This window comes from Pseudomonas sp. UTLPPB19802 (assembly GCF_059730225.1).
The window spans coordinates 3867960-3925241 of the sequence record NZ_AP048545.1 but is presented as its reverse complement, the minus strand read 5'-3'; the positions used below and the strand labels follow the sequence as shown (position 1 = coordinate 3925241).

Below are 57282 nucleotides of genomic sequence, written 5' to 3'. Positions count from 1 at the left end.
GCGTATCAACTTCACCCTGCGCCGCGCCGGCCAGCCTTGACCCAATGGGTCCCGGCCGAACGCAACCCACCATCACCGGGCAACAGTCTTTTACCAAACCGTCACTGGCCTTGCAGATGGCATTCCTGATACAAACCTGCGCTGTTCTCGTCGCAATTCCTTTATCTGCCCCGGAGAGAAGTCGTCATGAGCAACTGGCCCGACACCCGCCTGCTTGAGCTGTTCGGCATCGAGCAACCGATCATCCAGGGCCCCATGGCCGGCGCGACCACCCTCGCCATGACGGTCGGCGTCGCCAAGGCCGGTGGCCTGGCCTCGCTGCCCGCCGCCATGCTGACCCCGGAACAGATCCGCCAGCACACCGAGGCATTTCGCCGGGCGGTGCAGGCGCCCCTGAACATCAACTTCTTCTGCCACCAGCCGCCCACCCCGGACCCGGAGCGCGAAAAGCGCTGGAAGGAACGCCTGGCGCCCTACTATCGCGAGCAGGGCCTGGACTTCAACGCCCCCACTCCGGTTTCCAGCCGCGCGCCCTTCGATGAAACCAGTTGCCAGTTGGTGGAGGAACTGCGTCCGGAAATCGTCAGTTTCCACTTCGGCCTGCCACCCCAACCCCTGCTGGACCGGGTCAAGGCCACTGGCGCGACCATTATCGGCTGCGCCACCACCGTGGATGAAGCGCTCTGGCTGCAGGAGCGTGGTTGCCACGCGATCATCGCCATGGGCAGCGAGGCCGGCGGCCATCGCGGCATTTTCCTCAGCAGCGACCTCAACACCCAGGTCGGTACCATGGCCCTGGTACCGCAGATCGTCGACGCGGTGAAGGTACCGGTGATTGCCGCCGGCGGGATCGGCGATGCCCGCGGCATCGCAGCGGCCTTCATGCTCGGGGCCAGTGCGGCACAGCTGGGGACCAGCTATCTGTTTACCCCGGAAGCCAAGATCTCGGCGTCTCATCACCAGGCGCTGCGCACAGCCAAGGAAAGCGAGACGGCCCTGACCAACCTGTTCACCGGCCGCCCGGCCCGCGGGATCATGAACCGGGTGATGCGAGAACTGGGGCCGATCAGCGAACTGGCTCCGGCGTTCCCCCTGGCCGGGGGCGCGCTGCTGCCACTGCGGGCCAAGGGCGAAGCAGAGTTCAGCAACCTGTGGTCGGGCCAGGCCCTGCGCCTGGCAGTGGAATTGCCAGCCGAGGAACTGACCCGGCAGTTGGCGCAGCAGGCATTGGCCAAGCTGAAGGGCCGCTGATCTCATGGAATGGCCGCCTTCGGCGGATCGCCAGCAAGCCGGCTCCCACAGGTAACGCCAGGTACCCAGAATGTTTGCCCGGCGCAGTATTGATGTGGGAGCCGGCTTGCTGGCGATCCGCCCAGGGCGGCCATCCAACCTCGCCCCCTACGCTCGCCATGGCCATGAAATCGCTATATATTCCACTACATAGCGATTCATCCTGCCCGGCGCCGCACACTTCTTATAACAAGCGACGCCCGTACCCCTTGAACGGAGCTGCTTCATGATCACTCGTGCCTCACGCTTTGCCCCGACTTGCCTCGCCGCCCTGCTCGGCGTTTTCGCGTTCGCCCAGGCCCAGGCCGCCGAAGTCCAGGTGGCCGTTGCCGCCAACTTCACCGCACCGATCCAGGCGATCGCCAGCGACTTCGAGAAAGACACCGGGCACAAGCTGGTGGCCGCCTTTGGCGCCACTGGCCAGTTCTACACCCAGATCAAGAACGGCGCCCCGTTCGAAGTGTTCCTCGCCGCCGACGACACCACCCCGGCCAAGCTTGAGAAGGAAGGCGACATCGTTGCCGGTTCGCGCTTCACCTACGCCGTGGGCACCCTCGCCCTGTGGTCGGCCAAGGACGGCTACGTCGACGGCAAGGGCCAGGTGCTCAAGGACAACCAGTACCAGCACCTGTCCATCGCCGACCCGAAAGCCGCCCCCTACGGCCTCGCCGCCACCCAGGTACTGGCCAAGCTGGGCCTGACCGACAAGGTCAAGGACAAGCTGGTCACCGGCCAGAACATCACCCAGGCCTACCAGTTCATCTCCACCGGCAACGCCGAGCTGGGCTTCGTCGCCCTGTCGCAGATCTACAAGGACGGCAAGGTCACCAGCGGTTCGGCCTGGATCGTACCATCCGACATGCACGAAGCGATCAAGCAGGACGCGGTGATCCTCAACAAGGGCAAGGACAACGCCGCCGCCAAGGCGCTGGTGGAATACCTGAAGGGCCCGAAAGCCGCGGCCATCATCAAGTCCTACGGCTACGCCCTGTAAATGCCGCTCGACAGCACCGACTTCGCCGCGATCTGGCTGACGCTGAAACTGGCGTCGCTGACCACGGCGATCCTGCTGGTGATCGGTACCCCGATCGCCCTGTGGCTGGCCCGCACCCGTTCCTGGCTGCGCGGGCCGATCGGCGCGGTGGTGGCCCTGCCGCTGGTGCTGCCGCCGACGGTGATCGGTTTCTACCTGCTGCTGGCCTTCGGGCCCCACGGTTTCATCGGGCAGTTCACCCAGGCCATTGGCCTGGGCACCCTCACCTTCAGCTTCACCGGGCTGGTCATCGGCTCGGTGATCTACTCGATGCCCTTTGTAGTGCAACCCCTGCAAAACGCCTTCAGTGCCATAGGCACCCGTCCACTGGAAGTGGCCGCGACCCTGCGCGCCAACCCCTGGGACACTTTCTTCAGCGTGGTCCTGCCCCTGGCACGACCCGGCTTCATCACCGCCGCGATCCTCGGCTTTGCCCACACCGTCGGCGAGTTCGGCGTGGTGTTGATGATCGGCGGCAATATCCCGGACAAGACCCGCGTGGTTTCGGTACAGATCTACGACCACGTCGAGGCCATGGAATACCTCCAGGCCCACTGGCTCGCCGGAGCCATGCTGGTGTTCTCCTTCATCGTGTTGCTGGCACTGTACTCGAGCCGCAAGACCAGGATGGGCTGGAGCTGAGCCATGACCGCCTCGATACAGGCTCGCCTGAAACTGGACTACCCCGATTTTACCCTGGACCTGGACCTGCACCTGCCCGGACGCGGCGTCACCGCTCTGTTCGGCCACTCCGGCTCTGGCAAGACCACCTGCCTGCGCTGCATCGCCGGCCTGGAAAAAGCCCCGCAGGCCTTCATCCAGGTCAACGACGAAATCTGGCAGGACAGTAGCCGCCAACACTTCGTGCCCCCGCACAAACGGGCCATCGGCTACGTGTTCCAGGAAGCCAGCCTGTTCCCGCACCTTTCGGTGCGGGCGAACCTGGAGTTCGGCCTGCGGCGCATTGCCCGCGCCCAGCGCCGGGTGGACATGGCCCATGCCACCGAACTGCTGGGCATCAGCCACCTGCTGGAACGCCATCCGCAAAACCTTTCCGGCGGCGAACGCCAGCGCATCGGCATCGCCCGGGCACTGCTCACCAGCCCGCGGCTGCTGCTGATGGACGAGCCCCTGGCCGCCCTCGACAGCCAGCGCAAGAGCGAGATCCTGCCGTATCTGGAGCGCCTGCATGACGAGCTGGATATCCCGGTGCTCTATGTCAGCCACTCCCAGGATGAAGTCGCGCGCCTGGCCGACCACATTGTGCTGTTTTCCGCCGGCCGGGCACTGGCCAGCGGCCCGATCGGTGACACCCTGGCACGACTCGACCTGCCCATGGCCATGGGCGACGATGCCGGCGTGGTGGTCGAGGGCCGGGTCAGCGGCTACGACCCGGACTACCAGCTTGTCACCCTGCAACTGCCGGGCAGCTCGTCGACCATCCGCGTGGCCCACACCCCGCTGGCCATCGGCAAGCAGCTGCGCTGCAAAGTCCAGGCCCGGGACGTCAGCCTCAGCCTGCAAGCCGGGGAACACAGCAGCATCCTCAACCGGCTGCCGGTCACCGTCACTGGCGAAACCATCGCCGACAACCAGGCCCATGTGCTGATCAAGCTGGATGCCGACGGTACCCCGCTACTGGCGCGGATCACCCGCTATTCGCGCGATCAACTGCAGCTGCAATCCGGCCAGCGTCTCTGGGCGCAGATCAAGGCGGTGGCCGTACTGGCCTGATCAAGAGGCACCTCCGGGCACGGCTGCGGTCAATCAGTCATACCGTCTGATTATCCTTCAAGGACGCCGCCATGCCCGATGCTTCAGCGCCCATCGAACTGCCCGCCGAGCTGCATTACGTCGACGATACCCAGCCGGGCATTCGCCGCCGGAAGTGGCGCGACCGCTTCGCCTACTTCGACACCGACGGCGAACGCATTCGTGACCAGGATGAGATCAAGCGCCTCAATGCCCTCGCCATTCCACCGGCCTACACCGACGTGTGGATCTGCGCCGACCCGCAGGGCCACCTGCAAGCCACCGGCCGCGATGCCAGGGGCCGCAAGCAGTACCGCTACCACCCACGCTGGCGGGAGATCCGCGATCAGGACAAGTACGCGCGGCTGCTGGCATTCGGCAAGGCATTGCCGAAGCTGCGCCAGCAGTTGCAGGCCGTGCTGGCGACCCCGGGATTCAACCGCGACAAGGTCATGGCCACGGTGATCAGCCTGCTCGATGCGACCCTGATCCGCATTGGCAACAGCCGCTACGCCAGGGAAAACCGCTCCTACGGCCTGACCACCCTGCGCAACCGCCATGTCGAGATCAACGGCAGCGCCATCGTCTTCCAGTTCCGCGGCAAGAGCGGCGTGGAACACCGGGTCACGGTCAAGGACCGGCGCCTGGCCACGGTCCTCAAGCGTTGCCTGGAACTGCCCGGCCAGCATTTGTTCCAGTACCTCGACGAAAACGGCGAGCGGCATGTCGTCAGTTCCTCGGACGTCAATGCCTGCCTGCACGAGCTGACCGGCGCCGACTTCACCGCCAAGGACTTCCGAACCTGGGCAGGCAGCGCCATGGCCCTGACCGTGTTGCGCGAATTACAGTGGGAACCGGAGACCGAGGCAAAGAAACAGATCGTCGAAATGATCAAGAGTGTTTCCAGGCAGTTGGGCAACACCCCGGCTGTCTGCCGCAAGTGCTATATCCATCCAGGCGTCCTTGAAGCCTTCGTCCTTGGCGAACTGGCCAAACTGCCCAAGCCGCGGATGCGCAAGGGGCTGCACCTGGAGGAAGTCGGCCTGGCGATGTTCCTGCAACGCCAGGCATGAGGCGGCTGCGGTGCACCGCAGAAACCCTTCGCAACGGAGTGACCGATGACGGCAAAACCTGCGACAAGCGCTTTCGATACCGTTGAAGGCCTGCGTCTCAAGGGCGAGAACGCCAGCGCATGGCGTGAATGGGGCCCCTACCTCAGCGAGCGGCAATGGGGCACGGTGCGCGAGGACTACAGCGCCGACGGCGACGCCTGGGCCTACTTCCCCCACGACCACGCCCGCAGCCGGGCCTACCGCTGGGGTGAGGACGGCCTGGCCGGGTTTTCCGACAAGTCCCAGCACTGGTGCCTGGGCCTGGCGCTATGGAACGAGCGCGACCCTATCCTCAAGGAGCGCCTGTTCGGCCTGACCAACGCCGAAGGCAACCACGGCGAGGACGTCAAGGAACTCTACTTCTACCTCGATGGCGTCCCCAGCCATGCCTACATGCGCATGCTCTACAAGTACCCGCAGGCCGCCTTCCCCTATGACGACCTGGTCGCGGAGAATGCTCGCCGCGGCCTGGGTGATGCCGAATACGAGATCCTCGACACCGGTGTTTTCGAGGACAATCGCTACTTCGATGTCACGATCGAATATGCCAAGCAGGCCGCGAACGACATCGTCATGCGGGTCAGCGTGCACAACCGTTTCCACCAGCCCGCCCGCCTGCGGGTACTGCCGCAACTCTGGGCGCGCAACGACTGGAGCTGGAGCGAGCATGCCCGGCGACCGAGCCTGAACCGGCAGGGCGAGCGGGTCGAGGCCCGGCACGCCGGCTGCGACCTGATGCAGGCCACTGCCTGGGGCGACGCCCCCTTCGAATGGCTGTTCTGCGAAAATGAAACCAACAGCCGCCGCCTCTACGGCTCGCAGGCCGAAGGCCCGTTCAAGGACGGCATCAACGACCATGTGGTCAATGGCGCCGCCACGATCCGTCGCGACAGCGGCACACGGCTGGCAGCGCACTTCTGCCTGGAATTGCAAGGCGGGGAAACCCGCACCGTCCATCTGCGCTTCGCGCCACCCGAAGCGCCCCCGGTCAATGCCCGTCGCCTGTTCGAAACCCGCCGCCAGGAGGCCGACGACTTCCATGCCGCCCTGCAGGACGGGCTCACCGACGCCGATGCCCGCCTCGTCCAGCGCCAGGCCCTGGCCGGCCTGTTGTGGTCCAAGCAACTCTATTACTTCGACGTGAACCAGTGGCTCGACGGCGACCCGACCCGGCCAAGGCCACCCGCCGAGCGTCTGGCACGACGCAACAGCCATTGGCGCCACCTGTCGAACTTCGACATCGTGTCCATGCCGGACAAATGGGAATACCCCTGGTACGCCTCCTGGGACCTGGGCTTGCAGGCCGTGGCCTTCGCCCTGATCGATCCCGACTTTGCCAAGCAGCAGTTGCTGCTCCTGGTCAAGGATCGCTTCATACACCCCAACGGCCAGCTGCCCGCCTACGAATGGCGCTTCGACGATGCCAACCCGCCCGTGCACGCCTGGGCCTGCTGGCAGGTCTATCAACGGGAGAAGCAACTGACCGGCAGCGGCGACCAGGACTTTCTCGAACGGGTCTTCCACAAGCTGCTGCTGAACTTCTCCTGGTGGGTCAACCGCAAGGACGCCGAAGGCCGCAACCTGTTCCAGGGCGGCTTCCTGGGGCTGGACAATATCGCCCTGTTCAACCGCTCCGACGACCTGCCGCCCGGCTATACCCTCGACCAGGCCGACGGCACCGCCTGGGTGGCGGCCTACGCCCTGGACATGATGCGCATCGCCCTGGAGCTGGCCAAGCGCAATGCGGTGTACGTCGACATCGCCGTGAAGTTCTTCGAGCACTTCCTGTACATCGCCGGGGCGATCAACCGGCTCGACGACAGCGCCGAGGGGCTCTGGGATGCCCAGGACGAGTTCTTCTATGACGTGCTGCAGCATCCGGATGGCCGTAGCGAGCCGGTACGCCTGCGTTCCATCGTCGGCTTGATGCCGTTGTTCGCCGTGCTGGTGCTGGAAGAACGCGAACACCAGGACTTGCCCGGCCTGCGCAACCGACTGTTGGGCTTCATGCACCACCGCCCGGACCTGGCGGCGCTGGTGTCACGCTGGAACGAACCCGGGGACGGCAACCGCCTATTGCTGGCGCTGCTGCGTGGCGAACGGACCAAGAACCTGCTCAAGCGCATGCTCGATGAAGCCGAGTTCCTCGGCGCTTTCGGCATCCGCTCGATGTCCCGGGTGTTCGCCGAGCAACCGCTGGCCATGCAACTCGAAGGCAAGAGCCTGAGCGCCCGCTATCAGCCGGCAGAATCCGATTCGCGGCTGTATGGCGGCAACTCCAACTGGCGTGGGCCGCTGTGGATGCCGATCAATTACCTGCTGATCGAATCGTTGCGTGAGTTCCACCGCTACTATGACGACCACTTTTCGGTGGAATACCCCAACGGCTCCGGTTACCTGGCATCACTTGAAGAAGTGGCCGACGGACTGGGCCAGCGACTGACCTCGCTGTTCCTGCTCGACGAAGACGGCCGTCGCCCGGCCATGGCAGCCTACCCGCAGTTGCAGGCCGACCCTGCGAGCCGCGACCTGGTGCTGTTTCATGAGTACTTCCACGGCGATAACGGCCGCGGCCTTGGCGCATCCCACCAGACCGGCTGGAGTGCGCTGGTGGCGTTGCTGCTGCAGCCGCGCCGCTGATCGCCCTGGATCAGCCCCGGGCCTTCCAGTCCCGCAGCCACTGCAGGCCGACCGAGGTGTTGCCGCGCGGACGGTACTCGCAGCCGATCCAGCCCTGGTAGCCCAACTGGTCGATCAGCGCGAACAGCCAGGGGTAGTTCACTTCACCCTGGTCCGGCTCATGGCGATCCGGTACGCCAGCGATCTGGATGTGGCCGATATGGGCCAGGTCTCGCCGCAGGGTGGTCGCCAGGTCACCCTCGACGATCTGGCAGTGGTAACAGTCGAACTGCACCTGAAGGTTGGCCGCCCCGACTGTTTCGCGGATGGCATGGGCCTGGTCCTGGCGATTGAGGAAGAAGCCGGGCATGTCCCGTGTGTTGATCGGTTCCAGCAACACGGTGATACCGCTCTTGGCAGCCTCTGCGGTCGCATGGACGAGGTTTTCCAGATACGTCGCCTGGTGGCGTTCACGGCTGGCCTCGTCAGGCAGCAGCCCAGCCATCACATGGATATGCCGATTGCCCAGTACGCCGGCATATTCCATGGCCTTGGCAAAACCTTCGCGAAACTCCTGCTCGCGGCCGGGCAAGGAAATGATGCCGCGCTCCCCCGCCACCCAGTCGCCAGGTGGCGCGTTGAACAACACCTGAGTCAAGCCATGGTCATCCAGGCGCTGCTTCAGCAACTGCGCCGGGTAGTCATAGGGGAACAGGTACTCCACCGCCTCGAAACCATCATCGGCGGCGGCCTTGAAACGATCGAGGAAGTCGCGTTCCGGGTAGAGCATGCTCAGGTTGGCGGCAAAACGGGGCATGGGAGTTCTCGAGGTCCATTGGAGAAAGGCTTAGCAATACACAAGCCTGGTGGATCGGGCAATGCCTGGTGACAGACCGCAACGCGCAAACCTGCAGTGCCCAGGCCAGTTTTCCTGCTGCACCGCCCTTGCAACTCTGCAACCGTGCACCTTCAAGACCAGCACGGACATCCAGGACCATGACCCAACAACATACGGTCGAAGTACTGCTGCGCCCGGCCGTGGAGCTATACACCGTCGCGGTGTGCCTCATCGGCGCCGGCCTGTGCCTGTTCGCCCCCTGGGTACTCGGACTGACGCCGTTGTTCGGCGCAGTGGCGGCGCTTCTCTATCTGCTGCTTGGCGGAATACGCCTGCGCCAGGCCCTGGTGGTGCTGCGCTTTCGCCGCAATATTCGCCGCCTGCCACGCTATGTGATCACCAGCAGATGCATCCCGGTCAGCCAGCAGCGGTTGTTCGTCGGTGCCGGTTTCAAATGGGAGCAACGGCACACCCAGCGCCTGATGCAGACCTACCGACCGGAGTTCCGCCGCTATGTCGAGCCGACGTTCCTGTTCCAGCAGGCCCGCCAGTTGGAGCGACGCCTGGAGCAGGCGCGCTTTCCCTTGAACCTGGTGCCACGCCTCACCGCCTGGGACAGCCCGTTCAATCCGGCAAGGCCGCTGCCGCCGGTAGGCGGCTCGCCCCGCCTGCATGGGGTGGAGCCCAATGAAGTCGAAGTATCACTGCCCCTTGGCGAGCGAATCGGCCATAGCCTGGTACTGGGCACCACCCGTGTCGGCAAGACCCGCCTGGCCGAGCTGTTCATCACCCAGGACATTCGCCGGGCCAGGCAACTCGATGGGCGCACGGAGTTCGAACCGGTCATCGTCTTCGACCCCAAGGGCGATGCCGACCTGCTCAAGCGCATGTACGTGGAGGCCCGCCGCGCCGGGCGCGAGAAGGAATTCCACGTGTTTCACCTCGGTTGGCCGGATGTCTCCGCCCGCTACAACGCCGTCGGCCGCTTTGGACGCATCTCCGAAGTGGCCAGCCGAATCTCCGGGCAGCTCTGCGGCGAAGGCAGCAGCGCCGCGTTCCGCGAGTTCGCCTGGCGTTTCGTCAACATCATCGCCCGGGCCCTGGTGGAACTGGGCTACCGTCCGGACTACCTGAAGATCCAGCAACACGTGATCAATATCGATGCCCTGTTCATCGACTACAGCCATCATTACTTCGCCCGTCATGACCCGGATGCCTGGGAGCTGATTGCCAGTCTCGAAGGCAAGCTCAACGACAAGACCACGCCGCACAACATGCGTGGCCGCCAGCCACGAGTCACGGCGATCGACCAGTACCTCGCGCGCACCCGCATCGCCGATCCGGTGATGGACGGCCTGCGTTCCGCCGTGCGCTATGACAAGACCTACTTCGACAAGATCGTCGCTTCGCTGCTGCCGCTGCTGGAAAAGCTCACCACCGGGCGCATGGCCGAACTGATCTCGCCGGACTACGGCGCCCTCGAGGACCCGCGGCCGATCTTCGACTGGATGCAGGTGATCCGCAAACGGGCGGTGGTGTATGTCGGGCTCGATGCGCTGTCCGATCCCGAGGTCGCTGCGGCGGTGGGCAACTCGATGTTCGCCGACCTGGTCTCGGTGGCCGGCCATATCTACAAGTTCGGCGTCGACGACGGCCTGCCCGACGCCAACCGCGAGCAGAAGATCCCGATCAACCTGCATGCCGACGAATTCAACGAACTGATGGGCGAGGAGTTCATCCCGATGATCAACAAGGGCGGCGGCGCCGGCATCCAGGTCACCGCCTACACCCAGACCATCAGCGATATCGAGGCACGAATCGGCAATCGTGCCAAGGCCGGCCAGGTAATCGGAAATTTCAATAACCTGTTCATGCTGCGGGTGCGCGAGACCGCCACCGCCGAACTGCTGACCCGGCAGTTGCCGAAGGTCGACGTGTACTCGACCACCCTGGTCAGCGGTGCCACCGACAGCTCGGATGTATCGGGCAGCACCGACTTCACCAGCAACACCCAGGACCGGGTCAGCTCCACCTGCGTGCCGCTGATCGAGCCGGCCCACGTGGTGAGCCTGCCCAAGGGCCAGGCCTTCGCACTGATCGAAGGAGCCAACCTGTGGAAGGTCCGCATGCCCTTGCCTGCGCCCGATCCGGACGAATGCATGCCCAGGGACCTGCAGGCCCTCGCCGCGAACATGCGCAGGCGTTACCTCGATGGTGGCGGCGACTGGTGGCAAGGCACCTCGGCCATGGTCCGGCAGGATTTTACCCGGTAGCATGGCAGCCCAAGAACAGCCGGACGGTAACCCCATGCTCACGGTGCAGGACCTGATCGATATCGACTCGCTGAAACTGCAGGCCGTGGCCGGCCTCGCCGGCACCGGCAGGCTGATCACCTGGGCGCATGCCGTCGACCTGCCGGACCCATGGCGCTGGGTATCCCCAGGCGACCTGGTGATGACCACCGGCCTGGGCATGCCCTCTGCGCCCGACGAGCAGGTCACCTGGCTGGAGCAACTGGTGCAGAGCAACGTCAGCGCACTGGTATTCGCGCCCCGCCAGGACGCGCCAAAGCTGTCGCGCAAACTGCTGAAAGCCGCGGATCGCCTGCTGTTTCCGATCCTGCAGGGCAGTTTCGAACTCGAGTTCGTCAAGCTCTCCCACTACGTGATCGAAAGCGTGCTGCAAGCGCAGCGCGAACGTTTCAATGCCAGCGAACGATTGTTCCAGACCTACGCCGAAGCGCTGCGCAAGGAGTCCGGCATGGCCGGCCGCCTGGCGATCCTGGCCAACACCCTGGACCTTGACCTGGCCATCGAGGACGCGGTCAGTGGCGTCAATATCGTCGAAACGAAAAGCACCGCGCCAACACCCGCCGGTTGGGTCGAACGGATACCGATCGCCGGACGAGCCCGCGCCAACCTGGTGTTGGCCCGCCAAGGCAAGAGAACCGCGGACGACCCGATCCTGGTGCGTTCACTGGTCGGCCTGCTCGGCGTCGAACTCGAACGCCTGATGATCCACCGCGACCTGCAACGTGAAGAAGGTTCGGCCTTGCTGCGCAGTCTGCTGGACAGCGAGACCGAATTCGCCCTGGCGCGTCCCCTGCTCGAACGACGTGGCCTGACCGGTACCCTGGTGAGCCTGGCGATCCTGCCGGGGACCACGGGGCCCTGGCACGCGGACGAACTCCACCAGGCCCCTGCCCTGCACCATTCAAGCCCTATCCTGCTGGGCGAAAAGGGCCTGTTGCTGGCCATCAGCCGTGATGACAGCGACACTTTCCGTGCCTTGCTCGACACCCTCGGCGCAGACAGCATCATCGGTATCAGCGGGCCCATCGCGGCTGCTACCGGCTTTCGCGAAAGCGTCAGGCAGGCCCGCCTGGCCCTGACCCAGGCGCGGGAAATCGACGCGCAGCTGCTGCGCTATGGCGAAGCCGAAACCGGGCTGATCATGGCCCCCAAGTCACTGGCCGAAGCCCGGGCCCTGGTCGGACGCTACCTCGGGCCGTTGATCGAGCACGACCGCACCCAGGGCGCCGCCCTGCTGCCAACGCTGATGAGCTTCCTGGAGAACGACGGAAACTGGAAAGCCGCCGCCTTCGACCTGGGGATTCATCGCCAGACGCTGGTCTACCGGCTCAAGCTGGTGGAACAACTGACCGGTATCAAACCCACCACCACCCAGGGCATCGCCCGCTTCTGGATCGCGATCCAGGCCGGCAGGAACACCGAGCTGTTCGACAAGCCCTGAATGCAAACGGCCCCGCTGCGTGGGCGGGGCCGTCTACATTTCAGCTAGCCGGTCACCTCAGTGGCTGGTCGGCATCGCGAACTCCGCGCCCTTGGCGATGGCCTGCGGCCAACGCTGCATGATGCTCTTCTGTTTGGTGTAGAAGCGCACGCCCTCTTCACCGTAGGCATGCATGTCGCCGAACAGGCTCTTCTTCCAGCCACCGAAGCCATGCCAGGCCATCGGTACCGGAATCGGCACGTTGATGCCGACCATGCCGACCTGGATTCGCCGACCGAACTCGCGGGCGACGTGACCATCACGGGTGTAGAGGCTCACGCCGTTGCCGAACTCGTGGTCGTTGATCAGCTGTACCGCTTCGGCGAAGTCCTTGACCCGCAGGCAAGCCAGTACCGGGCCGAAGATCTCTTCCTTGTAGATACGCATGTCGGGGGTGACGTTATCGAACAGCGTGCCCCCCATCCAGAACCCATCGCCGCAACCTTCGCCGGCAGTCTGGCCGTTGAACTGGCGGCCATCGACCAGCAACTTCGCGCCTTCCTTGACGCCCAGGTCGATGTAGCCGGTGATACGTTCATGGGCCGCACGTGTCACGATCGGGCCCATCTCGGCTTCAAGATTGTTGCCGTTGAGGACTTTCAGTTCACGGGTGCGCTCGATCAGTTTCGGCATCACCTTTTCGGCCGTCTCGTCACCGACGAACACCGCCACGCTGATCGCCATGCAACGCTCGCCAGCCGAACCATAGGCCGCACCGATCAGCGCATCGACCACCTGGTCGATATCGGCATCCGGCATCACCACCAGGTGGTTCTTGGCGCCGCCCAGGGCCTGTACGCGCTTGCCGTGACGGGCGCCGGTTTCGTAGATGTAATTGGCGATCGGCGTCGAACCGACGAAGGAAACTGCTTGCACATCCGGGTGCTCGATCAGTGCGTTGACTGCATCCTTGTCGCCCTGCACGACGTTGAACACGCCATCAGGCAAGCCCGCTTGCTTGAGCAGATCGGCGATGAACAGGCTCGGGCTCGGGTCGATCGGGCTCGGCTTGAGTACGAAGGTGTTGCCGGTGGCCAGGGCCACGGGAAACATCCACATCGGTACCATCACCGGGAAGTTGAACGGGGTGATGCCAGTGACCACGCCCAGCGGCTGGCGCAGGGTCCAGTTGTCGATGTTGGTGCTGACCTGGTCAGTGAAGTCGGTCTTGAGCAGTTGCGGTGCACCGCAGGCGAACTCGACGATCTCGATGCCGCGCATGACTTCACCCTGGGCATCGGTAAACACCTTGCCGTGTTCGGCGGTGATCAGCCGGGCCAGGTCGTCGCGATGATCGTTGAGCAACGCCAGGAACTTGTTGAGGACCCGCGAGCGGCGCAGTGGCGACAGGTTGCTCCAGGCCGGAAATGCAGCCTTGGCCGAGGCCACCGCCGCATCGACGTCCTTCGCCGTGGACAGTTGCACCTGCCCGGTCACAACACCGGTGGCTGGATTGTAGACCGGCAGTTGCTGGCCGCTGGAAGTCTCGGCAACAGCGCCGGAGATCCAGTTCATGATGGTTTGGGTCATTGTTTTTCTCGCATCGAAAAGTAACGGTGGCATGCACTGGCACCGATGAAATCAATAGATCGCGTAGACCTTGCGCACGGTTTCCAGTACGTCCCAACGTCCGGTCCAACCCGGCGGCAGGATGATCAGGTCGCCGCCGGTCACTTCCACCACCTCGCCAGTGCTGCTGTCGCTTAGCAGCGCCTTGCCGGAGATGATGTAGGTGAACTCGGTGTCTGGGCGCTCGATCACGGGCCAGCCGCCCGGCAGGCATTCCCAGACACCGAGATTGCCGACCGCCTCGGGCGCCAGCTTCTGGATGGCGATCTGCGGATCACCCTTGTCGGCACCCGCACGCTGGCCAGCGGGGGTCAGTGGCAAAGCCTGGATGGCGGCGTGCTTGATGATGGTGAACGTAGTCACGGCTTACTCCTGTTAATGCGCACCTGTCAGCTTTTCCAGCAACATGGCGGTGCGTGAGGGACGATGGGTCAGGCGCTCTTCGATATCGCTCAGCGAGGCGGCAGCCAGGCCGCTGTTGATACCGAACCAGCGCAGTGGCTCACGCTCCCAGGACGGCGAGCGATGATTGACGAAGGGCAGCGTGTTGATGTCTTCGTCACGTTCGAGAATCAGGTTGCGCAGGATCCGCCCGGCCAGGTTGCTGGTGGCAACGCCGTCGCCGACATAGTTGCCAGCCCAGGCCATGCGGTTTTTCCGGTCGATGCTCACGGTCGGGCACCAGTCGCGGGACACGCCCAGTGCACCGCCCCAGCGATGGGTGACCTGGATGTTCGCCAGCGCCGGGAAGAACTCGGTCATGGTGGTGTGGATCTTGCCGTGGATGCTGTCCACCAGGTCGTTGCTGTCGGACATCCGCGAGCCCCACTGATAGGGTGCGCCGCGACCGCCGAACACCAGGCGCCCTTCGGCGGTGACCTGGCCGTAGACCCGCAGGTGGCGCATGTCGTTGAAGGCCAGGCGATGGTCGAGCTTGAGCGAGGCCAGCAGTTCACGCGGCAACGGCTCGGTCGCCAGCACCAGCGAATACAACGGGATGACGAAGCGCGACTTGCCTGGCTGCTGCGAGGTGAACGCCTCGGTGGCACGCACCGTCATATCGGCCCGGACCGAACCACGTTCGGTGTGGACGACACCCGGCGCCATCTGGATGACAGCCGACTGCTCGAAGATTTTCGCGCCCATGCTCTCGACCAGTCGGGCCAGGCCACGAACCAGCTTGCCGGGGTGAATCAGCGCACAATGCTCGGTGTAGAGCCCACCCTGGGTATCTTCGGCACCGATCCGTGCGCGTGCCTCTCCCCCATCGAGCGCCCGCCACTGGTCCGGTAACCCGAACTGCGCAGACGCCGCCACCGCGGCCCGCACCCGCGTCAATTGCGGGGCACTGCGCGCCAGGGACAGGAAGCCCTGCTTGACATAATCGGCCTCCACGCCTTCCAGCGCCAGGACCCGGCCGATCTCGTCGACAGTGTCGTTCATCGCCGCCTGCAGCTTGAGGGCTGCGGCATGGGAATACATCTGCGCGACCCTGGGCAGCGAGATCGGAAAGATCGCCGAGGCCCAGCCACCATTACGGCCGGAGGCGCCGAACCCGACCTCGCGTTTCTCCAGCAGCACCACGCGCAGCGAGGGGTCGCTCTTGAGCAGGTAGTAAGCCGTCCACAACCCGGTATAACCGGCGCCGACGATCACCACATCGGCCTGCACCGTGCCCTCCAGGCGTTCACGCGGCTGGTTTGGCTCGAACCAGAGCGGCTTGTTGGGTAACTGGGACAAATCGAATTTCGCTGACATGCTGTTGGCTTCCCATTGACGCCCCGCAATACGGGGGATGTCCGATAAAACGTGAGTGATTAGCTGCTGGCGGACGACGCCTTGATCCCGATGTGCCGTCGACGGCTGCGGGACCATTGCAGCAAGGCGTACGAGGCACCTATCGCGACGATCGCGACCAGGCATTGGGCCAGGCTGATCCGCATCGTCGGGTCGAAGACCATGCTCACCAGCACCGCCACGATCGATGCGGTCACCAGCAGCGGCAGCCAGGGGTGGCCCCACATGGCGAACTTCAGCGAGCCCTCTGCCACCCATTTGCGACGCAGCTTGAGCTGCGACAGGCAGATCACCAGGTAGACGAAGAGAAACACCGTGCCGGAGGAATTGATCAGGAACTGGAACACCGTGTCCGGCCACAGCGCGGCGATGACCACGCAGCCATACCCCACCAGCGTCGAGGCGATCACGCCACGTACCGGCACGCCCTTGCGGCTCACCCCGGCGATCCAGCGTGGCGCTTCGTCATTGGAGGCCAGGACGTACAGCAGGCGCGAAGAGGTGTAGAGCCCGGCATTGAGCACCGACAGCACCGCAACCAGGATCACCGCGGTCAGCATGTGCCCTGCTCCCGGGATGCCGATATGTTCCAGGGTGGCCACGAACGGCGACTTGCCCGGCTTGATATCGGTCCACGGCTGCACCACGACGATGAAGAAGGTGGCCAGGACGAAGAACACCAGGATACGCAGCATCACCGTGTTGACCGCCTTGCGGATATTGCGCGACGGGTCTTCGGACTCGGCAGCGGCCAGGGTCGCGACCTCCACGCCAGTCATGGAGAAGATCACCACGACCACGCCGGTGAACAGCGACGTCACGCCATGGGGCAGGAAACCACCGTGCTCGACCAGGTTGCCGAAACTGGCATCCGAGCTTGGCCACAGTTTGAAGACATAGAGCCCGGCCACGACCAGGAACACCACGATGGCCGCGACCTTGATGCCGGCGAACCAGTATTCGGCCTCGCCAAAGGAATGCACCGACATCAGGTTCAACAGGGTCATGCCCACCATTAGCCCGAGGGCGATGACCCAGACCGGGATGTCCGGCAGCCAGGCATTGATGATCTGCCCGCCGACGACGGCCTCGAAGCCGACGACGATGACCCAGAAGTACCAGTAGAGCCAGCCGGTCATGTACCCCGCCGGACGGCCAAAGGCCAGGCGGGCATAATCGACGAAGGAGCCCTTGGTGGGATGCGCGGCCGCCATTTCGCCGAGCATGCGCATCACCAGCGCAACGATGAGGCCGGTGATGGCATAGGTGATGAAGGCACCAGGGCCGGTCGAGGCGATAACGGCACTGGAACCGACGAACAAACCGGCACCGATCACGCCGCCCAGGGCGAGCATGCTGATGTGCCGAGTCTTGAGTGCACGCTTCAAGCGCGGATCATGTTCCGACTGAATAGGCATGGATCGTCTCCTTTTATTATTTAGTAATCAACGCTGCCTGATCAGAAGGTTATGCACCTGCGCAGGGGCTGAACATCGTGAATATCCAGGCGCCGGGCCACTCGCTCATACAAATGTATGAACGGGTTCTTTCAGGCGAGGGAAACGCGGAAGTTCACCGCTGGCGGCCCTTGCTGGGGCATGCGGTGTGTTGGCGAGGGAGTTACCCAGGAAATGGGCAGGCCAGCCATGGGGCTGGCCAGGGGAGCGACGGTTGGCTGCTGTAGGCCTAGACGTCGCTGAGCAGGGAGGTCTTTTCCGGCTGGCCGTGCTGACGCGTTGTCACCACGCCGACAAAGGAAATCGCCAGCGCGAGGACGATCGTCGAGGTCACTTCCAGACGGTGTTCGGGCGTCACCATCATCACGGCCAGTGCCGCGCAGATGAAGACGATCACCACGTAGGTCAGCCACGGAAACAGCCACATGTGGAAGGCCAGTTCGATGTTCTGTCGTTGCAGGCGCCGGCGCATGCGCAACTGCGAGACCGCGATCACCAGGTACACCAGCAAGGCGATGGCCCCGGAACTGGCCAGCAGGAAATCGAACAGGCCAGCAGGAGCGAAGTAGCTGAACAGCGTCACCCCGGCACCGAGCACGCTGCTGGCGATCACCGCCGCCCTTGGCACGCCGGCTGATGAGGTGCGCTTCAGCGGCTGCGGCGCATCACCGCGCCTGCCCAGTGAGAACAGCATGCGCGAGGCGATGTAGATCGACGAGTTCATGCAACTGGCCACGGCAATCAGTACCACCGCATCCACCAGGAACTTGGCGTTGGGGATGTTCATCAGCTCCAGCGCCCGCTGGTAGGAGCCCACCGAAGCCAGTTGCGGGTCGTTCCAGGGCACCACCGAGATCACCACGGAGATCGACAGCAGGTAGAACACGCCAATTCGCCAGATCACCGAACGGGTTGCCTTGGCGATGTTGCGTGCAGGGTCGTTGGACTCGGCCGCGGCGATGGTCACCGCCTCGGTCCCGATGAAACTGAACATGATGGTGATGAACGCACCGACCACCGCCGACAAGCCATTGGGCGCAAAGCCACCGTGTTCCTCCATGAGCCTGCTCAAGCCGCTGGCCTCGCGTTCGGGAATCCAGCCCATCAGCACTGCGAAACCCAGACCGATAAAGCCGATGATCGCCACCACCTTGGCCATCGCGAACCAGAACTCGAACTCGCCGTACTTCGATACGCTGAACAGGTTGGTTACCACCAGTAGCACGATCGACAGCAAGGCGAACAGCCAGGCATCGACCTGGGGAAACCACTGGTTCAGTACATGCCCGGCGGCAAGGGCCTCGATCGGAATCACCAGCACCCAGAACCACCAGTAGAGCCAGCCGATGGTGAAACCGGCCCAGCGGCCGATGGCCTGGTCGGCATAGGTGGAGAACGAACCGGTATCCGGATTGGCGACGGCCATCTCGCCGAGCATGCGCATCACCAGCACGACCAGCAGCCCTGAGAACAGATAGGCCAGCAGCACTGCGGGACCGGCCGCGGCAATGGCATGCCCCGAGCCGACGAACAGGCCTGCACCGATGATTCCGGCGATAGACAGCATGGTGACGTGGCGGGGCTTGAACCCCTGCGCCAATTGACCGTTCGAATCCTGGGGGTTCGGGTTATGCATTGTTTTTCTTCCCTGAAGTGTCGCAACGGACGGCACGACACTTTAAGGAGTTTGAGCGACATGCAAATGTCCTGAGCGCGTCACCCAGCGAACTGATCTCGACATGCGGGGACAACCGAAGGCCAGTGATCCAGGCCCGCCCCACTCTCCTGTGGGAGCCGAATCTTCGGTGGCGTCCCTAGCCCAGCAGGGACTTGAACGCCCACAGGGCCGCCATCCCCACGCCCAGGGTCAACAGGGTGCTGCGAGTGAACCAGGCCACCCCGGCGGCAATGATCGCCGCCGGAATCTGTGGGTTGTCCAGCACGAAGTCACCATGCCCCGCCGGATACACCACGGCCGGCAGCACCAGCGCAGCCGAGCACCGGCCATAACCGACTTTTCTTACAAGAAAACAGGCAATTTTTGTTATGACGAACCACTCCCCGACCGACCAGACGCTGATGAAAATACCGTCGTTCAAGGCCATGCGCTCGCTCGTTGCGGCGGCCAAGCACCGCAACTTCACCCGTGCCGCCCAAACCCTGTGCGTCACCCAGGCCACCACTCAGCAAGCAGATTCGTGACCTGGAGATCTAACTCGGCACCGAGCTGTTCATTCGCAGTGGTCTATCCGGTGTGTGCCCCGGCATACCTGGAGGCGCACCCCGAGGCAGCCACGGTGCAAGGCCTCCATCAAGGCATCCTGCTCGACTTGCATCCCTACGGCCGCGCACAGTTGTCGGAACAGGTCGACTGGGACGCCTGGTTCGCCCGCCAGTCCCCCGATCTGGAAATGGCGCTGGCGCAGAATCCGCAGTACTTCAGCAGCAACGACTACACCCTGCTGTTGCAACTGGCGCTGGACGGCCAGGGCATCGCCCTGGGCTGGGACCACCTGGCCAGGCATTACCTGCAGCAGGGGCGACTGGTGCGGCCAGTCGCCGAAGAGATGCACCTGCGCGAATCGGTACAGTGCCTGGCCCATCGCAGGTCAGCACGGATGTTCAACGACTTTCCCGAGGGCCAACCCGCACCTGCAGATCGGTCCGCCCCCATATGCCGCCACCCGTGGCCCGCAGAATGGCTTCGCCGACAGCGACATCACCCACCGGCGCATCCTCGTCGATCTTCAGCGTCACGCTGCGGGATGTGCCCCAGGCGCCTGGAGCATAAGTCGTGCAAGCCGCATGTTGAGCATCCGGTTCGATCTGTTTCAGGTTCTGCGAGCCACACTGCAGATCGGTAATGCGCGTATGAGCCGGCGCAACGTAGGCCATGCTTTCACCCGCGGCAGCCGGAACGGCGACGCCATCGAGGCGCATGCCGGTCACCAGCGTCACCGTCGCTCCGGCGGCGCCCACCGGCACCGTGGGCTGCGTCAGGCTGGCGGATCGCCCCTCGAGTTCCACGCCCAGCTCGGTATGAGCCCAGGGAATGCCTGCAGCGGAATAGAACACGACGGAACCATCGGCGACCGTTCCCCTGGGCGCCAGTTCTGCCACCTTGAGCGTCACCGGCCGGGAAGTGCCCCACGACCCTGTCGCATGGGTCGTGCAGGAAGCTGACTGGCCGGAGGGGTCGATCCGCTTGGTATTGCGCGAGCCGCACGGGATGTCGACGATCCGGGTATAGGAAGGCGCAACGTACTCCACTCGCTGTTCGGCCAAGGCCGGCAGCGCGGCGCCATGCTCGGCGAATGCCACCGGCACTTCAAGCTGCTCGCTCTCCCGGGCTCGGGGCACGAACGGCTGCGTCACCGCCACCCGCCCGACCAGCTTCACGCCCAGGTCCGTGCGCCCCCAGATTTCGCCACTGGCCATATACAAGGCCGCGTTGCCGTCGGTAATGAGCATTGTCGGAACCCGAGAATTTGTCCTGAGGGTCACGGGCCGCGAGATCGCCCAGCTCCCAGGCGCATGAGTGGTACACGAGGCGAAAGCGCCCTGGGGCTCGATCCATTTCGTGTTGTTCGAGCCACAGGGGATGTCGACGATCCGCGTATGCGAGGGTGCATGGTAGGTCATGCTCTCTCCCGCTGAAGCTGGAACGGCCTGCCCACCCGAGCGAACCTCGATGGGGATCTGTATCAAGCCGTCTTCACCGGCTACGGGAACCGCGGTTTGCGCCACCTCAACCTGGCGTCGACACTCCGGCAACGCCTGCCCTGCCAAGGCGATTGCCAACTGGGCGCCGCTGGCACCAACCCAGCAGACCTTCACGGCCAAGCCCTCCTGCCTGTCCGCCAGCACCCGGCCCACCTGAATCGTCGGGTCGGCCGTGGTCGCGGTTTCCGGCGTCGCGTCGACCTGCACCTGGCTGATCGTGTTCGTCGTTTCATCGAACAGCCGTGCCCAGACCCCGGTCAGGCGGTTGTCACCGGTGGGCCAGATATCAAACGGCGGGCTCGGACTGCGCAGTTCCAGCGCCAGCCTGTTCGGTGAGGCGCTGCGGGGGACCAGGAGCAACTGCCGCCCCGCACCGCCCAACCGTCCCAGGAAGTACAACCGGGTGGCCCGCACCAACAGCGTCTGCGCACCCTCGGCCTCCAACCACCCCGCATGCCGGCGCAATGACGCCGGATACAGGCGAGAGCCGCCACCACTTACCGAGTCGCCCGTATCGGCATAGGCAATGCGTGTACATCCCTCGGGAAACAGCACCTGCCCGCCATCCACCGGACAATGGGTAAGCGAGGCACCGTGCCCGGCGCCCAGGTTATGCGCAAACTCGTGCACCCACATGTCCAGGCTCATCGTCTGGCCGATGATCCAGTTTCCCGGTACCACCGCCAGCCCGCCCCAGCCGCAGCCGACGGAAAGCGCGACGAAGAGAAAGTCATAGGTGCCAGGATCGACACCCTGCTCCAGCGCTCCACGCCTGGCGGCGGCCAATATCTGATTGTTGTTGCAGGTACGCTCGCCGAAATCGACATTCTTGACCATGACACCCGAGAGATTCAGTTTGTCCTGCGACGCTCGCCGGACGAACGTGCGCAGCGAGCGGCCATCGCCCAGGGTCATTGCGTAAATATTGTCGGCATCGAGTCGCGGCGTCGAACCCGCCCAATGCCCGACCACCAGCAGCACCTTGCGGTTACCCAGGACCGGCCGGATACGTGCATCCGCAGCGCTGATGAAATCGTTATCGGCGGGAGCGAACTCAGGCTCCGCGGGCAGGTCCGGCACCGCCCCTTCATCTGCCAGGCTTGAAGCCAGCGAGATGCCCGGTCCGCAAAACAACAGCAGGAACATGCCGGTCGCAAGCCATTTGCCCGCCCCCTGGAACGTCCGGTTCATACCAGCGCTGATCATCGTATTCTCCCGCCGTCGCATTACCGAACGGAGTCCAGGGCCTCTACCTGATCGAACGGTGCAGATGCCCTTGCCGATACGCTCTTCATGATCGCGCTGGTTTGCACCGGCGTACGGCGGAACTGAAACGAAGAGATGCCTGGAGAAATCATAGCGGTACGCCGCCAGGTGTCTACTGGCAGAAATGACAGTAGACACCTGGCGGCGTGATGACCAGCAAGGGCCATCGCCCTCGATCAGGCCTGGGAACGCGGGTTCAGCGTGGCGTTGTCGATGACGAAACGGTACTTCACATCGCCCTTGAGCATGCGCTCGTAGGCGTTATTGATCTCGTCGGCGCGGATCAGCTCGATGTCGGCAGTGATCCCGTGCTCGGCGCAGAAATCCAGCATTTCCTGGGTTTCGGGAATACCACCGATCATCGAACCGGCAATCGTGCGGCGCTTCATGATCATGTTGAACACATTGGGCGATGGGTGCGGGGTGGCCGGCGCACCGACCAGCGACATGGCCCCGTCACGCTTGAGCAGGACCAGGAAGGCATCGAGGTCATGCGGCGCGGCCACCGTGTTGAGGATCAGGTCGAAACTCTTGGCATGGGCTGCCATTTCCTGGGCATCGCGGGACACCACCACTTCATCGGCGCCCAGCGCCTTGGCCGCCTCGCGCTTTGACGCCGAGGTGGTGAACGCCACCACATGCGCGCCCATGGCATGGGCCAGCTTGATGCCCATGTGGCCCAGGCCACCGATACCGACCACGCCGACCTTCTTGCCGGGGCCGGCGTTCCAGTGCCGCAGTGGCGAGTAGGTGGTGATGCCCGCGCACAACAGCGGCGCGACCGCGGCCAGCTGGCTTTCCGGATGACCGATGCGCAGCACATAGCGCTCATGCACGACGATCTTTTCCGAGTAGCCGCCCTGGGTCCAGCCGGGCGCATCGGGCGTCGGGAAGTTGTAGGTACCGATCATGCCGTCGCAGTAGTTTTCCAGGCCCTCGTCGCAATCGGCGCACTGCTTGCAACTGTCGACGATACAACCGACACCGACCAGGTCGCCGGCCTTGAAGCCGCTGACATGGGCACCGACCGCGCTGACGCGGCCGACAATCTCGTGGCCGGGCACGCACGGGTAGCGGGTACCGTCCCATTCGGAACGGACCTGGTGCAGGTCGGAGTGGCAGACACCGCAGAAGGCAATGTCGATCTGGACATCGTGGGCACCGGGTGCCCGACGGGTGATCTGCAAGGATTCGAGTGGTTTATCGCCCGCATGGGCGCCATAGGCATGCACTTGCATCGGGATCTTCCTCTGGCTGTGAATCGAACGGGTGGACTGCTGCGCGTACCGCAGCAACCCGGACCGACATGTTCACAGGGACGAGCCGGAATGCAGTAGCGCATTCCGGTCGTTTTCTTGCCTGATCCTCTGGATAGGCCGTGAAAACCGACGCCAGGAGCGACCCTTTGCGATCAACCCTGCTGATTTTCCAGGGCCAGCGCCCGGCTCCAGCTCGGCAGCACGGTCAGGCCGCGCAGGTACGCGGCAAGATAGGGATAGCGCTCGCCCAGGGCCAACTGCTCGACCACGGTGATCGCCACGAATGCGAGCATGAAGTCCGCCCCGGACAGGGTGTCGCCGACCACGAAGGACTTGCCGGCCAGGAACCCGTCCAGGTATCCCAGGACCTTGTCGAACTCGGTCCGGGTGTAGCCGTCGAGGAATGTCAGTTGGGTACCGGTATCGCTCTCGAAGCGGGTAAAGATCTTCAGCAGCACCGGCACCATCGCCGAGCTTTCCGAAAAGTGCAGCCACTGCAGGTACTGGAGATAGTCCGGAGAGTGAAAATCAGGCTCCAGGCGGGGGGCGAACCGGCGAACGAGATACTCGACAATGGCGCCGGACTCACAAAGCACCTGCCCATCGATTTCGATCACTGGCGACTTGCCCAGCGGGTGAATGTTCTTCAGCGAGTCGGGCGCGAGATGGGTAACGGGGTTTCGTTGGTAGCGCACCAGGCGGTACGGCTCGCCAATCTCCTCCAGCAGCCAGAGGATGCGCAGGGAACGCGAAGCATTGAGGTGGTGGAGCGTAATCATCGAAGGTCCTTGTCGGTGCGGGATGAGAAGGGATCGAGCCGTCCCTGGCCGAGTGTTGCCTGGGTCGACTCGATCCGGGGCACGGCTTATTGCAGCTGGCCGAGCAAGGCCTTGGCCACGTCTTCGGAGCTGGCAGGGTTCTGGCCGGTGACCAGCTTGCCGTCCTCGATCACGAAGGGTGCCCAATCCGGACCTTTTTCATACAGGCCGCCGAGTTTGCGAAATTCATCCTCGATCAGGAATGGCACGACATCGGTCAACTCCACTGCGGCCTCTTCGCCATTGGTGAAGCCGGTCACGCGCCGACCCTTGATCAGCGGCGAGCCATCTGCGGCCTTGACGTGACGCAGCACGCCTGGCGCATGGCAGACGAAGCCGATCGGTTTGCCGGCGCACTCGAACGCTTCGATCAGGCTGATCGAACGGCTCGACTCGGCCAGGTCCCAGAGTGGGCCGTGACCGCCAGGATAGAACACGGTGTCGAAGTCCTGCTCGCGCACCGTCTCCAACTTCACGGTGTTCGCCAGGGCCTGCTGGGCAGCCGGGTCGGCCTTGAAGCGGTGGGTCTGCCCGGTCTGGAAGTCAGGCAGGTCGCTCTTGGGGTCCAGCGGCGGCTGGCCACCGGCCGGCGAGGCCAGCACCACCTCGGCGCCGGCGTCCTTGAACACGTAGTACGGCGCGGCGAACTCTTCGAGCCAGAAGCCGGTTTTGGCACCGGTGTTGCCCAATTGATCGTGGGAGGTCAAAACCATCAGTACTTTCATTTCAAATTCCTTCTTTGTCGCCTGAGCAGCGATGGAGTCAATGGTTGAAAAAGGCTTCGAGTACTTGCAGTTTGTCAGCGTAGGGGGCGCGCAACCGCAGGTTGGTGGCGCCATCCTCGCTTTGTATGACCACGGGCTTGGCGTGGGTGAAGCGGCGGAAACCGTGGATACCGTGATAAGCGCCCATGCCCGAGGCCCCTACTCCGCCAAACGGCAGGCTGTCGATCGACGCATGGGTCATGACGTCGTTGATCACCAGGGCACCCGAGGTGGTCCCGGCGATGAAGTTCCGCCGCTGAGCCGCGTCGTCACCGAAGTAGTAGGCTGCCAGCGGCCGCGGATGCGCATTGATGTAGGCGACCGGCTCATCGGCATGAGTGTAGGTTCTGACCGGCAGCAGCGGGCCGAAAATCTCCTCTTGCATGATGTTCATGTCTTCGGTGACGTCCAGCACCAGGTGCGGGGCGATCTTGCGGGTTTGCGCATCGAACGCCGGCTCGCCGCCCGGCGCCAGGTTGATCAGCGTCGCGCCCTTCTGCTCGGCGTCCTTCAGCAGGTCGACCAGGCGCTCGAAATGCCGCTGGCTGATGATCGAGGTGTACTCGCGATTGCGAACGATGCTCGGGAAGCTTTCGGCGACGAACTGCTTGGCGGCGACCACCAGCAGCTCAAGATGCTTGTGGGGAACCAGCAGGTAGTCCGGCGACAGGCAGATCTGCCCGGCGTTGAACAACTTGATGGTCAGTGTCCGCTCGATCGCCGTGCGAATATCGAAGTCCTCGGCCACCACCACCGGCGACTTGCCGCCCAACTCAAGGGTCACCGGCACCAGGTTTTCCGCAGCGGCACGCATCACGTGCTTGCCTACGGTGGTGCTGCCGGTAAACACCAGGTGGTCGAATGGCAGCGCACTGAACGCCTGGCCGACGCTGGCATCACCGAGCACCACGCTCAGCTCGTTCGGATCGAAGTAGCGGGCCACCAGCTCACCCAGCAGTTCGCAGGTCCGTGGAGTCAGCTCGGACGGTTTGAGCATGGCGGTGTTGCCAGCGGCGAATACCCCGGCCAATGGCCCGAAGGCCAGGTTGATCGGGAAATTCCACGGGCTGATGATGCCGACCACACCCAATGGTTGCTGCTCGATCCAGGCCTGCATGCCAGGTGCCGGGCTCTCGACCTGCTCGGCCTGCATCCACTGCTCCACGTGGGCCGCAGAATGTTCGAGCATCTTGATGGTGGTCGCCAGGTCGGCAACCATCGACTGGTAGGTACTGCGGTTGCCGAAGTCGGTGCTCAGTGCGTCGATGATGGCCTGGTAGTTGTCACTGATCAGTCGCACGCCACGCTGCAGGCGATCCTGACGCAGTTTGGCGTCCGCCGGGCCGGCACACAGGTGGGCGCGTTTCATGGTCCGCAGGATAGCCTGCAGGTCTTCGGTATTGGGTTGCTCGGTCATGGGGTTTCTCCTTGCCGCTGTATTCAAGCGATGGCGCCATCTTAGGGGGCTGGCCCTACCGGGAACAGAAAGGGTATTTTGTGACACCTATAAATTATTTTATGGATAGCTTATGTCACTCGTTCGCTTGCGGACCTTCATCGAGGTCTATCGCCAACGCTCCATCAGCGGTGCGGCCCGGACCCTGAACCTCACCCAGCCGGCGGTTTCGCAGCATATTTCCGGGCTGGAGGCGGCCGTTGGCAGGAGCCTGTTCGAGCGCCAGGCCCGCGGGGTCGAACCGACCTCTGCTGCGCGAGAACTGGCTGCCGATATTGGCGACAAACTGGATTCGGCCGAGGCCGCACTGGCCTCGGCACGCGCCCGCTCGATCGAGCTGGCCGGCGCCCTGCAGATCGTCGGGCATGCCGACTTTCTCGCCGAGGTGGTTTCCCGACAGCTCAAGCCACTGCTGGAAGAAGGCATCCGCATCCGTATGCAAAGCGGTAACCAGGAACTGATCTGTCGCATGCTGCTGGAAGGCAACTGCGACCTGGGCATCGCCGCCTCGTCACCGAATGACACGCGCTTGCGCAACGAACTGTTGTACGTCGATGACGTGATCGCGGTAGCCGCGCCAGCAGTGGTTCAACGCCTGACCGCAGCGAAGGACTTTCAGCGAGCACTGGAAGCCGAGCCGGTACTGGCCTACAACCTCGAACTCCCGCTCATCGACTCCTGGCTAGCCATAAATAAAATCGAGATGCAGGCGCCCGTGCCGGCCATGGTCGGCCAGGACTTGCGCACCCTGCGGACCTTGCTGGTCGACGGATTCGGCTGGAGCACCCTGCCAGCCTATCTGTGCAGGGAGCCTATCGAGCGCGGTGAACTGCAGGAGATCCCGGCGCCGGTTGGCCATGCCAGCCGCGAGTACCACCTGTTATGGACGCCCAGCGCCCTGCGCCAACCGCGAGTGGCTCACGCTCGGCAAGCACTGCTGTGGCGCCTGCGGGAAAGTCGCGGCCTGAACTGAAAACGGCCACTGCTGCGCAGGCAGCAGGCCAGCAGCAATCGATGCTGCCCCACCATCATCCGCACCTGCACACCGCCCTTGATTGTACCCGCAAGCCACAGCCCGCAAGGGCTGCAGCCAAGTGCAGGACGCTGGCACATATCCTGCTCAACCGCCTGGGACTGCCGACCCGCTCGGTGCCTTCATCCAACCAGGAAACCTTCAATGAAACTGCCGTTCAAGCTGGCCTGCGGTGCCGGCCTTCTCGCCCTGTCGCTGCATACCCTGGCCGCCGTGCACGCACCTAATCCAGACCCGCAACAGGGCGATGGCCGCGTCTCGCCGTTCTACACCTGGCAACAAGACATCCCGACTCAGCCAGGCAAGCTGCTGCGCAGCGAGCCCCTGCCGGTACAACTGAGCCTGGCCGAGGCCGGGGCCCAGCAGCGGATTCTCTACAGTTCCACCAACGGCATCGACGGCAAGACGCCGATCGTGGTTTCCGGTGCGCTGTTCCTGCCCAAGGGCAAGGCGCCCGCTGGAGGCTGGCCGGTGGTGTCCTGGGGCCACGGTACGGTCGGCGTGGCCGACATCTGCGCGCCGTCCTGGTCAGGTCGTTCGATTCGTGACGTCAACTACCTCAACGCCTGGCTGCGCGAAGGTTATGCCGTGGTCGCCACCGACTACCAGGGCCTCGGCGTACCCGGTGGCCATCCACTGCTCAACAGCCGCGTTGCCGCCTATGGCATTCTCGATGCCGCCCGTGCGGTAATCGCCGGTACAAAAGGACTGGCCAACAAGGTGCTGATCGTCGGCCAGTCCCAGGGCGGCGCAGGCGCCTATGCGGCGGCGGCCTATGCGCCGGACTACAGCCCGACGCTGGGCGTAAAGGGCACCGTGGCGACCGGTGTAATCTACAAGATCACCGATGACAAGAATCGCCCACCGAAAGATCCGAACAAGGTCGATGAAACCCTCGCCTACGGTTTCTATACCCTGCTCGCGCAACAGCAGTACGACCCGAGCGTCGATCCCAGGGACTACTTCACCGATGAGGCCCTGCCGTTCGTGGAACAGGCCCGCACCAGTTGCCTCGCTGCCCTGGAAGCCGACACTGTGTTCAGCGGCCGGACCCTCGCCAACACCCGCAAGCAGGCCACCCCGGAGGCGGCAGCGAAACTGCGGCCGTGGGTCCAGGCGATCGACTTCCCGACGCTGAAGCTCAAGCAGCCGATCTTCATCGGTGCCGGCGAGACCGACCCGAGCACCACCGCCAAGAGCCAAAGCAGCCTGGCCCGCGACACCTGCGCAGCAGGCAGCGTGGTGGAGGCGCATGTCTATGCCGGGCTGGAACACAGTGGCACGGTCAACGCCTCGCTGAAGGACTCGATCCCCTTCGCCCGCAAGGTGCTCGCCGCAGAGCCGATCACACCGGTCTGCGACCCGACCCCGCAGTAAGTGCATGAGCGCGGCAGCAGTCCTGTTGCCGCGTCGCCTGCCCGACAAATATCCCTCGAGTATTGAAGGCGGTGCCTGTCCACCGATCAATTAGGTCACAATGGCTGTTGATCCGTGGAACACGAGCAACCGCCCCATGTCACTACGCGAATTCCGCACCCTCGTTGCCATCGCCCAGTACGGCTCCTTCGCCCGCGCCGCCGAAGCCATTCACCTGACCCAGTCGGCGGTCAGCCTGCATGTGAAAAGCCTGGAGGAGACCTTCGGTGCGCCGCTGTTCGACCGCAGCCGGCGCATTCCGGTGATGACACCAGCCGGCCACCTGGTACTCGATCGGGCCAGGGAGATCCTGGCGCTGCACGACAGTATCGCCGCCGAACTGAGCGACGGCTCGCAGTTGCGCGGCACCCTGCGCATCGGCGCGATCCATACGGCCCTGTCCGGATTCCTGCCGGCCGCGCTGGCGACGTTGAGCGCGGAACACCCGAATCTGCGGGTGAACGTGTCGTCCGGCATGTCTGCCGAGCTGGCGATTCGCATCGACAATGGCGAGTTGGATGCGGCGATCACCACCGAGCCGGTCAAGCCTTATCCGTTCGGGCTGGTCAGCACCCCACTGTATCAGGAAGGTTTCTGGATCGTAGCCCCTGCCGACCTGCCAACACACGACCCACGCAGCCTGCTGCAGGAGCATCCCTTCATTCGCTTTGATCGCCGGGCCTGGGCGGGCCGGACCATTGAGCGCGAGCTGCGCAGATTGCACTTGAAGGTCCAGACCAGCATGGAACTGGACAGCCAGGCCGCCATCCTGCAGATGGTCGCCAGCGGCCTTGGCGTGTCGATCATTCCGCTGTCCCGGCGCAACCTGCCAACATCACGCAAGCTGCTCTGCCTGCCCTTCGGCGAGCCACAGAAGATGCGCAACGTGGTGCTGCTGGAGCGCGAGGATCGCCCGGCGGGACGCTCGGCGCTGGCGCTGGTGCGGGCAATACGCAGCAAGGCCGGGCGCTCGGCCATCCATGAGAAATTATCAAGCTAGCGGCAATTTTATATCGTTTTTTATTGCCGATCGCGGCGGCTATGGTGGAGCCGTTCGTTTCTATCCGAGAGCGCCATGCCTGCCCCCACCGATCAATTGCCCCTCCCCACGGGAAAGCATCGATGAATGCCACCCTGATCCTGGCGCTGGTACCCATCGCCCTGCTGATTGCCCTGGGCGCGTGGTTGCGACACCAGCGCTTTCTCGCCGAAAGTTTCTGGCCACAGGCCGAGCGCCTGGGCTACTACGTGCTGCTGCCGGCGCTGTTCGTCCATGGCTTGTCCAGCGCGCAACTGGACGACATTCCGGTCCGGGAGATGATCCTGGCGCTGACTCTCCCGACCCTGGCGGTAGCGGCCTTGCTGGTGCTGGTACGGCGCAAACTGGCGGTCGATGACCCGGCCTTCACCTCGCTGTTCCAGGGCGGTGTGCGCTTCAACAACTACGTCGGCGTGTCTGCCGCCGCCGGTCTGTTCGGCAGCCACGGGATCGCCTTGGCCGCCGTTGCCAACGCGGCCATCGTGCCCACGGTGAACATCCTCTGCGTGCTGGTCTTCGCCCGCTACGGCAATACCGGCAGGCCGGGCCTGGCCGGAGTGGCGCGGCAGCTCGCGCTCAATCCGCTGGTGGTGGCCTGCGGGCTGGGCATCCTGATGCAGCTCACGGGAACCCGCTTGCCGGTAGGTATCGAGCCGACCTTCAAGGCGCTGGGCCAGGCTTCCCTGCCCCTGGGCCTGCTCTGCGTGGGAGCAGCGCTGGACCTCGCGGCATCGCGCAGCTGGCTGCGACCCGTGGGCGTCTCATCAGTCGCCAAGTTCATCGCCATGCCCCTGGCGACCCTGCTGATCTGCCATCTGCTGGGCCTGCGCGGCGATGCGGCAATTGCCGCCATCCTGTTCCAGGCGCTGCCCACCGCTTCGTCCTCCTACATCATGGCCCGCCAGTTGGGCGGCGACGCACCGTTGATGGCTGGCATCATCGCCAGCCAGACCCTGCTGGCGGGAATCACCCTGCCGCTGGTGGTCATGGGTTGTGCCCAATGGCTGTGAAGTGGGTGACGCTGCCACCGCCAGCGGGACAACTTGCAAGATCGTACAAGAGCAGGCGAACGCCCTTTTGCTAGCCTGATGGCGTCTATTCAAGAGAGGATTCGTCATGTCCCATTCCCAGCCTGAACCGAGCCTGCAAGCCGTGAACCTGGCCCACAAGGTGTCGCTGATCGAGCAGCACTGGAGCCCGAGGGTGGTGGCCGAAATGAACGACTACCAGTTCAAGGTCGTGCGTATCGAGGGCGAGTTTATCTGGCATTCCCACCCCGAGACCGACGAGGCGTTCATCGTACTGGAAGGGACACTGCGCATTGACTTGCCCCACGGCAGCGTGTTCGTCGCTCCGGGTGAGTTGTATGTGGTACCGCGCGGTGTGGAACACCGGACGGCCGCCGAGGGCGAGGCACGCCTGATGATGATCGAGCCACGGGGTGTCGTGAACACCGGCCACGAAGGCGGAGAGTTTACGGCACCCAACGACATCTGGATCTGACCGGCGGCCTGACCGCTGATCCGAGGCCCCTCACCGGCGCCAGAGATAGGCCCAGGTGAGGCCGGCCACGGTGCCCGCCAGGAGATACCAGCAGCCCGGTATGAAGAGGCCGAAAAGCACGGCTGTGGTGATGCCGAACAGCCACGCGGAGACGCTGCGCAGGCTGCTTCCCGCGCTGGATGCCTGTTGCTTGAAACGGCCTTTGTCTGTCGGGAACATCGGGACCTCGCTCAAGAATGAGCGGTGATGATGGCGCCCGATAATCCGGCAGTCTGGAAGGTTTGTGCAGCCAACCGGGCCTGAGGTGGGATGCGGTGGTGCTTGCCGAATGGCTGGAGCTGCGACTGGACCACCAGGGTGAACCCGCGTCCCCGGTCTGCTACCTGGACCTTTGTGCGGTAAGTCGGGACAACGCTCCGTAGACCGATCCGCTGCTGTTACGACCATGGACACCCATGGTGCACATCCGCCCCGTAACGAGGCAGCCAGCACACATTCAACGGCGTGAGCCAACCGTAACTGTTCATTTCGCACACAAATGAGTGTCACGCCTGCCCGCTTTTTCTGCTTTTCTCAAACCACCGAAAGTCGGCCTGGTTATTGCTCCTGCCCCGCCACTGCAAGCAAGCCAACCTTTCATCGCAGCGTTTTCGGTTCGGAGAAAAGCACATGAGTTCCACTGGCGAATTCCCCCTGAGTGAAGCCCCCAGCCATGCCCGCAAGGGGCTGCTGTCCATTTCCATGGTGCTGTTCAGCTTCACCTTCTTCACCGGCACCATGTTCGCCGGCGGCAAACTGGGCATGGCCTTCGACTTCGTCGACATGCTGTGGGTCGCGGCGATCGGTAACAGCCTGCTGGCGCTGTACGCCGCCATGCTGGCTTTCATCGCGTCGCGCAGCGGCCTCAATACCGTGCTGATGGGCCGCTTCTGCTTCGGCGAGGCCGGCAGTCGCCTGTCCGACTTCATCCTCGGGTTCGCCGAACTGGGCTGGTACGCCTGGGGGACCGCAACCGTGGCCATCGTGCTGGTGAAGATGCTCGGGCTGGCCAGCGGGCTGACGATTCCGCTGATGATCCTGTTCGGCCTGGGTTTCAGCCTGACCGCGATCATCGGCTACAAGGGCCTGGACGTGCTGTCGCGGGTTTCGGTACCGCTGATGTTCGTGCTGCTGGTGATCTCGATGGTCATCGCCACCCGCAAGATCGGCGGCCTGCAGGGCCTGGCCGCGGTGATCCCGCATGAAGCCATGAGTTTTTCCGCAGCGGTCACCATGGTCTTCGGCACCTTCGCCAGCGGCGCCACCCAGGCCACCAACTGGACGCGGCTGGCGCGCAGTGGCCGGGTCGCGGTCATCGCCAGCGTGATCAGCTTCCTGGTCGGCAACGGCCTGATGATCGTCGCCGGTGCCTGGTGCGCGATCGTCTACCAGCAGGCCGACATCGTCGAAGTGATGATGTTGCAAGGGCTGTCCTTCGCCGCCGTGGTGATGCTCTGCCTGAACCTGTGGACCATCCAGGGCCCGACCATCTACAACGTTTCGGCGGCGGCCTGTCACCTGCTGCGCAGCGAGCGCCGGCGCAGCATGACCCTGGCCGCAGCGGGTGTAGGCATCCTGCTGGCCATCGGCGGCATGTATGAAATGCTCATTCCGTTCCTGGTGCTGCTCGGCTCGATCATCCCGCCGATCGGCGGCGTGATCATGGCCGACTTCTGGTACCGTCATCGCGGCAAGTATCCGCAACTGGCCAGCGTCAAGCTGCCCCGCTACAACGTCAACGGGCTGGTGGCCTATGCCGTCGGCGCCCTGCTGGCATACTGCTCGCCATGGGTCGCGCCGCTGGTGGGCATCGCTGCCTCCACTATATGCTACATCGGCCTGGTCGAACTTCGCGGCCGAGGCAGTGCCTTCCATCCCATGCAAGGTGGCCAATGAGCCTGACGGTCGAGGACATCCTCAAGCTGCCCGGGCTTGAGGAATTGCGCGTGCGGGCCGGGGCCGCCCACCTGCAACGCCACGTACGCTGGCCTTACGTAGCCGAGAACGAAGGCATCGCCGAATGGGTGATGGGCGGCGAACTGGTGTTCGTCACCGGCATCAACCACAGCCGCGAAGAGGGCAACCTGCTGAACCTGGTCGAGGACGGGGTCGCCGTCGGTATCGCCGGGCTGGTGATCCTCACCGGCGAGGCATTCATCCAGCGCATTCCGCCCGCCGTCATCGAGCGTGCCGAACAACTCGGCCTGCCCCTGCTCGAGCAACCCTACCTGCTGAAGATGGTCGTGGTCACCCACGCCATCGGCACGGCGTTGGCGCACATGGCCCAGGCCCGGCGCTCGCGTCAGGACATCCTCGGCCAGTTGCTGACCGGCGATTACCCGAGCCTGGCCATCGCCCGCCAGCGTGCCGCCCACGCACAGCTACCCGTGGAAGGGCCACGGCGACTGGTCGCGCTACGGCTGTCGGCGGTCCACCTGCTGTTCGAACGCTACCCGCCCGACCAGGCGGAGCGGTTGTTGCAGAAGACCCGCCAGGCGTTGCAGGATCATCTGGAAGCCTGGAGCCGTCATCAGCCCGAGCCGCTGCCGGTGATCCTGCAAGGCGACCTGTTCGTGATTCTGCTCGCCGACCATGATGAACTGCACCCGGCCCTTGCCGAGCTGTATCACGGCGCCAGCGAGCAGGTCGGTGAGCTTGACCTGTTCATGGGCCTGGCCAGCCGTATCGAGGACTGCGGGCACTACCGCCAGGCCTTGAGCGAAGCGCGCCAGGCGCTGGACGTCGCCGAAAGCCTGCGCCCGGCCAGCGGCCTGTGCGATTTCAGCGAACTGGGGGTACTACGCCTGCTGCAAGGCATCGGCGACCGTACGCTGATCGACGATTTTGTCCAGCAGACCCTCGGTCCGCTGATCGGCACCGGACGCAAGCAGCCGCTGACCCTGCTCAGGACGCTCGACGCGCTGCTGCAGGAAAATGCCAACACCTTCAAGGCGGCCAACCGCCTGCAGATCCACCGCAACACCCTGGCCCAACGTATCCAGCGCATCGAACAACAAAGCGGGCAATCACTGGACGACCCGCTGTTTCGCATGAATGCCGCCGTGGCCCTGCTGGCCTGGCGCATGACTCAAACCTGTAAGGAGCCTGCATGAACATCATCAACGCCCGCCTGCGCGGCAAGACCGGCCTCTATCGCATCGAACTGGACGGCGAGCGCATCGGCGCCATCGTCGCCCAGCCGAGTGTGGCCCAGGCCGAAGCCTCGGACCTGGACGCCGCCCAAAACCTGGTCACCGCGCCCTTCATCGAGCCGCACATCCACCTCGACGCCACGCTGACCGCCGGCGAGCCGAGCTGGAACATGAGCGGCACGCTGTTCGAAGGCATCGAACGCTGGTCCGAGCGCAAGGCCCTGGTTACCCACGAAGACACCAAGACCCGCTCGCGCAAGACCATCGAGATGCTGGTCGACCACGGCATCCAGCACGTGCGCACCCACGTCGACGTCACCGACCCGACCCTGGCGGCACTCAAGGCCCTGGTCGAGGTCCGCGAGGAAACCCGCCACCTGATCGACCTGCAGATCGTCGCCTTCCCCCAGGAAGGTATCGAATCGTTCAAGAATGGTCGCGAGCTGATGGCCGAGGCCGTGGCCCTGGGTGCCGACGTGGTCGGCGGCATCCCGCACTTCGAGAACACCCGTGACCAGGGCGTGTCCTCGGTGAAATTCCTGATGGACCTGGCCGAGCGCACCGGCTGCCTGGTGGACGTGCATTGCGACGAGACCGACGACCCGCATTCGCGCTTCCTCGAAGTGCTGGCCGAGGAAGCACGGGTACGCGACATGGGCGCCCGGGTCACCGCCAGCCACACCGTGGCGATGGGCTCCTATGACAACGCTTACTGCTCCAAGCTGTTCCGCCTGCTCAAGCTCTCCGGGCTCAACTTCGTTTCCTGCCCGACCGAGAGCATCCACCTGCAGGGGCGTTTCGACACCTTCCCCAAGCGCCGCGGCGTCACCCGCGTGGCCGAACTGGACCGTGCCGGCCTGAACGTCTGTTTTGGCCAGGACTCGATCGTCGACCCGTGGTACCCGCTGGGCAATGGCAACATCCTGCGAGTACTGGAAGCCGGCCTGCACATCTGCCACATGCTCGGATACGAGGACCTCACCCGTGCCCTGGACCTGATCACCGACAACAGCGCCCGCACCCTCAACCTCGGTGAGCGCTACGGCATCGAGACCGGGCGCCCAGCGAACCTGCTGATCCTGTCGGCACCGGACGATTACGAGATGATCCGCCGCCAGGGCCAGGTGCTGGTGTCGGTGCGTAACGGCAAGGTGCTGCTCAAGCGCACACCGGCGACGGTGGAGCGGTTCTAAGACAGGGCATGCAGGCCGATGGCTTGGGCAATGACGCTCATTCGAGCAGACGGCCGAGCACCCGGTGACCGCCTGCCGTCACCTCAACCATGACCGACAGCATCACGCTGTCGGCACCGTACAGGGAGAGCAGCATCCAGAAATCCGGTAGCCGATACTGACCCCGTGAACTGCAGGGTGTTCATCACTGGCAGTAGGGAGCCCTATTTGCAAGAGCGGACACCGTTGGAAGAACATCATTCGGGCGGATGACCTCCTTCAATCCAATGTGACCATGCTGAAGATATTCGACCTCTCTCCAGTCTCGCCCCTGCAATCACCTGAACCCAAACGCTCATACAGCGGCGAACACAAGATAGAAGACCATCTCACGGGCGTGAGAAATATCATGTTTTCGCAACTACACCGCTCGTCCTCGTTGCCTGCGCCCGCCTGCCGCCCCCTGGTCGCCGGGCTGCATGTCATGGACAGCCTGCTGCATCCAGCCGGCATTGCCCCGGAGCAGCATCCTGGCACCCTGTCACTGGGGCACAGCAAGACATCCGCCTGGAAGCATCACCAGTGTGCTCCCGAATCACTGCTGGGCAAGGTGGAGATACACAGGGGCCGCGGCTTGCTGAATCTGTTCGGTTCGGCAGGATTCGCCAGCGGCGAACTCTCCCAAACAACCAAGCGGGACCTGGAGCGTGCCGTCACCGCGACGATGTCGGCCTACAACCACGCGGCGGCACCCAAGGACAGCGACGGCAAGCCCATGCTGCTGAAATCGACGGAGTTGCCGGTGAGCCTGCACGAGAATCATCTGGCCGGTGACGGAAAAGTACATGCGGACCGGCAGATTCCCCGCGTACCCAACCCACGTGACTACGACTTCTACCACACGCTGGGCGTGCCCTTCGCCGAAAACGGCAAGATGCATCCGCATTACCATCTTGAGTTCAGCAGCCCACTCACCCGCTCAGGCGTCGGCGATATTCTCAACACCCTGCACTCGATGGGCCGGGTGATCGACGGCCGTGAAATCATCTCCAGGGGAGACATTGAGCACGTGTTGAATCTCCTGCCCGAACCGTCAGGTACGGAAAAATCCCACCTGGCGCAAATACAGCACAATCGCCCACCCATTCCCAACGAACTCCACAACACCCGCCAGCAGGCCCAGGTCCGCGACGAACTGCGTGGAGAGTTCCATGCGTTATCCAGCGCCAATACCGAAAAACACCATGCAACGTATCAACCGGCACTGCGTCAAAACATGCACATGAACTCGCTGCGCCCCATAGAGCCCGAGTCCCTGGTGAGCTGCTTTTCCCACGGTAGCACCAGCCTGGTGGAGGACCTGGAACAGATCGAGTCCGCCGCACGCCACCCGGTCTCCCGTCCATCGACCCGAGAATTGTTCGATCTGCACTCGGCGTTCCGCCAGGCCGCCAAGGATCTGTCGAACACCAATCCGGCCAGCGCTCCGGATCAGGCGCTGGCTCAAGCCCTGGGCGCCCGGCTACAGGAAGCCTTAAACAAGACCAGGGCCCTGCTGAGGCCTTAGGTTGTGTACGAAATTGTTTGAAACGCAGGTTAGGCAAGGCAAAAACCGGCGAGGAAGCGCAGTTGACTGGTTGTCAATGAGCATTCCGAGCCGGTTTTTAACGCCGCATAACCAAGTTTCAAGCGATTTCGTACATAGCCTAGGGCATGACGCGGACGGCATGGACGAGATGCTGGAGCCTGGCGCTCAAGCTGATGTCCTTCTATCAGGAAGAACTGCCCAACGCCTTCAACAGTACGGGATCACGTCCATAGATATCCGGTGCGTAGAGCAACGCACCATCGTTGTCGACCTGCACGGTCCAATACGCCAACAGAATCGGCACCGGTGCCGCCAGCCGGTATTCATGGGTGGTGCCGCTGGCCAGCAACTCATCGGTGCGCACCTGCTCGGAAGGGGTCAGCAGCAGATCACGCAGGTGCAAGGGCTGCTCGACCCGCACGCAGCCGGAGCTGAACGCCCGCGGTCCCTTGGAGAACAGCGGCTGGCTAGGGGTATCGTGCAGGTACACCGAGAACGGGTTGGGGAAACGCAGGACGATCTTGCCCAGCGGATTGCGCGGACCGGCGCCCTGGCGCAGGAGGATGTTGCCCGGGCGTTCCCAGTCGACTTCGTCGGCCGCCAACGGCCGGCCCTCGCTGTCGAGTACCTGCAGGTTCTGCTGGGCCAAATAGGCTGCGGGGTCCGGGCGAATCGCCGGCAGCTTGTCCTCGCGCAGGATGGTTGGCGGGATGGTCCAGGTCGGGTTCAGGGTCAGGCGGGTGATGCGTGACTTGAGCAGCGGTGTCTGCCGATCGGGCCGACCGACCTGCAGGCGGGTCTGCCACAGCGGCGCGCCGCCACGATAGAAGCTCAACTGCGCCGCCGCGACGTTGACCAGCACGCCCTCGGGCTCCAGGTCCGGCGCTAGCCAGCGGAAGCGCTCCAGGTTGAGGCGCAGTTGTTCGCGGCGCAAGGCCGGGCTGATATTCAGTTCGACCAGGGTACCGGGCCCGATCACCCCGTCGCTCTGCAACGAATGCCGATACTGGAAATGCTTGACCGCCTCGGCCAGCTCATCGCCATAGACCTTTTCGGCGTCGACGGGCGGATTCGGCAGATAGCCCTCGGCAAACAGTCGCCGGGCCAGCGCTGGCACCCGCGCATCCTCCATGCCGGGACGCAACAGCGGACCACTGTCGACCGGCGACCAATGCGGCAATGGCTGCTGGCGTTGCGCGGCATAGGCGCCGCGCAGCTTGCGATACAACTCGGCACTCGGGCGCGCCAGGTCGAAGGCTTGGGCCATGTCCTGCAAGCCGGCCGCAGCCAGGGTCAGGAGCTCGGCGTCAGGCTCGCCAGTCGGTGGCTGGGAGTGCCAGAGCGGTTCGAAACGCGCCTGTGACAGACGCCCATGACGCAGGTCATGCAGGGCTTGCAGGTACTGCCGGCTGACCTGGATATCGGTGCACAGTGGATCGCCCGCATTCGGCTCCTGAGGCAGCGGATAACGCGCCGGGTCGAGCCCATCGTCAGCCAACAGCGGCAACTGGGCCTGCAAGGCCGCCAACCGTCCATCGACAGACCACAGCGCAACATTGCCCTGCAACTGATAGAACGCCTGCAGCCGCAACTGGGTCGGCGCATCCATTTGCGCGGTCAGGCCCGGGCAACTCGTCGACAATTGGGCCAGCGCCGCCTGCAACGGTGTAGGGGGATCACCCAGCAGGTCGTCAGCCGTCGCGACAAGCGGCGCAACAAGCAGGCAAAGGCTCAAGTAACATGCGTGTTTTTTGAACAAGGGCTAGGCTCCATCCACGGTCATTGCGCGGGCGGTCTACGGTTATGGCAGAGGCAAATGCCCTCGAGACAGCCGGGATCGCGCAACCCATGGCTGCATGAACCTGCTCTGAAGGCGGAGACGCGCTCTACATGCTGACATCTTGCTATCGGCTCTGCCTGATTATTCTGACCCTGGCCGCTTCCTGTGGTTCAGCCCTGGCCGCCAGCGCCGTCAAGCCGACGCTGTATGGCAGCCTCGCCCACGCCGCGCCGGAACTCAACCCCCTGGTGCTGAAAAACGCGCTGAGTGCCATGCAATGTGCGGTCGGGCACGGTCATGAGCAGTCCGAGCGCCTGGCGGTGATCGACTATTCACTGCCCTCCACGGCCCGCCGCTTGTGGATCTTCGACCTGCGCAAAAAAACCTTGCTACTGCGCGACCTGGTCGCCCATGGGCAGAAATCCGGGGAAAACTTCGCCACCCGCTTCTCCAACCGGGAGGGCAGCTATCAATCGAGCATTGGCCTGTTCCGCACCCAGGAGAGCTACGAGGGCGCCCATGGCTACTCGTTGCGCATGGACGGACTGGAACCGGGCTTCAATGACCGCGCCCGTGATCGCGACATCGTCATCCATGCCGCGGACTACGTCAGCCCGCTGTGGAGCAAGCGCGAGGGCCGCATCGGCCGCAGCCAGGGCTGCCCGGCCGTACGCCCGCAAGTGGCGAAGCAGGTGGTCGACAAACTCAAGGATGGTCAGTTCATGTTCTCCTGGTACCCGGACCGGCACTGGCTGAAGTCCTCGACCTACCTCAACTGCAAGCCGCAGCAAATGGCCAGTGCCAAGGCCGGGGGCACGGCACGCTAACGCCACCTGTGGGCCAGGCTAATGGCGGATGATTGCCAGTCCTTCCGCCTCATCGGGCGCAATGAAATAGCTGGTGATCAACTCGAACTCGGCATCGGTCGCCGCAAAGTCGTGGTCACCCCTGGCGTTGCGCGCGTGCAGGCGGGTCTTGCAGGTGCTGTCGTCCAGGTCGATGAAGTGCAGGCTGTGCCCTGCTCCCGCATCGACGGCGAGGCTGCGCAACCACTGGCGGTCGGCGACGGTGTTAGCGGGAAAGTCGAGCACCACCGACAGTCTCTTTGACAAAAGGCCAACCACCAGCGGCCCAAGTACCCCGCGAATACGCCCGGCATTGCGAACATAGTCCGCCACGGACCTGATCTCGCCCGGATACAGCGCCGCCAGCCACTGGTCTTCACTCAGCAGAACAGCGTCATGCTCATCTGCCAGGCGTTTCGACAGCGTGGACTTGCCCGAGGCGATCTTGCCGCACATCAAGTGCAATACAGGTAGGCTCATGGATCTCGCTCCTTGATCAGAACCCTGGATGATGCCCAGAGCCTCGAACCAGGACAACCCGTGTCCCCCTGAAAGACCCGCACATCCGGTAAACCCCGGAGCATTGCTTTTTCCGACCGACACAAAAGATAATGAGATCAATTAGCATTCATTCCGAGTAGCCCGTGCTCAGCCCTGCCGACTCCAAGCCCGATCTCTCCAGTCTCTACAGCGACCACCATCGCTGGCTGCGCGCCTGGCTGTACCGTCGGCTGAACTGCCCTGACGATGCGGCGGACCTGGCCCAGGACACCTTCGTCCGTGCCCTCGCTTCACGACACACCAGCAGCCTGCAGGAGCCCAGGGCGTTTCTCGCGACAATTGCCCGGCGCCTGCTCAGCAACGTGTTTCGCCGACGGGCACTGGAGCGGGCCTACCTGCTGGAACTGGCCAACCTGCCACTGGCGTTCATGCCTTCCGAGGAAGACATGGCGCTGGTGCGTGAAGCCCTGGAACTGATCGACCAACTGCTCGACGGCCTGCCCCAGCGCGCCCGCCACTGCTTTCTGCTGCACCGCCTGGAAGGCCTGACCCAGCCGGAGATCGCCCGGCACCTGGACATCTCCCTGGCGACCGTCGAACGCGACCTGCGCCGGGCTTTCCTGCACTGCCTCGACGGCACCGCATCATGAGAAGACCGGAGACCGACAGCGCCAACCGCGCCGCTGTCGACTGGCTGCTGCGCCTGGAATCGGTACCCGCCGGCAGCGAACCGCACCAGGCTTTCGAGACCTGGGTGCGAGCTCATCCCGAACATGCCAAGGCCTGGCAGCGCGTCAACGGCCTGCTGCAGGGGCCCCTGGCCGCGCTGCACGAAGCCGAACGACGCAGCCCCGGCCAGTTGAAAGCCGCCAGCGACAGCCTGCGCAGCCTGCCTTCACCGTCACGCCGACAGGCCCTGGGCACCGGCCTGCTGCTGTTGCTGGGCCTGGGCAGCGCCGGCGTGGTCAACCGCATGACGCCCCTGCGCGAGTTGCTCGCCGACCAACGCACCGCCACCGGCGAACGGCGCACGCTGACACTGGAAGACGGCAGCCGGCTGCATCTCGATGCCCGCACCGCGGTGGACATCCAGTTCGATCACCAGCAGCGCCGGGTGCTGCTGCGCGAAGGCGCGATGCAGGTGGATGTTGCCGCCGATTCCGCTCGGCCTTTCGTCGTCGACTGCGGAGACGGCACACTACTGACTCAAAACGGCTGCTTCATGCTCCGCAAGGACGACAGCGGTAGCCTGGTCTCGGTGCAACGCCAGCAGGTGTTGCTGAGCAACCGGACGGGGACGCGGCAAATCCTCGACGCCGGCCAGGTCTATGCCTTCACCGGCCAGAGTATCGAGGCCCGGACGCCGTCCTGGCGCAGCCGGCCCGACTGGGTCGAGGGGCGCATCGATGTGCGCAACGAACCCCTGGGACAACTGGTCGAGGCCCTGCGTCCCTATCGCACGGGCTTCCTGCGGATCAGCCCGCAGGCGGCAGCCATCCGGGTCTACGGGGTCTTCCCGCTGGACGACAGCGAGCGCAGCCTGCGCTCAATCGCCGAAACGTTGCCGGTGACAGTCAACACCCACGGCTTCTGGCTGACCACGATCGACGTGCGCTCGGCATAAATCTGAAAAATCTGCAAAAGACCTGAGGGGATTCTGTCGTTCGCGGGTCCTGGTTAATGCCAACACATTACTCACGAGCCTGTTCCCTCATGCCCAACCTGCAATTGCGCCCTCACCTGCTCGCTGTCGCCATCGCCCTGGCCGCCCTCCCGCTGGCGCCCGTGGCCCTGGCCGAAAGCGGCGCCGCGACCATCGCCAGCCAGCCCTTCGACATTCCGCCAGGCGACCTGGGCGAAACCCTGAGCCGTATCGCCCATGAGACCGGGCAGGTACTGTCCGTCAGCCCGACGCTGATCGCCAGCAAGCAGGCACCGGCCGTTCATGGCCAACTGAGCCCCGAACAAGCCGTCACCCAGGCACTGGCCGGCAGCGGACTGGTCCTTTCCACCACCGCCAGCGGCGCCTACACCGTACAACCGGGCGGCGCCCATGACTTGCCGGCCACCCTGATCAACGCCGCCCCCGCCGGTTTCACCCAGGACAGCATCAGCGCCGACAACGGCTTCGTCGCCCGCCGCTCCAGCACCGCGACCAAGACCGACACGCCCCTCTCGGAAACCCCGCAATCGATCTCGGTGGTCAGCCGCGAACAGATGGATGTCCAGGGTGCGCAGAACCTGACTTCGGCGCTGCGCTACAGCGCCGGTGTCAGCGCCGGTTTCTACGGTGACGACGCCCGCTACGACTGGCTGACCGTGCGCGGTTTCAACATGTCCAATCTCGGGCTGTTCCGCGATGGCCTGCGCGCCTCCAACAACGGCATGTTCGGCCGCGCCGACTCCTACGGCCTGGAACGGGTGGAAATCCTCAAGGGCCCGGCCTCGGTGCTGTATGGGCAGAATGCCCCCGGCGGGATGATCAACCTGGTGACCAAGCGCCCCGGCGCCGATCCGTTCCACGAGGTGCAACTGGCCTATGGCAGCTTCGACAACAAACAGCTGCGGCTGGATCTCAACGACGCGCTGGACGACAGCAAGAACGTTCTCGGACGCCTGACCCTGAACCTGCGCGACAGCGGCACCCAGGTCGACCACATTGATGACGACCACCTGTACGTCGCTCCGGCGATCACCTTCCGCGACGAACAGAACAGCCTCACCCTGCTCTCCAGCTACCAGCATGATCGCAGCGCCTGGGGCACCTGGATGCCGACCAAGGGTTCGCTGGTACGTGGCCCGACCGGTTACCTGTCCCACGATTTCTATGCCGGCGATCCGGACTTCAACCACTTCGCCCGTGACCAGTATTCGCTGGGCTACCTGTTCGAACACCGCTTCAACGACACCTGGCTGTACCGCCAGAACGCCCGGGTCGACACCGGCAACTATGACGCCAAGGCCGTGCGTAACCGCGGCTGGGTCGATCCCGACACCTCCACCGTGCTCTACCGCGATGCCGGTATCTACAAGTTCAACAGCCAGGTCTACAGCTTCGACAACCAGTTGCAGGCCGACTTCCAGACCCCGGGCATCGAACACACCAGCCTGGTCGGCGTGGACTACACCTGGCAACGTGGCAACAACCGCCAGTACAGCGGTTCGGCTTCCTGGCTGGACGTGACCAACCCGGGCGCTGTGGCACCGACCCCGACGCCGACCACGCCGTACAAGCGGGTGATCGACGTGCAACAGACCGGTATCTACGCCCAGCACCAGATGAAGATCCAGGACCACCTGATCGCCCGCGTCGGCGTGCGTCATGACCGGGCCAACACCGAGGTCGATGTCGACAACAACGGCAGGAAGGTCGGCGGCGACCTGCAGGAAGGCGCCACCACCTGGCAGGGCGGCCTGCTGTACCTGTTCGACAACGGCCTGGCGCCCTACTACAGCTACGCCGAGTCGTTCCTGCCGACCACGTCCAACAGTGCCAGTGGCGAACCCTACAAGGCCACCAAGGGCACCAGCCACGAACTGGGCATCAAGTACCAGCCTCCGGGCAGCGACATGCTGCTGACCGCTGCGGTATTCGATACCGTGCAGAAGAACATGGTCACGGTCGACCCGGTCGACACCACCCTCATGACCCAGACCGGCGAGGTCGAATCCAAGGGCCTGGAACTGGAAGGCAAGTTCACCCCGGTACCGGGCCTGAACGTCACCGCCAGCTACACCTACCTTGATGCCCGGGTGACCAAGGACAATGCACCCGGCAAGGTCGGTACCCGCTTCGCCGACAACTGGGGCACCACCAACCCACGGCACAGCGCTTCGGTGTGGGCCGACTACACCCATGGTGATGGCACGCTCAAGGGCTTGGGTTATGGCGTCGGCGCCCGCTACGTCGGTGCCCGCCCCGACTACAGCGACGACTACACTCAGGTCCGCGAAACGCCCGGCTACACACTGATCGACAGCATGATCCACTACCAGCTGGATCGTCACTGGAACCTGCAACTGAACGTCGACAACGTGCTGAACAAGAGCTACGTGGCGAACAACTGCTACTTCCTCGACACCTGCTACTACGGCGCCCAGCGCACGTTCATGGCCAGCGCGCGGTATCGCTGGTAGGACTTAAGGGCAAGCCTACTTTTGCGCGGCGGCATCATGCTGCCGCGCATAGCTGGCGCCCATCAGGTAGAAGCAGCCACCGGCGATGATGAACCCGGCCAGCATGGAGAACATGAACTGCGGCGCCCACCAGGCCAGGGCGAACCCGCAGAGCACCGGCCCCATCGCGCCGCCCAGGGACGATAGGTTCTGCGCGCCGTAGTACATGCCGCGCAGGTGCGCCGGCGCAATCCGGTCGATGAACATGTATTCGGCGGGGAACACGATGATCTCCCCCAGGGTGAACACCGCCATCGCCAGCGACCAGTGCAGCACCGTGCTCGACAGCGCAAAACCGGTCACCCCCAGCAGGAACAGGGTGAAGCCGGCTGTCAGCCACAGGTTCAGATGCTCATGGGTAATACGCCGGCCCACCAGGAACTGCAGGCCAATCACCACCACGGCGTTCACCGCCAGCACAGCGCTGATGGTGCTGTAGGTGAATTCCGGGCTGGTCGTGGTCACCAGGTACTGCGACAGGTAGGCAGTGAACTGTCCAAACACCACGGCGCTCAGCAGCCCACCGATCGTAAAGCAGACCAGCCGCTTGTCCTTGAGCAGAATCCGTCCCACACCGATGAAGGACACCGGCGCACTGGCCCGGGCGACCGGCGCCAGGTCACGCTCGCCGAACTGGTGGTAGGCCAGGAACACCAAGGCGCCCAGCAGCGCGGAAACCACGAACGGCAACCGGATATCCAGGTGCGCCAACCCCGCGCCCACGAATGGCCCCACCGCATAGCCGATATTGATCAAGGTGTAGCGCGCCGAAAACACACCGGCCTGTTCCGTGTCCGACAGCACGCGACCGAGGGTGGCCTTGACCACCACGTCGATCGCCGCATAGGCGAAGTTGAACAGCACCAGGAAGCTGAAGAACAGCCAGAGCCGATGAGTGAGGCACATGCCGATGAAACCGAGCACGAACAGCACGACGAAACCCAGGATCAGCCGATAGCTGGAGCCCTTGTCCGTCAGGTAGCCGCCATAAACGCTGAGCAACGAGCCCACCACCAATGCACAGCCGACCGTCATGCCGATCTCGCTGATGCCCAGGGAAAACTGGGTGGACAGGAAGATCACCAGATAAGGCAAGGTGATCGCCCGCCCCAGGGTCAGGATCAACGTTGAAAACAGCAACAGATTGACCGAAGTCGGATAACGCTTGAGTACCGCCAACATCCTTATTGTCTCCTGTTGATCCCGCCGCCCAGAGTAGGCTCCCAGGCTCGATGAGGTCGCCTGGCGAAAAAGCTGCAGTATCCCAGATACCCTCTGGACCGTCGCCCTCCTCGCCTCTCGCGACACAAGGCGTTTACGCCGAAAACAAATGCAAAATTACACACCTTGAAACATAAAGTTTCAATTTTTCCGACCGATACTCCAGCCGGGCCCCGTCCGTTCGGGGCGCACCCCCTTTCATATCAGTGGTTTGTCCTGGCGGAGATTGCTCGAATGCTTGTCCCATTAAACAGGCTGTTGGAAAACATCAGCGTCAGAGCCAAGCTCACCCTGGGCTTTGGTGTCGTCATGCTGCTGACCCTGCTGATTGCCACCACCGGCTGGCTGGGTATCCAGGTCCTCGGCGACCGCAGCGACCGGATCCTCGATATCGCCAGGCTCAACGACCTGACTCGCGACGTGCGCAACGGCCGGCTCTTCTACAGCATCAACCCGGACACCGAGCGCGCCACCGCCGTGGTCAAGTTGCTCGACAGCCTCGACGAGCACCTGGCCCACAACCGTTCGGTGTTCCATTCTCCCGCCAGCCTGCCTCTACTCGAGACCGCGAGCACGGCAGCCCGCAGCTACCGGGCCCATTTCAATGACTTCAGCCAGGCGATCCAGGCCCGCGACGCGACCCGCGCGGTGTTCGGTGGCCACGCCGACGCGGCCGTCGCACAACTGAAGAAACTCATGGAGATGGCCACGTCGCCGAGCGGCGACCAGGCGCAGATCGACAGCCTGGTGAAAGCGCAAACCGTGGTCCAGCAGGCCCGCTTCCAGTTGCGCGGCTACAGCTACAGCCTCAGGCCCGAACTGCAGAAGCCGGCCAAGGACGCGATCGACGATGCCATCGTCTACATCAGGACACTCGACAGCCGGCTCCCGGCGGCCATGGCCAACGATGTGCAGCGCCTACTGCAGGCCATGAGCAGCTACCGCGACACCGTCGCCCAGTTCGCCGACGCCCAGGCCAAGGCCGACAGCGCCCAGGTGCAACTCGATGGCGACATCAAGCACCTGCTCGCAACCACCCAGCAACTGTCCCAGGACCAGATCAACCTGCGGCACGATGACGTCGAGGCCGCGCGCAACCTGCTCGGCGGCGCCCTGCTCGCCGCGCTGCTGCTGGGGATCATCGCCGCCTGGGTCATCACCCGACTGATCGTCAGCCCGCTGCAGGCAACCCTGCGCCAGGCCGAACAGGTGGCCAGCGGCAACCTGACCGACAACACCGTGGTCTCGCGCCGCGACGAGTTGGGCCTGCTGCAACTGAGCATGCAGCGCATGACCGTCAACCTGCGTGAACTGATCGGCGGTCTGCGCGACGGCGTGATCCGCATTTCGGGCGCCGCCGAGCAACTGTCGGCCGTCACCGAGCAGACCCGCAGCGGGGTCAACAACCAGAAACACGAAACCGACCAGGTCGCCACCGCCATGAACGAAATGGCCGCGACCGTGCAGGAGGTGGCGCGCAACGCCGAGCAGGCCTCCAGTGCCGCCGTCAGTGCCAGCCACGAAGCGCGCGCCGGCGACGAACTGCTGGCCCAGACCATGGCACAGATCGAACGGCTGGCCGACGAGGTAGGCAACTCCACGGCGGCGATGAGTGACCTCAAGCAGGAAAGCGACAAGATCGGCAGCGTGCTCGACGTCATCAAGTCGGTGGCGCAACAAACCAACCTGCTGGCGCTCAATGCCGCCATCGAAGCGGCACGGGCCGGTGAGGCCGGTCGCGGTTTCGCGGTGGTCGCCGACGAGGTGCGCAGCCTGGCGCAACGCACCCAGAGCTCCACCGAGGAAATCGAGCTACTGATCACCGGCCTGCAAGGCGGCACCGACAAGGTCGCGACCAGCCTGGAAAGCAGCCGCGCCCTGACCGGCAGTAGCGTCGAACTAACCCGCCGGGCCGGCGCCTCGCTGCATGGCATCAGCGAATCGGTGCAGGCCATCGAGTCGATGAACCACCAGATCGCCACCGCCGCCGAGCAGCAAAGTGCGGTCGCCGAGGAGATCAACCGCAGCGTGATCAACGTGCGCGACATCTCCGAACAGACCTCGACCGCCAGCGAGGAAACCGCCTCGTCGAGCGTCGAACTGACCCGCCTGGGCAACCACCTGCAGATGCTGGTAGGCAAGTTCACCTTGTAACGAGACGAGCGCGACGATGTTCATACTCGATTCCACGCCAGAATGGCCTGACTGAACGCGGGGCAACTGTAACAAGATTTTACATATTTATTGCCACTGGCTATGATCGGCGCTCCGGAGATGGCATTCCTCCGTCCCCAACCGCTGTGCTGCTGCAGCTGATGATGCCTACAGACACCTGATCAATTCGGGTCTGTAGGCGCACGCGTGCAGAATCCCTGTTGGTCAGGCCCCATCGCTTCCTGTGGCTGACCCTATGTCCAGACTTTCACGCCCCGAACAACTCGATCTCCTGCCCTACCTTGGCAAATGGCTGCTATTGGCCAGTGCCGTGGCGGTCCTGGCCGGCAGTGCCTCCGCGTTCTTCCTGTTCTCGCTGGATCATGCAACCCAATGGCGCGAAAACCATCCCTGGGTGATCTGGCTGCTGCCGCTGGCCGGCCTTGCCGTCGGGCTGGTCTATCACTGGCTGGGCAAGCCGGTGGACGCCGGCAACAACCTGCTGATCGACGAGATCCATGACCCGAAGAAAAACGTGCCGTTGCGCATGGTGCCGCTGGTGCTGGGCGGTACGCTGGTGTCGCACTTGTTCGGCGCCTCGGTCGGCCGTGAAGGCACTGCTGTGCAGATGGGCGGTGCGCTGGCCGACCAGATCACTCACTGGTTGCGCCTGCGCCGGGAAGACCGGCGGATCATCCTCATGGCCGGCATCAGCGCCGGTTTTGCCTCGGTGTTCGGCACGCCCCTGGCCGGTGCGCTGTTCGGGCTGGAGGTGTTGGCCATCGGCCGGATGCGCTACGACGCGCTCTTCCCCTGCATGGTCGCCGCCATCGTCGCCGACCAGGTCGGCCTGGCCTGGGGCGTGGTGCACACCCATTACCCGATTGGCGAAGTGGTGCCGGTGCAGTTCTGGAGCATCGCGGCGACAGTGATCGCCGGCATCGTCTTCGGCCTCGCCGGCCTGCTGTTCGCCACCGCCACCCACCGGCTGGGTTCCTGGGTGAAGCGGCGGGTCAGCTACCCGCCGCTACGGCCGCTGCTCGGCGGCGCGGTGATCGCCATCGCTGTCTGGGCGCTGGATGCCCACCAGTACATTGGCCTGGGTATCCCGGGCATCGTCCAGTCGTTCCAGGTGCCGGTCGGCCCATGGGACTGGTTCGGCAAGCTGGCGTTCACCGTGACCTCACTCGGTTCGGGGTTCAAGGGCGGTGAAGTCACGCCGCTGTTCTACATCGGCGCCACCCTGGGCAACGCCCTGGCGCCGCTGCTGCACCTGCCCTTCGCCATGCTTGCCGGCCTCGGCTTCGTCGCGGTGTTCGCCGGGGCGGCCAATACGCCGCTGGCGACCATCGTCATGGCCATGGAGCTATTCGGCCCCGAGATCGCACCGTTCGCGGCCATTGCCTGCATCTCCAGCTACCTGGTTTCCGGCCACACCGGCATCTACAACGCCCAGCGCGTCGGCCAGAGCAAGCATCGCGGCGGCCTGCCCGAGGATTTGAGATTGGGCGAAGTGAAGCAGTACCGGACGCAAGCCAGGTCCGCGAAGAAAGACAAACAGTAGGCGGGAGAAATCCGACGGGATCGGCGCCAGCCTGGCACCAATCCCGTTGCGGTACTTACGGCCTGGCGACCAGCTCCGGCGTACGCGGCGGAACCAGGCGCTTGCTGCCGGTCGACTCGAAGGCCGCCGCCAGGCTCAACAGTGCCGAGTCATCATAAGCCCGACCGGCGAAGGTCAGCCCCACCGGCATGCCGATATCGGCCATCACGCCCATCGGCACGGTCACCGTCGGCACGCCCAGGTGACGGATCGCCAGGTTACCGTTGGCGACCCAGACCCCGTTGCTCCAGGCAATGTCGGCCGACGCCGGATTCACATCGGCATCGGCCGGGCCAACATCGGCCACGGTCGGGAACAGCACCGCGTCCAGTCCCTTCTCTTGCATCCACTCTTCGAGATCGATGCGCCGGGTCTGCTCCAGCCCACGCAGGCCGTCCGGCAGCGTGCTGATCTCATTCCACGGGGTGATGCCGCGCTCGGCCATGCGCACGTATTCGTCCATGCCGGCGGCCAGGTCGCCTTCGCGGTTCGGCAAGGTGCCCGGATCATGAGGGAAGATCTTCGGACCGTCGACATCCGCCAGGCGGTTCAGCTTCGGATCACCGTTGGCCCGCAGGAAGTCATCGAACGCCCAGGCGCTCAGGTCCCACAGTTCATGGTGCAGGAATTCCCTGGACACCAGCCCACGGTTGAACACCGTCGGTGCGCCAGGACGATCGCCCTCGCAGTTGGACACCAGCGGGAAGTCCACCTCGACCACCTCGGCACCGGCCGCTTCCAGGGCCTGGCGCGCCTGCTTCCACAAGTCGATCACCGAAGCCCGAGTATTGATGCGCTGCCCGGTCGGGCCACCAATACCTGGCTCTTCGCTGGTGCCAGCATCCGGGTCGGCGTTGATGAACATGCGCGGCACGCCCAGGCGCTTGCCTGCCAGTGCTTCGGCGCCAACGGCCAGGGCCGCATAGGACTCGGGCCGCACCGAGGCCACGCTCGGAATCGGCACCCAGGGCTGCAGGCGCCACAGGTCACCACGGGGGTCCGGGTCTTCGGCGACCACCACATCGAGCACTTCCAGCAGATCGGCCATGCTCCGGGCGTAAGGCACCACCACGTCCATGGTCGGCGTCAGCGGCCAGTTGCCACGCACCGAAATCACCCCGCGTGACGGGGTGTAGGCGCACAAGCCGTTGTTCGACGCCGGCCCACGGCCGCTCGACCAGGTTTCCTCGGCCAGACCAAAGGCGCAGAAGCTGGCGGCAGTTGCCGTACCCGCGCCGTTCGACGAGCCCGAGGCAAAGGGCGCGGTCAGGTAGTCGGCGTTGTACGGGCTCTCGGCCCGGCCGTAGACGCCACGCTGCATGCCGCCATTGGCCATCGGCGGCATGTTGGTCTTGCCCAGGCAGATCGCCCCGGCGGCGCGCAGGCGCTCGATGGTGAAGGCGTCGCGATGGGCGACGAGGTCCTTGAACGCTGGGCTGCCCGACGCCGCAGTCAGGCCCTTGACCAGGTAGCTGTCCTTGGCCGTGTAGGGAATGCCATCCAGCGGGCCCAGGGTCTCGCCGCGAGCGCGGCGGGCATCGGCGGCCTTCGCTTCGTCGAGCGCCTCGGGGTTGCGCACCACCACCGCGTTGAGGGCGGTGGGCGTGTCGGCGCCATCGTAGGCATCGATCCGGGCAAGATAGGCCTGGACCAGCTCTACCGCCGTGGTCTGGCCGGATTCGAGCGCGGCGCGCAATTGCGCGATGGAAACCTCGGTTACTTCGATCATGCTGTTACCGTCGACTGCTAAAGGGAGACGCATCGCCCCATCTTACCCTAGCCGCCAGCGCGGCTCACGTGCCCGACGGCGATTGCGGCGTGTCCGGGTTGAGTTGCTGGCGGCGGAACTGCCCCGGCGGCTGGCCATGGATCTGCCGAAAGCGCCGGGAGAAATAGGCCTCGTCGGCAAAGCCGCACAACCGCGCCACCTCACCCACCGCCCGCGTACCATTGAGCAGGTAGTTGCGCGCCGCGTGCATCCGTCGTTCGAGCACCAGTTCGGTGAAAGTCTTGCCGATTTCCTTGCGCAGCCAGTGGGTCAGGTAGGTCGGCGACAGGTAGGTTGCGGCTGCCACCTTGACCAGGCTCAGGTCGGGATCGGCAATGTTCTTGCGCAGGTACTCGGACATCCGGCTCAAGGCATCCCGGCGACTGACCTCCGCCGCATTCTCTTCGGCCAGGCCCTTGAGTGGCTCGGCATACAGGGCGCAGACACTGCCGATCAGTTGCAGCAACAACCCCTTGAGCATCTCGCGAGTACCGAACTGGCGGTTCTCGTCGAGGGCGCGCATCTGCTCGATCAGGCCACAGACCCTGGTGAAATCCTCATCGCCGAGGATGAAGTCCAGGTGTTCCTGGAAACGGAACGGCGACAGCTCCGGAGCCAGCAGGATCGAGACTTCCTCCAGATCCATCGGATCGCACTGCAAGTGCGGCAGCAGGAAATGCTGGGAGAAGTTGATCACCATGAAGTTGCTCTCTTCCGGGTGCGGGATGACATGCACCCGGTGCGGCAGGATGAACGCCAGGGTATTGCGCGGAAACGGCCGCTCGACGTTGCCGATGTGCTGCACGGTATCGCCACCGAGGTTGACCTGGATCTGGAAGTACTCGTGCCGATGGGGACTGGTCTCGGCGCGGCGGCCCTTCTTGTCGCGAATGTAGAAGTCGGTCAACTCGCTGCGTTGCTGCATGCCATAGGTCGGTACTCGGGTGGCTGACGACATCGTCCAGGGGTCCTCGATAAGTGCATGGGCAGTTCGCCGCGGTATTGAAATGGCCGCGACGACACCCCCGATTCTGCGACTGCACCGCAGATGGATTCAATAGTGGTACGACAACACCTCATGAATCTGTTTTTCGGCATCCCCACCGACGGGTTCAGTTGTCCAAAACAGAAGAACCCTAGCTTTAAAATAAATCCATTAAAAAACAACAAGTTAAATTAAATATCGCGGAAATCATAAAAAACGCCCGCTTTTTGTTTTTTTGGACAAGCCCACCACATCCGCTTTCAAGCGGGAAAAATGATCTAACGCGCCAATTGATTATCGCGAGTCATACGACCACTGTTACTACCAACGCAGCTCCACCTCATCCAACAACAATCAAAGGTGCGCACGTCATGACCCTGCTTCTGTCCCTAGTCGACCTCCCTCCCCCTCGCCGACATGAACAACGCTGCACGGTGCACTTGAGCACCTGATAGCGCCGCCGCGCACACCCGGTCCGCCCCATGCTTGCCTTGCCCGCGAAATCGCGGGCGACGGACTCGGCTGCGCGCAAGAAACCGCCTACGCCCACAATAACAAGGTCTACTCATGTCGAACTCACACACTCCCCAGAGCAGTGCCGCGTCAGTGGTCGCCGCCCCCATGGAGGCGGCACCGTCCCGCGCCCTGCCGACCCGGCGTCGCTGGATCATGCTGTCGTTGCTGCTGATCGCCACCATCATCAACTACATCGACCGGGTGAACATATCGATCGCCGCCCCGTTCATGGCCAAGGACCTGGGCCTGGACAAGATCGAGATGGGCCTGATCTTTTCCGCCTTCGCCTGGACCTACGCCCTGGCACTGGTACCGGCCGGGTTCATCGCCGACCGCTTCGGCTCGCGGCTCACCTACGGTGTGTCGCTGATCAGTTGGTCGACGGTCACCGTCTGCCAGGGCCTGGCCTCGGGCTTCGCCTCGCTGTTCGGCCTGCGCCTGGCCGTCGGCGCCATGGAGGCTCCGGCCTTCCCCGCCAACAGCCGCGCGGTCACGGTGTGGTTCCCGGCACGGGAACGCGGGATGGCCAGCAGCATCTACGTGTGCGGCCAGTACCTGGGCACGGCGCTGTTCACCGGCGTACTGCTATGGCTCGCCACTACCTATGACTGGCGCCACGTGTTCTACAGCACCGGCCTGATCGGCATCGTCTTCGGCGTGTTCTGGCTGTACGTGTACCGCGACCCGCTGAACTGCAAGAAGGTCAGTCCGGAAGAACTCAAATACATCGAGGCCGGCGGTGGCCTGGTCAAGAGCAGCCAGGAACGCACCCGCCTCAACTGGGGGCAGATCGCCGAACTGTTCCGCTACCGGCAGATCTGGGCGATCTGCATTGGCAAGTTCGCCAGCACCTCGGCGCTGTACTTCTTCCTGACCTGGTTCCCGACCTACCTGATCGAGGAGCGCCACCTGACCATGATCAAGGCCGGGATCTTCGCCGTGCTGCCGTTCGTCGGTGCCACGGTGGGCATCCTGCTGGCCGGTATCGTCTCCGACCTGCTGATCCGTCGCGGCCACTCGATGTCCTTTGCCCGCAAGCTGCCACTGGTGGTCGGCTCGATGCTCGGCATGTCGATCGTACTGGTCAACTTCACCGATTCGAACCTGGTCTGCATCGCCATCCTCACCATCGCCTTCTTCGCCCAGGGCATCGCCTCGGCCTCCTGGGCGGCAGTGTCGGAGGTGGCACCCAAGGAACTGATCGGCCTTACGGGCGGCATCACCAGCCTGGCGGCGAACATCGGCGGCATCGTCACGCCCATCGTGATCGGTGCGATCGTCCATGCCACCGGCTCGTTCGCCTGGGCCTTCTGGTTCATCGGTGGCGTGGCGCTGATCGGCACCCTGTCCTACTCGTTTTTGCTGGGCAAGCTGTATCGCATCGAGCTCAAGGTGCGCTGACCCCACGAACCCGTTTTTTTCCAATACGAGGCGGCTTTCGTCCAACTTCACCCGCGATTGCCGCCGTAAGCTCAAGCCTCCTACAAGGCCAAGAACAAGATGAACATGACCGAATACGTCTTCACCCCCGATATGCCCGTGACCCTGCCGGTAGCCGGCAGCCAGCAACGTTTCCCCGTCGGCCGGGTGTTCTGCGTCGGCCGCAACTATCCCTGGCCGGACAGCCAGGGCCAGGCGCGCAAACCACCGGTGTTCTTCATGAAGCCGGCCAGCAATGTGATCGACGCCAGCGGTGAAGTGCAGTACCCGACGCAAACCGAGGACTTCGCCCATGAAATCGAACTGGTGGTGGCGATCGGTGAAAGCGGCGCCAACATCCCGGAAAGCGAGGCACTGGCCCATGTCTGGGGTTATGCCGCCGGCCTCGACCTGACCCGCCGCGACGTCCAGCGCCAGGCCAAGGAGCAGGGCCTGCCATGGGAAGGTGCCAAGGTCTTCGAAGGCGCTGCACCGATGACCGCCATCATCCCGGTCAGTCGTGCCGGCCACCCCAGCGGTGAGCTGTGGCTGAACGTCAACGGCCAGGAACGCCAGCGCGACAGCCTCGACAACCAGATCTGGTCGGTCAGCGAAGTGATCAGCCGCATCTCCCAGGCCATTCCCCTGCGGGCCGGCGACCTGATCATGACCGGCAGCCCCGCTGGCGTCGACACCCTGCAGCCAGGCGATCTCATCAACGCCGGCATCGACGGCATCGGCCAACTGGAAATGCGCGTCAGCGCTCGCCCTTGAACCCGCACATCGCCCCGGCGAATCGAACAGGAGATAACAACATGTCCAATCCAACCCTGAAAGTAGCCCTCGTCACCGGCGCCGGCAGCGGCATCGGCCGCGCCGTGGCTCTGGGCCTCCTGGCCGACGGATTCAGCGTGGTGCTGGCCGGACGTCGTCCCGAGCCGTTGCAGGAACTGGTCGAGCTGGCCGCCCTCGAAGGGCACAAGGCCCTGGCCGTGCCCACCGACGTGCGTGACCCGCAAAGCGTGGAAAACCTCTTCACCACCATCGACGCCCACTTCGGCCGCCTCGACGTGGTCTTCAACAACGCCGGGATCAATGCCCCGGCCGTGCCCCTCGACGAACTGACCTTCGAACAGTGGCGCAACGTGATCGACACCAACCTCAACGGTGTCTTCCTCTGTGCCCAGGGCGCCTTCGGCCTGATGCGCCGGCAGCAGCCACAAGGCGGGCGGATCATCAACAACGGCTCGATTTCGGCCCACACCCCACGCCCCTTCAGCAGCGCCTACACCGCCAGCAAGCACGCGGTACTCGGCCTGACCAAATCCCTGGCCCTGGACGGCCGCGAATTCAACATCGCCAGCAGCCAGATCGACATCGGCAACGCCCTCACCGATCTCTCGGTACGCATGACCAAGGGCGTGCGCCAGGCCAACGGCACCATCGCCGTCGAGCCGATGGTCGACGTCAAGCACGTCGCCGACGCCGTGCGCTACATGGCCAGCCTGCCGCTGTCGGCCAACGTGCTGAACATGACCGTCATGGCCACCAACATGCCTTTTGCCGGGCGTGGTTAACCCGGCTTTTTTATTCCGCTACGCGAGGTTCACATGAAGCCAGAAGTCCTGCAGCTCAGCCCGATCCTGATTCCGGAAATCAACGCACGGCTCGCCGAACTGTTCACCATCCGCCGCTACTTCGAACAGGCCGACAAGGCCGCCTACATCCAGGAGCACGGTGCCAACATCCGCGGCGTGATCACCGGCGGCCACACCGGCATCACCCAGGCGCTGATGGCGCAACTGCCCAAGCTGGAAGTGGTAGCGGTCAATGGCGTCGGCACCGACGCAGTGGACCTGGCCTACGCCAGGGACCGCGGCATCCGCGTGACCGCGACCATAGGCGCGCTGACCGAAGACGTCGCCGACCTCGCCATCGGCCTGCTGATCTCGGTATGCCGTGGCCTGTGCACCAGTGACCGCTACGTGCGCTCAGGCCACTGGCCCCACAGCCCGACACCACTGGCACCGTTGCCACTGGCACGTCAGGTGTCGGGCATGCGCATCGGCATCGTCGGCATGGGCCGGGTCGGTCGCGCGGTGGCCACCCGCGCCGCCGCGTTCGGCTGCCCGATCAGCTACACCGACCTGCAACCGATGAACGATGTCAGCCACACCTTCGTCGCCGACCTCAAGCAACTGGCCCGCGACAGCGATGCGCTGATTCTCGCGGCGGCCGCGGACAAGGCCGAGGGTCTCATCAACGCCGAAGTGCTCCAGGCGCTGGGCAAGGGGGGTTATCTGGTCAACGTCGCCCGCGGCAAGCTGGTGAATGAGCCCGACCTGGTCGCCGCCCTCGCCGCTGGCGATATTGCCGGCGCTGCGCTGGACGTGTTCGTCGACGAGCCGCGGGTACCGGAAGCGCTGTTCGGCAATGAGCAGGTAGTACTGCAGCCACATCGTGCAAGTGCAACGGTGCAGACCCGTACGCGGATGGGGGAAATGGTGGTGGCCAGCCTGGTGGACAGCTTTGCCGGGAAGGTTGCGCAAGGTAGCGTGACGGACTGAATGCCATCACCGGATGCCGCTTGCGCAAGGTCGCTGTTTCCTGGCCGAGCGCGAGCGCATCCTTCATGTGTGTTCAAGCGGTGCCTGACCGAGCAATGCCTGGAACAGACCGACAAGGCTCGATTGCTGCTCGCCCAACGATGCGAAGAACCGGCGATCGACCGCCTCCACCACCACGATTGCCTTTTGGGCCATGTCCCGCCCCATTTCGGAGACGGAGACGACCTTGGCCCGCGTGTCGGTGGGATGGACGTCCCTGA

General features: G+C 64.1%; 48 protein-coding genes, 2 pseudogenes and 1 riboswitch (2 of these 51 running past the window's edge). Of the genes and pseudogenes, 31 read left to right on the top strand and 19 right to left on the bottom strand.

The genetic code is table 11. The features are described 5' to 3' along the window. The 7 genes from alkB to AC6I6U_RS17390 form a co-directional block, all read left to right on the top strand. A protein-coding gene (gene alkB / locus AC6I6U_RS17420) for a DNA oxidative demethylase AlkB (RefSeq protein ID WP_497877283.1) crosses the window boundary here: on the top strand, positions 1 to 40 show its 3' end. It extends 623 nt beyond the left edge of the window; the window shows 40 of its 663 coding nt (coding positions 624-663); its start codon lies off the left edge, out of view; it ends in the stop codon at positions 38 to 40. 146 nt (positions 41 to 186) lie between these two features. Beyond that, on the top strand, positions 187 to 1251 hold the full coding sequence (locus tag AC6I6U_RS17415; protein ID WP_497877282.1) for an NAD(P)H-dependent flavin oxidoreductase: 1065 nt from the start codon (positions 187 to 189) through the stop codon (positions 1249 to 1251). Positions 1252 to 1516: 265 nt separating this feature from the next. Continuing rightward, entirely contained in the window at positions 1517 to 2284 is a 768-nt protein-coding gene (gene modA, locus AC6I6U_RS17410; RefSeq protein WP_497877281.1) for a molybdate ABC transporter substrate-binding protein, read from the top strand. After that, positions 2285 to 2965 (top strand): molybdate ABC transporter permease subunit, encoded by a 681-nt coding sequence (gene modB, locus AC6I6U_RS17405; RefSeq protein ID WP_497877280.1) that lies wholly within the window; start codon positions 2285 to 2287, stop codon positions 2963 to 2965. A gap of 3 nt (positions 2966 to 2968) precedes the next feature. Beyond that, entirely contained in the window at positions 2969 to 4057 is a 1089-nt protein-coding gene (gene modC, locus AC6I6U_RS17400; RefSeq protein ID WP_497877279.1) for a molybdenum ABC transporter ATP-binding protein, read from the top strand. Positions 4058 to 4128: 71 nt separating this feature from the next. Further along, positions 4129 to 5148, top strand: a complete 1020-nt coding sequence (locus tag AC6I6U_RS17395; RefSeq protein WP_497877278.1) for a DNA topoisomerase IB — start codon at positions 4129 to 4131, stop codon at positions 5146 to 5148. Between the two features lie 45 nt (positions 5149 to 5193). Further along, the gene (locus AC6I6U_RS17390) at positions 5194 to 7827 is read left to right on the top strand and encodes an MGH1-like glycoside hydrolase domain-containing protein (protein ID WP_497877277.1); all 2634 of its coding nucleotides are present in this window, start codon (positions 5194 to 5196) and stop codon (positions 7825 to 7827) included. A 10-nt stretch (positions 7828 to 7837) separates the two neighbouring features. Here AC6I6U_RS17390 and otnI read toward each other — a convergent pair whose 3' ends face one another. Further along, a complete protein-coding gene (gene otnI, locus AC6I6U_RS17385) occupies positions 7838 to 8623 on the bottom strand; it encodes a 2-oxo-tetronate isomerase (protein WP_497877276.1) in 786 nt (261 codons plus the stop codon). A gap of 179 nt (positions 8624 to 8802) precedes the next feature. Here otnI and traD point away from each other — a divergent pair, with 179 nt between their 5' ends. Further along, complete coding sequence (gene traD / locus AC6I6U_RS17380; RefSeq protein WP_497877275.1) at positions 8803 to 10917, top strand: type IV conjugative transfer system coupling protein TraD; 2115 nt, start codon at positions 8803 to 8805, stop codon at positions 10915 to 10917. A gap of 1 nt (position 10918) precedes the next feature. Next, positions 10919 to 12397: a PucR family transcriptional regulator gene (locus AC6I6U_RS17375; protein ID WP_497877274.1), complete on the top strand. Its 1479-nt coding sequence runs from the start codon at positions 10919 to 10921 to the stop codon at positions 12395 to 12397. 57 nt (positions 12398 to 12454) lie between these two features. Here AC6I6U_RS17375 and AC6I6U_RS17370 read toward each other — a convergent pair whose 3' ends face one another. The 6 genes from AC6I6U_RS17370 to AC6I6U_RS17345 all read right to left on the bottom strand — a co-directional run bounded on the left by AC6I6U_RS17370 (position 12455) and on the right by AC6I6U_RS17345 (position 19364). Further along, positions 12455 to 13966 (bottom strand): CoA-acylating methylmalonate-semialdehyde dehydrogenase, encoded by a 1512-nt coding sequence (locus AC6I6U_RS17370; RefSeq protein ID WP_497877273.1) that lies wholly within the window; start codon positions 13964 to 13966, stop codon positions 12455 to 12457. Between the two features lie 51 nt (positions 13967 to 14017). Next, positions 14018 to 14368, bottom strand: coding sequence for a cupin domain-containing protein (locus AC6I6U_RS17365; protein WP_497877272.1), 351 nt, complete (start codon positions 14366 to 14368; stop codon positions 14018 to 14020). A 12-nt stretch (positions 14369 to 14380) separates the two neighbouring features. After that, positions 14381 to 15763: an NAD(P)/FAD-dependent oxidoreductase gene (locus tag AC6I6U_RS17360; RefSeq protein WP_497877271.1), complete on the bottom strand. Its 1383-nt coding sequence runs from the start codon at positions 15761 to 15763 to the stop codon at positions 14381 to 14383. 59 nt (positions 15764 to 15822) lie between these two features. After that, on the bottom strand, positions 15823 to 17220 hold the full coding sequence (locus AC6I6U_RS17355) for an amino acid permease (protein WP_497877270.1): 1398 nt from the start codon (positions 17218 to 17220) through the stop codon (positions 15823 to 15825). A gap of 268 nt (positions 17221 to 17488) precedes the next feature. Beyond that, complete coding sequence (gabP, locus tag AC6I6U_RS17350; RefSeq protein ID WP_497877269.1) at positions 17489 to 18895, bottom strand: GABA permease; 1407 nt, start codon at positions 18893 to 18895, stop codon at positions 17489 to 17491. 178 nt (positions 18896 to 19073) lie between these two features. Continuing rightward, complete coding sequence (locus AC6I6U_RS17345) at positions 19074 to 19364, bottom strand: AzlD domain-containing protein (protein WP_497877268.1); 291 nt, start codon at positions 19362 to 19364, stop codon at positions 19074 to 19076. Between AC6I6U_RS17345 and AC6I6U_RS17340 the strand changes: the two genes are divergently transcribed. Together AC6I6U_RS17340 and AC6I6U_RS17335 are read left to right on the top strand one after the other, a co-directional pair. Next, positions 19306 to 19461, top strand: a complete 156-nt coding sequence (locus tag AC6I6U_RS17340) for a LysR family transcriptional regulator (RefSeq protein WP_497877267.1) — start codon at positions 19306 to 19308, stop codon at positions 19459 to 19461. The two genes, AC6I6U_RS17345 and AC6I6U_RS17340, sit on opposite strands and share 59 nt — an antisense overlap. Then, positions 19422 to 19805: pseudogene (locus AC6I6U_RS17335) on the top strand (type 2 periplasmic-binding domain-containing protein); the annotation flags it as partial. The gene AC6I6U_RS17340 and the pseudogene AC6I6U_RS17335, both read left to right, overlap by 40 nt. Positions 19806 to 19881: 76 nt before the next feature. Here the strand turns inward: AC6I6U_RS17335 and AC6I6U_RS17330 are convergent. The 5 genes from AC6I6U_RS17330 to AC6I6U_RS17310 form a co-directional block, all read right to left on the bottom strand. Next, complete coding sequence (locus AC6I6U_RS17330; protein WP_497877266.1) at positions 19882 to 22062, bottom strand: carbohydrate-binding family V/XII protein; 2181 nt, start codon at positions 22060 to 22062, stop codon at positions 19882 to 19884. 362 nt (positions 22063 to 22424) lie between these two features. Continuing rightward, positions 22425 to 23486: an NAD(P)-dependent alcohol dehydrogenase gene (locus AC6I6U_RS17325; RefSeq protein ID WP_497877265.1), complete on the bottom strand. Its 1062-nt coding sequence runs from the start codon at positions 23484 to 23486 to the stop codon at positions 22425 to 22427. A 173-nt stretch (positions 23487 to 23659) separates the two neighbouring features. Beyond that, entirely contained in the window at positions 23660 to 24286 is a 627-nt protein-coding gene (locus AC6I6U_RS17320; protein WP_497877264.1) for a glutathione S-transferase family protein, read from the bottom strand. An 86-nt stretch (positions 24287 to 24372) separates the two neighbouring features. Beyond that, positions 24373 to 25050 carry a type 1 glutamine amidotransferase domain-containing protein gene (locus AC6I6U_RS17315; RefSeq protein WP_497877263.1) on the bottom strand — a complete coding sequence of 226 codons (678 nt, stop codon included), beginning with the start codon at positions 25048 to 25050 and terminating at the stop codon, positions 24373 to 24375. Between the two features lie 37 nt (positions 25051 to 25087). Continuing rightward, positions 25088 to 26506, bottom strand: a complete 1419-nt coding sequence (locus AC6I6U_RS17310; protein ID WP_497877262.1) for a coniferyl aldehyde dehydrogenase — start codon at positions 26504 to 26506, stop codon at positions 25088 to 25090. Positions 26507 to 26618: 112 nt separating this feature from the next. Between AC6I6U_RS17310 and AC6I6U_RS17305 the strand changes: the two genes are divergently transcribed. From AC6I6U_RS17305 to AC6I6U_RS17285, 5 genes are all read left to right on the top strand, one after another. Next, positions 26619 to 27518 (top strand): LysR family transcriptional regulator, encoded by a 900-nt coding sequence (locus tag AC6I6U_RS17305; RefSeq protein WP_497877261.1) that lies wholly within the window; start codon positions 26619 to 26621, stop codon positions 27516 to 27518. Between the two features lie 204 nt (positions 27519 to 27722). Continuing rightward, positions 27723 to 28955: an alpha/beta hydrolase gene (locus AC6I6U_RS17300; protein ID WP_497877260.1), complete on the top strand. Its 1233-nt coding sequence runs from the start codon at positions 27723 to 27725 to the stop codon at positions 28953 to 28955. A 136-nt stretch (positions 28956 to 29091) separates the two neighbouring features. Continuing rightward, positions 29092 to 29994: a LysR family transcriptional regulator gene (locus tag AC6I6U_RS17295; protein WP_497877259.1), complete on the top strand. Its 903-nt coding sequence runs from the start codon at positions 29092 to 29094 to the stop codon at positions 29992 to 29994. Positions 29995 to 30116: 122 nt separating this feature from the next. After that, positions 30117 to 31043, top strand: a complete 927-nt coding sequence (locus AC6I6U_RS17290) for an AEC family transporter (RefSeq protein WP_497877258.1) — start codon at positions 30117 to 30119, stop codon at positions 31041 to 31043. 106 nt (positions 31044 to 31149) lie between these two features. Continuing rightward, entirely contained in the window at positions 31150 to 31536 is a 387-nt protein-coding gene (locus AC6I6U_RS17285) for a cupin domain-containing protein (protein ID WP_497877257.1), read from the top strand. A 30-nt stretch (positions 31537 to 31566) separates the two neighbouring features. Here the strand turns inward: AC6I6U_RS17285 and AC6I6U_RS17280 are convergent, their stop codons facing one another. Continuing rightward, complete coding sequence (locus tag AC6I6U_RS17280) at positions 31567 to 31755, bottom strand: hypothetical protein (RefSeq protein WP_497877256.1); 189 nt, start codon at positions 31753 to 31755, stop codon at positions 31567 to 31569. 450 nt (positions 31756 to 32205) lie between these two features. Between AC6I6U_RS17280 and codB the strand changes: the two genes are divergently transcribed. The 4 genes from codB to AC6I6U_RS17260 all read left to right on the top strand — a co-directional run bounded on the left by codB (position 32206) and on the right by AC6I6U_RS17260 (position 37466). Continuing rightward, positions 32206 to 33471 carry a cytosine permease gene (gene codB / locus AC6I6U_RS17275; protein WP_497877255.1) on the top strand — a complete coding sequence of 422 codons (1266 nt, stop codon included), beginning with the start codon at positions 32206 to 32208 and terminating at the stop codon, positions 33469 to 33471. Continuing rightward, positions 33468 to 34688, top strand: coding sequence for a PucR family transcriptional regulator (locus tag AC6I6U_RS17270; protein WP_497877254.1), 1221 nt, complete (start codon positions 33468 to 33470; stop codon positions 34686 to 34688). Before codB ends, AC6I6U_RS17270 begins: the two co-directional genes overlap by 4 nt. Then, positions 34685 to 35920 (top strand): cytosine deaminase, encoded by a 1236-nt coding sequence (gene codA / locus AC6I6U_RS17265; protein ID WP_497877253.1) that lies wholly within the window; start codon positions 34685 to 34687, stop codon positions 35918 to 35920. Before AC6I6U_RS17270 ends, codA begins: the two co-directional genes overlap by 4 nt. A gap of 274 nt (positions 35921 to 36194) precedes the next feature. Next, the gene (locus tag AC6I6U_RS17260; RefSeq protein ID WP_497877252.1) at positions 36195 to 37466 is read left to right on the top strand and encodes a hypothetical protein; all 1272 of its coding nucleotides are present in this window, start codon (positions 36195 to 36197) and stop codon (positions 37464 to 37466) included. Between the two features lie 205 nt (positions 37467 to 37671). On the opposite strand, the gene AC6I6U_RS17255 is transcribed toward AC6I6U_RS17260, so the two are convergent. Continuing rightward, positions 37672 to 39246 (bottom strand): L,D-transpeptidase family protein, encoded by a 1575-nt coding sequence (locus AC6I6U_RS17255; protein WP_497877251.1) that lies wholly within the window; start codon positions 39244 to 39246, stop codon positions 37672 to 37674. A gap of 131 nt (positions 39247 to 39377) precedes the next feature. Here AC6I6U_RS17255 and AC6I6U_RS17250 point away from each other — a divergent pair, with 131 nt between their 5' ends. Next, entirely contained in the window at positions 39378 to 40094 is a 717-nt protein-coding gene (locus AC6I6U_RS17250) for a murein L,D-transpeptidase catalytic domain family protein (RefSeq protein ID WP_497877250.1), read from the top strand. An 18-nt stretch (positions 40095 to 40112) separates the two neighbouring features. On the opposite strand, the gene AC6I6U_RS17245 is transcribed toward AC6I6U_RS17250, so the two are convergent. Further along, positions 40113 to 40592 carry a P-loop nucleotide/nucleoside kinase family protein gene (locus AC6I6U_RS17245; RefSeq protein ID WP_497877249.1) on the bottom strand — a complete coding sequence of 160 codons (480 nt, stop codon included), beginning with the start codon at positions 40590 to 40592 and terminating at the stop codon, positions 40113 to 40115. Between the two features lie 164 nt (positions 40593 to 40756). Here AC6I6U_RS17245 and AC6I6U_RS17240 point away from each other — a divergent pair, with 164 nt between their 5' ends. From AC6I6U_RS17240 to AC6I6U_RS17230, 3 genes are all read left to right on the top strand, one after another. After that, positions 40757 to 41263 (top strand): sigma-70 family RNA polymerase sigma factor, encoded by a 507-nt coding sequence (locus AC6I6U_RS17240; protein ID WP_497877248.1) that lies wholly within the window; start codon positions 40757 to 40759, stop codon positions 41261 to 41263. Continuing rightward, positions 41260 to 42237 (top strand): FecR domain-containing protein, encoded by a 978-nt coding sequence (locus AC6I6U_RS17235; RefSeq protein ID WP_497877247.1) that lies wholly within the window; start codon positions 41260 to 41262, stop codon positions 42235 to 42237. Before AC6I6U_RS17240 ends, AC6I6U_RS17235 begins: the two co-directional genes overlap by 4 nt. Before the next feature lie 89 nt (positions 42238 to 42326). Then, the gene (locus tag AC6I6U_RS17230; RefSeq protein ID WP_497877246.1) at positions 42327 to 44750 is read left to right on the top strand and encodes a TonB-dependent siderophore receptor; all 2424 of its coding nucleotides are present in this window, start codon (positions 42327 to 42329) and stop codon (positions 44748 to 44750) included. Positions 44751 to 44765: 15 nt separating this feature from the next. Here AC6I6U_RS17230 and AC6I6U_RS17225 read toward each other — a convergent pair whose 3' ends face one another. After that, complete coding sequence (locus AC6I6U_RS17225; RefSeq protein ID WP_497877245.1) at positions 44766 to 45971, bottom strand: MFS transporter; 1206 nt, start codon at positions 45969 to 45971, stop codon at positions 44766 to 44768. Between the two features lie 273 nt (positions 45972 to 46244). Here AC6I6U_RS17225 and AC6I6U_RS17220 point away from each other — a divergent pair. From AC6I6U_RS17220 to AC6I6U_RS17210, 3 genes and pseudogenes are all read left to right on the top strand, one after another. After that, a pseudogene (locus tag AC6I6U_RS17220) lies at positions 46245 to 47309 on the top strand (methyl-accepting chemotaxis protein); the annotation flags it as partial. After that, the gene (locus tag AC6I6U_RS17215; RefSeq protein ID WP_497883049.1) at positions 47292 to 48164 is read left to right on the top strand and encodes a methyl-accepting chemotaxis protein; all 873 of its coding nucleotides are present in this window, start codon (positions 47292 to 47294) and stop codon (positions 48162 to 48164) included. The pseudogene AC6I6U_RS17220 and the gene AC6I6U_RS17215, both read left to right, overlap by 18 nt. A 107-nt stretch (positions 48165 to 48271) precedes the next feature. Further along, positions 48272 to 48342: riboswitch (Fluoride riboswitch) on the top strand. Between the two features lie 78 nt (positions 48343 to 48420). Beyond that, complete coding sequence (locus tag AC6I6U_RS17210) at positions 48421 to 49728, top strand: voltage-gated chloride channel family protein (RefSeq protein WP_497877244.1); 1308 nt, start codon at positions 48421 to 48423, stop codon at positions 49726 to 49728. 55 nt (positions 49729 to 49783) lie between these two features. Here the strand turns inward: AC6I6U_RS17210 and AC6I6U_RS17205 are convergent, their stop codons facing one another. After that, positions 49784 to 51496, bottom strand: a complete 1713-nt coding sequence (locus tag AC6I6U_RS17205; protein WP_497877243.1) for an amidase — start codon at positions 51494 to 51496, stop codon at positions 49784 to 49786. 64 nt (positions 51497 to 51560) lie between these two features. Next, positions 51561 to 52493, bottom strand: a complete 933-nt coding sequence (locus AC6I6U_RS17200) for a helix-turn-helix transcriptional regulator (protein ID WP_497877242.1) — start codon at positions 52491 to 52493, stop codon at positions 51561 to 51563. Between the two features lie 594 nt (positions 52494 to 53087). On the opposite strand from AC6I6U_RS17200, the gene AC6I6U_RS17195 reads away from it, so the two are divergent. From AC6I6U_RS17195 to AC6I6U_RS17180, 4 genes are all read left to right on the top strand, one after another. Continuing rightward, entirely contained in the window at positions 53088 to 54437 is a 1350-nt protein-coding gene (locus AC6I6U_RS17195; protein ID WP_497877241.1) for an MFS transporter, read from the top strand. 99 nt (positions 54438 to 54536) lie between these two features. Next, positions 54537 to 55229: a fumarylacetoacetate hydrolase family protein gene (locus AC6I6U_RS17190; RefSeq protein ID WP_497877240.1), complete on the top strand. Its 693-nt coding sequence runs from the start codon at positions 54537 to 54539 to the stop codon at positions 55227 to 55229. A gap of 41 nt (positions 55230 to 55270) precedes the next feature. Then, complete coding sequence (locus tag AC6I6U_RS17185; RefSeq protein ID WP_497877239.1) at positions 55271 to 56032, top strand: SDR family oxidoreductase; 762 nt, start codon at positions 55271 to 55273, stop codon at positions 56030 to 56032. A 33-nt stretch (positions 56033 to 56065) separates the two neighbouring features. Further along, positions 56066 to 57022: a 2-hydroxyacid dehydrogenase gene (locus AC6I6U_RS17180; RefSeq protein WP_497877238.1), complete on the top strand. Its 957-nt coding sequence runs from the start codon at positions 56066 to 56068 to the stop codon at positions 57020 to 57022. Between the two features lie 63 nt (positions 57023 to 57085). Here AC6I6U_RS17180 and AC6I6U_RS17175 read toward each other — a convergent pair whose 3' ends face one another. Next, positions 57086 to 57282 carry the 3' end of a MarR family winged helix-turn-helix transcriptional regulator gene (locus AC6I6U_RS17175; protein ID WP_497877237.1) on the bottom strand. Its footprint extends 280 nt past the window's final position, so the window shows 197 of its 477 coding nt (coding positions 281-477); its start codon lies off the right edge, out of view; it ends in the stop codon at positions 57086 to 57088.

What these genes read in the sequence shown, in the direction of transcription:
- AC6I6U_RS17415 (WP_497877282.1), top strand. Translation starts at nt 187, where the DNA reads ATGAGCAACTGGCCCGACACCCGCCTGCTTGAGCTGTTCGGCATCGAG.
- modA (WP_497877281.1), top strand. Translation starts at nt 1,517, where the DNA reads ATGATCACTCGTGCCTCACGCTTTGCCCCGACTTGCCTCGCCGCCCTG.
- modB (WP_497877280.1), top strand. Translation starts at nt 2,285, where the DNA reads ATGCCGCTCGACAGCACCGACTTCGCCGCGATCTGGCTGACGCTGAAA.
- modC (WP_497877279.1), top strand. Translation starts at nt 2,969, where the DNA reads ATGACCGCCTCGATACAGGCTCGCCTGAAACTGGACTACCCCGATTTT.
- AC6I6U_RS17395 (WP_497877278.1), top strand. Translation starts at nt 4,129, where the DNA reads ATGCCCGATGCTTCAGCGCCCATCGAACTGCCCGCCGAGCTGCATTAC.
- AC6I6U_RS17390 (WP_497877277.1), top strand. Translation starts at nt 5,194, where the DNA reads ATGACGGCAAAACCTGCGACAAGCGCTTTCGATACCGTTGAAGGCCTG.
- otnI (WP_497877276.1), bottom strand. Translation starts at nt 8,623, where the DNA reads ATGCCCCGTTTTGCCGCCAACCTGAGCATGCTCTACCCGGAACGCGAC.
- traD (WP_497877275.1), top strand. Translation starts at nt 8,803, where the DNA reads ATGACCCAACAACATACGGTCGAAGTACTGCTGCGCCCGGCCGTGGAG.
- AC6I6U_RS17375 (WP_497877274.1), top strand. Translation starts at nt 10,919, where the DNA reads ATGGCAGCCCAAGAACAGCCGGACGGTAACCCCATGCTCACGGTGCAG.
- AC6I6U_RS17370 (WP_497877273.1), bottom strand. Translation starts at nt 13,966, where the DNA reads ATGACCCAAACCATCATGAACTGGATCTCCGGCGCTGTTGCCGAGACT.
- AC6I6U_RS17360 (WP_497877271.1), bottom strand. Translation starts at nt 15,763, where the DNA reads ATGTCAGCGAAATTCGATTTGTCCCAGTTACCCAACAAGCCGCTCTGG.
- AC6I6U_RS17355 (WP_497877270.1), bottom strand. Translation starts at nt 17,220, where the DNA reads ATGCCTATTCAGTCGGAACATGATCCGCGCTTGAAGCGTGCACTCAAG.
- gabP (WP_497877269.1), bottom strand. Translation starts at nt 18,895, where the DNA reads ATGCATAACCCGAACCCCCAGGATTCGAACGGTCAATTGGCGCAGGGG.
- AC6I6U_RS17340 (WP_497877267.1), top strand. Translation starts at nt 19,306, where the DNA reads ATGACGAACCACTCCCCGACCGACCAGACGCTGATGAAAATACCGTCG.
- AC6I6U_RS17345 (WP_497877268.1), bottom strand. Translation starts at nt 19,364, where the DNA reads ATGGCCTTGAACGACGGTATTTTCATCAGCGTCTGGTCGGTCGGGGAG.
- AC6I6U_RS17325 (WP_497877265.1), bottom strand. Translation starts at nt 23,486, where the DNA reads ATGCAAGTGCATGCCTATGGCGCCCATGCGGGCGATAAACCACTCGAA.
- AC6I6U_RS17320 (WP_497877264.1), bottom strand. Translation starts at nt 24,286, where the DNA reads ATGATTACGCTCCACCACCTCAATGCTTCGCGTTCCCTGCGCATCCTC.
- AC6I6U_RS17315 (WP_497877263.1), bottom strand. Translation starts at nt 25,050, where the DNA reads ATGAAAGTACTGATGGTTTTGACCTCCCACGATCAATTGGGCAACACC.
- AC6I6U_RS17310 (WP_497877262.1), bottom strand. Translation starts at nt 26,506, where the DNA reads ATGACCGAGCAACCCAATACCGAAGACCTGCAGGCTATCCTGCGGACC.
- AC6I6U_RS17305 (WP_497877261.1), top strand. Translation starts at nt 26,619, where the DNA reads ATGTCACTCGTTCGCTTGCGGACCTTCATCGAGGTCTATCGCCAACGC.
- AC6I6U_RS17300 (WP_497877260.1), top strand. Translation starts at nt 27,723, where the DNA reads ATGAAACTGCCGTTCAAGCTGGCCTGCGGTGCCGGCCTTCTCGCCCTG.
- AC6I6U_RS17295 (WP_497877259.1), top strand. Translation starts at nt 29,092, where the DNA reads ATGTCACTACGCGAATTCCGCACCCTCGTTGCCATCGCCCAGTACGGC.
- AC6I6U_RS17290 (WP_497877258.1), top strand. Translation starts at nt 30,117, where the DNA reads ATGAATGCCACCCTGATCCTGGCGCTGGTACCCATCGCCCTGCTGATT.
- AC6I6U_RS17285 (WP_497877257.1), top strand. Translation starts at nt 31,150, where the DNA reads ATGTCCCATTCCCAGCCTGAACCGAGCCTGCAAGCCGTGAACCTGGCC.
- AC6I6U_RS17280 (WP_497877256.1), bottom strand. Translation starts at nt 31,755, where the DNA reads ATGTTCCCGACAGACAAAGGCCGTTTCAAGCAACAGGCATCCAGCGCG.
- codB (WP_497877255.1), top strand. Translation starts at nt 32,206, where the DNA reads ATGAGTTCCACTGGCGAATTCCCCCTGAGTGAAGCCCCCAGCCATGCC.
- AC6I6U_RS17270 (WP_497877254.1), top strand. Translation starts at nt 33,468, where the DNA reads ATGAGCCTGACGGTCGAGGACATCCTCAAGCTGCCCGGGCTTGAGGAA.
- codA (WP_497877253.1), top strand. Translation starts at nt 34,685, where the DNA reads ATGAACATCATCAACGCCCGCCTGCGCGGCAAGACCGGCCTCTATCGC.
- AC6I6U_RS17260 (WP_497877252.1), top strand. Translation starts at nt 36,195, where the DNA reads ATGCTGAAGATATTCGACCTCTCTCCAGTCTCGCCCCTGCAATCACCT.
- AC6I6U_RS17250 (WP_497877250.1), top strand. Translation starts at nt 39,378, where the DNA reads ATGCTGACATCTTGCTATCGGCTCTGCCTGATTATTCTGACCCTGGCC.
- AC6I6U_RS17245 (WP_497877249.1), bottom strand. Translation starts at nt 40,592, where the DNA reads ATGAGCCTACCTGTATTGCACTTGATGTGCGGCAAGATCGCCTCGGGC.
- AC6I6U_RS17235 (WP_497877247.1), top strand. Translation starts at nt 41,260, where the DNA reads ATGAGAAGACCGGAGACCGACAGCGCCAACCGCGCCGCTGTCGACTGG.
- AC6I6U_RS17230 (WP_497877246.1), top strand. Translation starts at nt 42,327, where the DNA reads ATGCCCAACCTGCAATTGCGCCCTCACCTGCTCGCTGTCGCCATCGCC.
- AC6I6U_RS17225 (WP_497877245.1), bottom strand. Translation starts at nt 45,971, where the DNA reads ATGTTGGCGGTACTCAAGCGTTATCCGACTTCGGTCAATCTGTTGCTG.
- AC6I6U_RS17215 (WP_497883049.1), top strand. Translation starts at nt 47,292, where the DNA reads ATGCAGCGCATGACCGTCAACCTGCGTGAACTGATCGGCGGTCTGCGC.
- AC6I6U_RS17210 (WP_497877244.1), top strand. Translation starts at nt 48,421, where the DNA reads ATGTCCAGACTTTCACGCCCCGAACAACTCGATCTCCTGCCCTACCTT.
- AC6I6U_RS17205 (WP_497877243.1), bottom strand. Translation starts at nt 51,496, where the DNA reads ATGATCGAAGTAACCGAGGTTTCCATCGCGCAATTGCGCGCCGCGCTC.
- AC6I6U_RS17200 (WP_497877242.1), bottom strand. Translation starts at nt 52,493, where the DNA reads ATGTCGTCAGCCACCCGAGTACCGACCTATGGCATGCAGCAACGCAGC.
- AC6I6U_RS17195 (WP_497877241.1), top strand. Translation starts at nt 53,088, where the DNA reads ATGTCGAACTCACACACTCCCCAGAGCAGTGCCGCGTCAGTGGTCGCC.
- AC6I6U_RS17190 (WP_497877240.1), top strand. Translation starts at nt 54,537, where the DNA reads ATGAACATGACCGAATACGTCTTCACCCCCGATATGCCCGTGACCCTG.
- AC6I6U_RS17185 (WP_497877239.1), top strand. Translation starts at nt 55,271, where the DNA reads ATGTCCAATCCAACCCTGAAAGTAGCCCTCGTCACCGGCGCCGGCAGC.
- AC6I6U_RS17180 (WP_497877238.1), top strand. Translation starts at nt 56,066, where the DNA reads ATGAAGCCAGAAGTCCTGCAGCTCAGCCCGATCCTGATTCCGGAAATC.